Origin of the sequence: Luteibaculum oceani, from assembly GCF_007995015.1 — a bacterium.
GTDB classification, from domain to species: Bacteria; Bacteroidota; Bacteroidia; order Flavobacteriales_D; family Luteibaculaceae; genus Luteibaculum; species Luteibaculum oceani.
This window is the reverse complement of record NZ_VORB01000006.1, coordinates 115344-173014: the sequence shown is the minus strand read 5'-3', so window position 1 is coordinate 173014 and position 57671 is coordinate 115344. Positions and strand designations below refer to the sequence as shown.

Annotated in this window: 51 protein-coding genes, 1 tRNA gene and 1 riboswitch (2 of these 53 cut by a window edge); of the genes, 29 read left to right on the top strand and 23 right to left on the bottom strand. The window is 40.5% G+C overall.

Annotated features, from left to right (window positions below):
- The 3 genes from FRX97_RS08020 to FRX97_RS08010 form a co-directional block, all read left to right on the top strand.
- Window positions 1-1641 carry the 3' portion of a hypothetical protein gene (locus tag FRX97_RS08020; protein WP_147014680.1) on the top strand. The gene continues 1269 nt to the left of window position 1, outside the view, so only the last 1641 of its 2910 coding nucleotides appear in the window; the start codon falls outside the window, past its left edge; the stop codon is at window positions 1639-1641.
- Window positions 1642-1711: 70 nt separating this feature from the next.
- Complete coding sequence (locus FRX97_RS08015; protein WP_147014679.1) at window positions 1712-2023, top strand: hypothetical protein; 312 nt, start codon at window positions 1712-1714, stop codon at window positions 2021-2023.
- Between the two features lie 100 nt (window positions 2024-2123).
- The gene (locus FRX97_RS08010) at window positions 2124-2705 is read left to right on the top strand and encodes a hypothetical protein (protein ID WP_147014678.1); all 582 of its coding nucleotides are present in this window, start codon (window positions 2124-2126) and stop codon (window positions 2703-2705) included.
- A 14-nt stretch (window positions 2706-2719) separates the two neighbouring features.
- On the opposite strand, the gene thiH is transcribed toward FRX97_RS08010, so the two are convergent.
- The 7 genes from thiH to thiS are packed head-to-tail and all read right to left on the bottom strand — an operon-like array spanning window position 2720 to window position 8594.
- Entirely contained in the window at window positions 2720-3844 is a 1125-nt protein-coding gene (gene thiH / locus FRX97_RS08005; protein WP_147014677.1) for a 2-iminoacetate synthase ThiH, read from the bottom strand.
- A complete protein-coding gene (locus tag FRX97_RS08000) occupies window positions 3837-4613 on the bottom strand; it encodes a thiazole synthase (protein WP_147014676.1) in 777 nt (258 codons plus the stop codon). Before FRX97_RS08000 ends, thiH begins: the two co-directional genes overlap by 8 nt.
- Before the next feature lies 1 nt (window position 4614).
- Window positions 4615-5238 (bottom strand): thiamine phosphate synthase, encoded by a 624-nt coding sequence (locus FRX97_RS07995; protein ID WP_147014675.1) that lies wholly within the window; start codon window positions 5236-5238, stop codon window positions 4615-4617.
- Window positions 5232-5942, bottom strand: coding sequence for a bifunctional hydroxymethylpyrimidine kinase/phosphomethylpyrimidine kinase (locus FRX97_RS07990; RefSeq protein WP_147014674.1), 711 nt, complete (start codon window positions 5940-5942; stop codon window positions 5232-5234). The genes FRX97_RS07995 and FRX97_RS07990 overlap by 7 nt, the downstream gene beginning before the upstream one ends.
- Window positions 5921-6511: a beta/alpha barrel domain-containing protein gene (locus tag FRX97_RS07985; RefSeq protein ID WP_147014673.1), complete on the bottom strand. Its 591-nt coding sequence runs from the start codon at window positions 6509-6511 to the stop codon at window positions 5921-5923. Before FRX97_RS07985 ends, FRX97_RS07990 begins: the two co-directional genes overlap by 22 nt.
- On the bottom strand, window positions 6511-8382 hold the full coding sequence (gene thiC, locus FRX97_RS07980; RefSeq protein WP_147014672.1) for a phosphomethylpyrimidine synthase ThiC: 1872 nt from the start codon (window positions 8380-8382) through the stop codon (window positions 6511-6513). The genes FRX97_RS07985 and thiC overlap by 1 nt, the downstream gene beginning before the upstream one ends.
- 11 nt (window positions 8383-8393) lie before the next feature.
- Window positions 8394-8594, bottom strand: a complete 201-nt coding sequence (gene thiS / locus FRX97_RS07975; RefSeq protein WP_147014671.1) for a sulfur carrier protein ThiS — start codon at window positions 8592-8594, stop codon at window positions 8394-8396.
- A 28-nt stretch (window positions 8595-8622) separates the two neighbouring features.
- A riboswitch (TPP riboswitch) is annotated at window positions 8623-8716 on the bottom strand.
- A 647-nt stretch (window positions 8717-9363) separates the two neighbouring features.
- On the opposite strand from thiS, the gene FRX97_RS07970 reads away from it, so the two are divergent.
- The 3 genes from FRX97_RS07970 (at window position 9364) to FRX97_RS07960 (ending at window position 11265) form a co-directional block, all read left to right on the top strand.
- Window positions 9364-9801 carry a response regulator gene (locus FRX97_RS07970; RefSeq protein ID WP_147014670.1) on the top strand — a complete coding sequence of 146 codons (438 nt, stop codon included), beginning with the start codon at window positions 9364-9366 and terminating at the stop codon, window positions 9799-9801.
- Window positions 9802-9839: 38 nt separating this feature from the next.
- The gene (locus FRX97_RS07965) at window positions 9840-10247 is read left to right on the top strand and encodes an RrF2 family transcriptional regulator (protein ID WP_147014669.1); all 408 of its coding nucleotides are present in this window, start codon (window positions 9840-9842) and stop codon (window positions 10245-10247) included.
- Between the two features lie 103 nt (window positions 10248-10350).
- Window positions 10351-11265 (top strand): sulfotransferase family protein, encoded by a 915-nt coding sequence (locus FRX97_RS07960; protein WP_147014668.1) that lies wholly within the window; start codon window positions 10351-10353, stop codon window positions 11263-11265.
- Here FRX97_RS07960 and FRX97_RS07955 read toward each other — a convergent pair.
- Entirely contained in the window at window positions 11262-12596 is a 1335-nt protein-coding gene (locus FRX97_RS07955) for an oligosaccharide flippase family protein (RefSeq protein ID WP_147014667.1), read from the bottom strand. The genes FRX97_RS07960 and FRX97_RS07955 overlap by 4 nt on opposite strands.
- A 140-nt stretch (window positions 12597-12736) precedes the next feature.
- Between FRX97_RS07955 and FRX97_RS07950 the strand changes: the two genes are divergently transcribed.
- From FRX97_RS07950 to FRX97_RS07940, 3 genes are all read left to right on the top strand, one after another.
- Window positions 12737-13531 carry a hypothetical protein gene (locus FRX97_RS07950; protein ID WP_147014666.1) on the top strand — a complete coding sequence of 265 codons (795 nt, stop codon included), beginning with the start codon at window positions 12737-12739 and terminating at the stop codon, window positions 13529-13531.
- 70 nt (window positions 13532-13601) lie between these two features.
- On the top strand, window positions 13602-15695 hold the full coding sequence (locus FRX97_RS07945; protein ID WP_147014665.1) for a T9SS type A sorting domain-containing protein: 2094 nt from the start codon (window positions 13602-13604) through the stop codon (window positions 15693-15695).
- A gap of 85 nt (window positions 15696-15780) precedes the next feature.
- Window positions 15781-16560, top strand: a complete 780-nt coding sequence (locus tag FRX97_RS07940; protein WP_147014664.1) for an SOS response-associated peptidase — start codon at window positions 15781-15783, stop codon at window positions 16558-16560.
- A gap of 3 nt (window positions 16561-16563) precedes the next feature.
- On the opposite strand, the gene FRX97_RS07935 is transcribed toward FRX97_RS07940, so the two are convergent.
- Window positions 16564-17253, bottom strand: a complete 690-nt coding sequence (locus FRX97_RS07935; RefSeq protein WP_262711312.1) for an XRE family transcriptional regulator — start codon at window positions 17251-17253, stop codon at window positions 16564-16566.
- Window positions 17254-17443: 190 nt separating this feature from the next.
- On the opposite strand from FRX97_RS07935, the gene FRX97_RS07930 reads away from it, so the two are divergent.
- On the top strand, window positions 17444-18928 hold the full coding sequence (locus FRX97_RS07930; protein ID WP_170227077.1) for an MltF family protein: 1485 nt from the start codon (window positions 17444-17446) through the stop codon (window positions 18926-18928).
- Between the two features lie 3 nt (window positions 18929-18931).
- Here FRX97_RS07930 and FRX97_RS07925 read toward each other — a convergent pair whose 3' ends face one another.
- Both FRX97_RS07925 and FRX97_RS07920 read right to left on the bottom strand, forming a co-directional pair.
- Window positions 18932-19252: a DUF962 domain-containing protein gene (locus tag FRX97_RS07925; RefSeq protein WP_147014661.1), complete on the bottom strand. Its 321-nt coding sequence runs from the start codon at window positions 19250-19252 to the stop codon at window positions 18932-18934.
- Window positions 19253-19281: 29 nt separating this feature from the next.
- Window positions 19282-20046, bottom strand: a complete 765-nt coding sequence (locus FRX97_RS07920) for a DUF2490 domain-containing protein (protein WP_147014660.1) — start codon at window positions 20044-20046, stop codon at window positions 19282-19284.
- A gap of 54 nt (window positions 20047-20100) precedes the next feature.
- Here FRX97_RS07920 and FRX97_RS07915 point away from each other — a divergent pair, with 54 nt between their 5' ends.
- Together FRX97_RS07915 and msrA are read left to right on the top strand one after the other, a co-directional pair.
- Complete coding sequence (locus FRX97_RS07915) at window positions 20101-20871, top strand: DUF1853 family protein (protein ID WP_147014659.1); 771 nt, start codon at window positions 20101-20103, stop codon at window positions 20869-20871.
- 11 nt (window positions 20872-20882) lie between these two features.
- On the top strand, window positions 20883-21500 hold the full coding sequence (gene msrA / locus FRX97_RS07910; protein WP_147014658.1) for a peptide-methionine (S)-S-oxide reductase MsrA: 618 nt from the start codon (window positions 20883-20885) through the stop codon (window positions 21498-21500).
- Window positions 21501-21712: 212 nt separating this feature from the next.
- On the opposite strand, the gene acs is transcribed toward msrA, so the two are convergent.
- Entirely contained in the window at window positions 21713-23611 is a 1899-nt protein-coding gene (acs, locus tag FRX97_RS07905; protein ID WP_147014657.1) for an acetate--CoA ligase, read from the bottom strand.
- Window positions 23612-23751: 140 nt separating this feature from the next.
- On the opposite strand from acs, the gene FRX97_RS07900 reads away from it, so the two are divergent.
- A complete protein-coding gene (locus tag FRX97_RS07900) occupies window positions 23752-24747 on the top strand; it encodes a hypothetical protein (RefSeq protein ID WP_147014656.1) in 996 nt (331 codons plus the stop codon).
- Between the two features lies 1 nt (window position 24748).
- Entirely contained in the window at window positions 24749-25942 is a 1194-nt protein-coding gene (locus FRX97_RS07895; protein ID WP_147014655.1) for a glycosyltransferase, read from the top strand.
- Here FRX97_RS07895 and FRX97_RS07890 read toward each other — a convergent pair.
- Window positions 25939-30837: a choice-of-anchor L domain-containing protein gene (locus FRX97_RS07890; RefSeq protein WP_147014654.1), complete on the bottom strand. Its 4899-nt coding sequence runs from the start codon at window positions 30835-30837 to the stop codon at window positions 25939-25941. The genes FRX97_RS07895 and FRX97_RS07890 overlap by 4 nt on opposite strands.
- A 136-nt stretch (window positions 30838-30973) precedes the next feature.
- On the opposite strand from FRX97_RS07890, the gene FRX97_RS07885 reads away from it, so the two are divergent.
- The 9 genes from FRX97_RS07885 (at window position 30974) to nhaA (ending at window position 37761) form a co-directional block, all read left to right on the top strand.
- On the top strand, window positions 30974-31678 hold the full coding sequence (locus FRX97_RS07885; RefSeq protein ID WP_147014653.1) for an adenine nucleotide alpha hydrolase: 705 nt from the start codon (window positions 30974-30976) through the stop codon (window positions 31676-31678).
- Window positions 31671-32342, top strand: a complete 672-nt coding sequence (locus tag FRX97_RS07880; protein ID WP_147014652.1) for a DUF2461 domain-containing protein — start codon at window positions 31671-31673, stop codon at window positions 32340-32342. The genes FRX97_RS07885 and FRX97_RS07880 overlap by 8 nt, the downstream gene beginning before the upstream one ends.
- A 2-nt stretch (window positions 32343-32344) precedes the next feature.
- Window positions 32345-32800: a DUF1801 domain-containing protein gene (locus tag FRX97_RS07875; RefSeq protein ID WP_147014651.1), complete on the top strand. Its 456-nt coding sequence runs from the start codon at window positions 32345-32347 to the stop codon at window positions 32798-32800.
- Window positions 32801-33214, top strand: a complete 414-nt coding sequence (locus FRX97_RS07870) for a DUF4199 domain-containing protein (protein WP_147014650.1) — start codon at window positions 32801-32803, stop codon at window positions 33212-33214.
- 84 nt (window positions 33215-33298) lie between these two features.
- A complete protein-coding gene (locus FRX97_RS07865; protein WP_147014649.1) occupies window positions 33299-33670 on the top strand; it encodes a BlaI/MecI/CopY family transcriptional regulator in 372 nt (123 codons plus the stop codon).
- On the top strand, window positions 33657-34811 hold the full coding sequence (locus FRX97_RS07860) for a M56 family metallopeptidase (RefSeq protein WP_147014648.1): 1155 nt from the start codon (window positions 33657-33659) through the stop codon (window positions 34809-34811). Before FRX97_RS07865 ends, FRX97_RS07860 begins: the two co-directional genes overlap by 14 nt.
- Window positions 34812-34956: 145 nt before the next feature.
- A complete protein-coding gene (locus tag FRX97_RS07855; protein WP_147014647.1) occupies window positions 34957-35787 on the top strand; it encodes a universal stress protein in 831 nt (276 codons plus the stop codon).
- 21 nt (window positions 35788-35808) lie between these two features.
- Window positions 35809-36330: a DinB family protein gene (locus tag FRX97_RS07850; protein ID WP_147014646.1), complete on the top strand. Its 522-nt coding sequence runs from the start codon at window positions 35809-35811 to the stop codon at window positions 36328-36330.
- A 96-nt stretch (window positions 36331-36426) separates the two neighbouring features.
- Window positions 36427-37761: a Na+/H+ antiporter NhaA gene (gene nhaA / locus FRX97_RS07845; RefSeq protein WP_147014645.1), complete on the top strand. Its 1335-nt coding sequence runs from the start codon at window positions 36427-36429 to the stop codon at window positions 37759-37761.
- On the opposite strand, the gene FRX97_RS07840 is transcribed toward nhaA, so the two are convergent.
- Together FRX97_RS07840 and FRX97_RS07835 are read right to left on the bottom strand one after the other, a co-directional pair.
- Window positions 37758-38141 carry a group III truncated hemoglobin gene (locus FRX97_RS07840; protein WP_147014644.1) on the bottom strand — a complete coding sequence of 128 codons (384 nt, stop codon included), beginning with the start codon at window positions 38139-38141 and terminating at the stop codon, window positions 37758-37760. The two genes, nhaA and FRX97_RS07840, sit on opposite strands and share 4 nt — an antisense overlap.
- Before the next feature lie 92 nt (window positions 38142-38233).
- Window positions 38234-41647, bottom strand: a complete 3414-nt coding sequence (locus tag FRX97_RS07835) for a LamG-like jellyroll fold domain-containing protein (protein WP_147014643.1) — start codon at window positions 41645-41647, stop codon at window positions 38234-38236.
- Between the two features lie 254 nt (window positions 41648-41901).
- On the opposite strand from FRX97_RS07835, the gene FRX97_RS07830 reads away from it, so the two are divergent.
- A complete protein-coding gene (locus tag FRX97_RS07830; RefSeq protein WP_147014642.1) occupies window positions 41902-47226 on the top strand; it encodes a gliding motility-associated C-terminal domain-containing protein in 5325 nt (1774 codons plus the stop codon).
- Window positions 47227-47408: 182 nt separating this feature from the next.
- Here FRX97_RS07830 and FRX97_RS07825 read toward each other — a convergent pair whose 3' ends face one another.
- The 4 genes from FRX97_RS07825 to trxA form a co-directional block, all read right to left on the bottom strand.
- Complete coding sequence (locus tag FRX97_RS07825; RefSeq protein ID WP_147014641.1) at window positions 47409-47663, bottom strand: GIY-YIG nuclease family protein; 255 nt, start codon at window positions 47661-47663, stop codon at window positions 47409-47411.
- A gap of 78 nt (window positions 47664-47741) precedes the next feature.
- Window positions 47742-47815 (bottom strand) — tRNA-Asp (locus FRX97_RS07820).
- Window positions 47816-47981: 166 nt separating this feature from the next.
- Window positions 47982-48908: a DUF58 domain-containing protein gene (locus FRX97_RS07815; protein ID WP_147014640.1), complete on the bottom strand. Its 927-nt coding sequence runs from the start codon at window positions 48906-48908 to the stop codon at window positions 47982-47984.
- Between the two features lie 65 nt (window positions 48909-48973).
- On the bottom strand, window positions 48974-49294 hold the full coding sequence (gene trxA, locus FRX97_RS07810; RefSeq protein WP_147014639.1) for a thioredoxin: 321 nt from the start codon (window positions 49292-49294) through the stop codon (window positions 48974-48976).
- Between the two features lie 173 nt (window positions 49295-49467).
- On the opposite strand from trxA, the gene FRX97_RS07805 reads away from it, so the two are divergent.
- The 5 genes from FRX97_RS07805 to FRX97_RS07785 all read left to right on the top strand — a co-directional run bounded on the left by FRX97_RS07805 (window position 49468) and on the right by FRX97_RS07785 (window position 53964).
- On the top strand, window positions 49468-50187 hold the full coding sequence (locus tag FRX97_RS07805; RefSeq protein WP_147014638.1) for a hypothetical protein: 720 nt from the start codon (window positions 49468-49470) through the stop codon (window positions 50185-50187).
- Window positions 50188-50296: 109 nt separating this feature from the next.
- On the top strand, window positions 50297-51640 hold the full coding sequence (locus tag FRX97_RS07800) for a cytochrome-c peroxidase (protein ID WP_147014637.1): 1344 nt from the start codon (window positions 50297-50299) through the stop codon (window positions 51638-51640).
- Window positions 51641-51682: 42 nt separating this feature from the next.
- Complete coding sequence (locus tag FRX97_RS07795; RefSeq protein WP_147014636.1) at window positions 51683-52171, top strand: DUF4890 domain-containing protein; 489 nt, start codon at window positions 51683-51685, stop codon at window positions 52169-52171.
- Window positions 52172-52229: 58 nt separating this feature from the next.
- Window positions 52230-52604 carry an RNA-binding S4 domain-containing protein gene (locus FRX97_RS07790; protein WP_147014635.1) on the top strand — a complete coding sequence of 125 codons (375 nt, stop codon included), beginning with the start codon at window positions 52230-52232 and terminating at the stop codon, window positions 52602-52604.
- 112 nt (window positions 52605-52716) lie between these two features.
- Window positions 52717-53964 carry a T9SS type A sorting domain-containing protein gene (locus FRX97_RS07785; RefSeq protein WP_147014634.1) on the top strand — a complete coding sequence of 416 codons (1248 nt, stop codon included), beginning with the start codon at window positions 52717-52719 and terminating at the stop codon, window positions 53962-53964.
- A 98-nt stretch (window positions 53965-54062) separates the two neighbouring features.
- On the opposite strand, the gene FRX97_RS07780 is transcribed toward FRX97_RS07785, so the two are convergent.
- The 4 genes from FRX97_RS07780 to FRX97_RS07770 all read right to left on the bottom strand — a co-directional run.
- Window positions 54063-55001, bottom strand: coding sequence for a Cbp1 family collagen-binding glycoprotein adhesin (locus FRX97_RS07780; RefSeq protein WP_147014633.1), 939 nt, complete (start codon window positions 54999-55001; stop codon window positions 54063-54065).
- A 30-nt stretch (window positions 55002-55031) separates the two neighbouring features.
- Window positions 55032-55817, bottom strand: a complete 786-nt coding sequence (locus FRX97_RS07775) for an OmpA family protein (RefSeq protein WP_147014632.1) — start codon at window positions 55815-55817, stop codon at window positions 55032-55034.
- A gap of 36 nt (window positions 55818-55853) precedes the next feature.
- Window positions 55854-56012: a hypothetical protein gene (locus FRX97_RS12260; RefSeq protein ID WP_170227076.1), complete on the bottom strand. Its 159-nt coding sequence runs from the start codon at window positions 56010-56012 to the stop codon at window positions 55854-55856.
- Window positions 56013-56390: 378 nt separating this feature from the next.
- Window positions 56391-57671, bottom strand: partial view of a sigma-54-dependent transcriptional regulator gene (locus FRX97_RS07770; RefSeq protein ID WP_147014631.1) — the 3' portion only. It continues 72 nt past the right edge of the window; only the last 1281 of its 1353 coding nucleotides appear in the window; its start codon lies beyond the right edge, outside the window; it ends in the stop codon at window positions 56391-56393.

The window sequence follows — 57671 nt, the reverse complement described above, 5'->3', positions numbered from 1 at the left end:
GACAACACCATTTTTGATAGTGGCAACACTCCTTCTATCCTTTTTACTGGCGGTGATACCACCACCCTGAATGTCCCCAACCACACTGGCGCGGGTATTTTTCCAGGCATTACAATTGACGCTGGAAACACTTTTACACTGGGCAACATCCAAGCTCAAACGGGTTATAGTCAATTTGTTCATTCCAATAACTTCACCAATAACGGAACAGTTTATATAGCCTCTAATAAGGCCCTAAATATGGTTGGAAACCTATCCAATACCGGAATCTTTAATGTCGCCGACGATGGAGCCATTGTACAAGCTACCGGAAGTACACTTAGTAATTCTGGCACCTTTAATATCACCAGAAACAAACCCGATGGTCAGGCTAGTGGACTTTACAATTTTTGGTCTACTCCGGTGGTTTCGGAGCAAATGTCTGACATAGGGGCAAGCAGGCAATACGAATTAAATGCCCCTGGAACTTCCACCTCAGATTGGTCATGGGTAAGCGGAAGCGAATATTTAACTGTTGGAAAGGGGTATGCCTTAACTGGAGTAAATACGCATACCTTTTCGGGAGAAATAAACAATGGAACCATAACCATTGCCACTGAAACCAATGGAACCACAGGCAATTACAACGCACTAGGAAACCCCTATCCTAGTGCCATTAATGCAGCAGATTTTCTAACGGAAAATAGTGCTGTTCTCGATGGATTTATCAACCTATTTAATCACAATCCCAATTACTCTTACACCGAGGAAAACCAACAGATAACCATAAATAATGCAGGAGCTACCGTTGCCGGATCCACGGATAATTCTCAAACCTTAGCTAACACCTACATCGCATCGGGACAGGGATTTTATGTATGCCTTACAGGGACTACGTCGCAAACGGTAAGTTTTAAAAACAGTATGCGAGGTGGAGTTAATAGTGAGTTTAAAAGCGGTAGGGCAAACCCCATTTTAGCTAAATTCCATTTACAAATTATCGACCAAGATAAGCGCTATACCACCCTATTTGCCATAGCCGAAAACTGCACACCATTGTACGATTGGGGCTGGGATGCTCTAGGCTCAGATGCAGGGAGTTTCCACATTCAAACTTTAAACTACGAAGGGCATGTGCTGGGCATACAAACAGTAGGAATGGTAAATCCAAAAGTAAAAATCCCCCTTTCCATTGCTACCCCCCATACTGGTAATTACCAAATACACATAGAAAAATCGCAGTTCGACAAAATGGGTGGATTAGAGCCTTACCTACTGGATACTGAAACAGGTGAAAGCTGGAACCTCTGGAGAGAAGACGCCTCCATATTTTTTGAGGATAGCCATAAGTCTAAAAACAGATTCTTCTTAACCTTCAGAAGGTACACCTCGCCCACCACTGAAATTGTGTCAACTAACCAAATTGAAAACTCTATTAAAACGTGGTTCCATAACGGAACATTGCATTTCGAATTATCTGAGAATTCACAACCCGAAAGCGTCCGCTTGTACTCGGTTGACGGAAAAGAAATCCTGACAAAACAAATAAGCACAACCAAATTCGCCATACCTGTACATAACTTATCGGCCGAAATTATTTTGAGCAGTATTCAATTTAAGAACGGAAACCAACAAAATACCACCCATTACCTGAACAAATAAAAAACCACACCTAGGAACCTGCTTTACCACCATGCTAAAACCTACTTTACGTTGGAGCCTATCCTCTGCAATGCTTCTATGCATTTTTCTTAATCCAAAATTATATGCTCAAGATGCCTACATAGAGGATCCGGTTATTCTTGAAGCCCCAGCCCAAATGCTTGAGGAGTCAAATAGCCCATTACAAAATTTTGAAAATCAACATAGAATCTACGATTTGGACGAATCCATATTCAATGAAAAGAAAAAGAGAAATTCCACTCCTGCCCCTCGCAAGAACGGAGGTAATCCTCCGGTACCCATTAGCGACCATTTAGAAATATTAGTGGTGGGAGCTGTGGTTTTAATTGCCGTGTTTTACAAAAAGCTATTCGGACAATAAATTACAATAGCTTTCCCCTTTAAGCTGTTCAAAAGTTCTAAAGCCGCCATAGTGAATAAGGTTTTAATTTCTTTTCTTGCATTCACTTAAACCTTGCCGTATGCGTTTATTTTTAACTCTAGTTTTTGCCCTTTTTTGTTCTATTTCCTTTAGTCAATCTAAAGGCCAACTTTTATTAGGTGGTGGATTGTTTTACGATGGATCGACCCAAGAAGACTCTGTTATATCAAACCAAACCCGATTGTTATCTATAAGCCCATTGTTTGGACTTATGGTATCCGACAGAATTGCAACGGGAGTTTTATTGGATTACCGAGTGGACGTAGAAAAGGTTAAAAACCTAAGGAACAACGCTGAAAATAAAGACAGTCAGAAAACCATGTTCATTGGGGCTTTTGGTAGGTTACACGGAAACTTTACCGACAGAGTACTGTACATTGCTCAGCTAGACCTTGGAAAAGTATTTTACCTAAATGGATTTACTCCACATCCTATTGAATACGACGCCAACCTAAAAGTTGGATTGATGTACTTTATTGCCAAGCGAGCATCTCTTGGCCTGAATATTGCCACCTTAAATTATAGTTCCACTAAAATTAAGGACTCCAAGATTAAGGAAAGCAACCTGAGAATTGATTACAACGTATTAAACCCAAGGTTTGAGGTTATCTTTTACCTCTAACCCCTTTTCCTAAATTACACTGAAAACTGCTGGTACGACTGGTCCCAATCTTTCCAAACGGGCTCGTAACCAGCATTTTTTATTATTTCTACTATCTGTGCAGGTGAGCGCTCATCTGATATTTCAAATTGCTCTAAAGATTGAGGCTCCACAGCATAACCCCCAGGATTGGTTTTAGACCCCGCTGACATAGTGGTTATCCCCATTTTAATAACGTTATCCCTAAACTTTTGAGTTTCCCTAGTCGAAAGCGATAATTCCACATCAGGATTAAAAATTCGGTACGCACAAATGAGCTGAACCAATTCGGCATCATTCATCTCTACTTTAGGTTCCAATCCACCTGAAAATGGACGCAACCTCGGGAAGGACAAGGTGTACTTACTTTTCCAATAAGTTCTTTGCAAATAATCGAGGTGCAATGCCACAAAAAATGAATCAATTCTCCAGTCTTCTAGACCGATTAGCGCCCCAAGTCCCATTTTGTATATTCCTGCTCTCCCAAGTCTGTCTGGAGTATCCAGGCGGTACCAAAAATTAGATTTCTTCCCTTTGGGATGGTGCTTTTTATAGTCGGCTTGATGATAGGTTTCTTGATAAACCAAAACCGTGTGAAGCCCTACTTCAATCAGTCTCTCATAATCCAGTTGATCCAATGGCTGAACCTCCATGGAAACATTATCAAAATGCGGTCGGATTTGCTTTATTGCTCGCTCCAAATAATCCACACCTACTGTTTTATTTGCCTCTCCGGTAACCAATAACACGTGTCGAAAACCTAGATCCTTTATGGCCTTGATTTCCTTCTCTATTTCAATTGGGTTTAGGGTTTTCCTGCGAATGGGATTATCCAAAGAAAACCCACAATAGGTACAGATATTTTGGCACTCATTCGATAGATAAAATGGGGCAAAAAGCTGAATCGTTTTTCCAAAGCGTTTTAAGGTAATTTCTCGACTTAACTGTGCCATTTGCTCCAAATAAGGGGCTGCGGCGGGAGAAACTAAAGCTAAAAAGCCATCTAAATCTGCCTTGCCTGAGGCCAAAACCGCTTCCACATCCGCGGCAGATTTGCTGTAAACCTGGTTCCGAATTTCTTCCCAACTGTATTTTTCGAATAAAGCTCTGAAACTAGACATCTAAAAACGAGGTTAAAGGTGATGAGGCACTTGCTTTTTTAGAGAGCTGTTTGGGCCCTAATTTAGCTTTGTAAGCTAATTCGCCTGATGCAACTGCCAACTTAAAGGCTTCTCCCATTTGGGCGGGATTTCCTGCAACTGCTATGGCGGTATTTACCAAGACTGCATCGGCACCAAGCTCCAGAGCTAAGGCAGCATCAGATGGCGCACCAATCCCAGCATCGACAATTACAGGAACTTTAGCTTGATCTATAATTATCTCGATAAATTCCTTGGTTTTTATTCCCAAATTGGTTCCAATTGGAGCTCCAAGAGGCATAACTGCGGTAGTTCCCACCTCCTCCAGCCTTTTACATAAAACTGGATCGGCATGGATGTATGGGAGTATTTTAAATCCTTTTTTAGCCAATACCTCTGTTGCTTTTAAAGTCTCTATAGGATCGGGTAGCAAATATTTTGGATCGGGATGAATCTCCAATTTCAACCAATCGGTTTCTAAGGCCTCTCGGGCCAATTCCGCTGCAAAAACAGCTTCATCGGCTGTTCTAACGCCAGAAGTATTTGGCAGTAAACGGACTCCGGTTGATCTGAGTGCGGCAAGCAGCTCATCCTGCTCCTTCCTTTTAGCATCAACACGCTTTAAAGCCACCGTCACCATTTCCGTTCCAGATGCTTTAATAGCAGCAACCATGTTTTCGTTTGAAGAAAACTTACCAGTTCCCAATAATAATCGGGAGCCCATTTCTATTCCTCCTATTGAAAAGCTCATATTATAATTTCGTTTTAATCTCTGTTATCACTTTTTCAGGGGCATCCGCATGGTTAATTAATGACGCCAATGCAACCCCATGAACTCCAGCATCCCTTAGTGGATGTATATCCTCAATGGTTATACCTCCAATAGCTATTACAGGAATTTGCGGATTGACCTCTCCCAAAAATTTCATTAAGCTTCGGTATCCATCCAACCCCAGAACCGGACTCAATTTTTCTTTGGTTTTGGTAAATCTATAAGGCCCTAGCCCAACATAATCTACGCCCTCAGCTATTCTTCTTTTTACGTCCTCGTATGTATTGCAGGTTCCTCCAATAATGGCTTTTGCACCAAGCAATTTTCTTGCTTCGGATACCGATATATCACTTAATCCCAAATGCACTCCATCTGCACCAACGGCCTTGGCAACGGCGGGATGATCGTTAATAATAAGCTTTGCACCAAACCGACTGCATAAGGCCCTTGCTTGCTGGGCTTGATTCAAAATAAAATCCTCCGGTTCGTTCTTAACTCGTAACTGCACCCAATCTACCCCAGACGCTAATGCACGCTCTATCATTTCGGCATGACTATAGCCATTTAGTGCTTGCGATATGTAATGCAGCCTAGATACTAACATGGAATGGTTTGGTATAGGTTATACATTTCTTGGCTGGATTCCGAAATGCTATTCACCAAATCATTTCCCAAGATCAGGTGGGCCGTAATGAGCGCACTGTACTTACAGCCAGAACCATGAATATCTTTTCCTGGCACCATATTTTTGGTGAATTCCAATACTTCTTTTTTACTTAAAAGTGCATCGGTGATATGAGTATCAGTAACCATAAAACCGGTTACTAATGTGTTGGTAAGCTCCGACAATTCCATTCCCAAAACTCCCTTAAGGGTGTTATACTCCCTCCGGTTAGGTGTTATCAAGTCTATTTTACCCAGAATATCGATTAAGACCTCTTTATTAATATCTCCAACAAATGAGGCTCCTTTTGATGCTTTAATCACCGGATCCCATACAATTGGGATACCGGGCTGCTTTTCTTTAATGCTATCCAAACAAGTTTTTAGACAATTAAGATTCGGAAAGGCTCCAATTTTAACTCCATCAAAGCGAAAGTCCTCCAATAGGTGGTTTAGCTGGTTTAAAATTTGCTTTTCAGGCAGCTGTTCTACCCAATAACACTTGGTGAAATTTTGGGAGGTGTTGCAAGTAACACAAGACTTTACATCAATGGATTTTCCTGCAAAAATTGCCACATCACTTAACAAGCCTGCCCCTCCAGAGGGGTCGAATCCTGCTATAACTAATGCCGATTTTGCTCCCATTTTTGCTTTATTTTCTTAAACAAAGTGATCCTATCGCTAGGATTTGTTGCTTTCCAAATGCTTCCTTTCAGTGCGATTCCACTCCATACCGCTCCAAGATTCTGAACCGTAGTCGCATCAATACCACCAAGTGCAATCAAATTTTTATTATCAAAGCGTTTACCCTCAAAATCGCCTTTCACCGTTTCATTAAGTCCATATCCTACCTTGGATATACTTGGGAAAACTGGCGCCACCAAAAAGTAACTTTCTCCCCTCCTTTCAGGAGTATTCAATTCTTGAACCGAATGAATTGAAGCACTTTGTATTCTATCAACAAACCGATCTCCAGCATAATCTCCTTTATAATGAACACCCACACCCGGGGGGATATCATAACAAAAAGAACCTAGATGGACACTAATCTTTTTGTGGTACTCTGGTTTTACTCCTTTCAGGAACAATTTAAAACGCTCTGAGTTGAAGGCAGACCGGCGATAATGAAACCGGTCTAAGCCCCCCTCAAAAAGTTGATTTACGGTAGTCATTTCGTCATCAACCTCGGTTTCATTCGAAATGACGATTACCATTATTGTTCCAGGTAAATATTTGCTCCTTTTTCTCTAAACTCTTTCGACTTCTCTTCCATCCCTTTTCTTAGGGCTTCGCTCTCATCTACATTTTCCGTAGCTGCAAACTCGCGAACATCTTGGGTAATTTTCATAGAACAGAAATTCGGTCCACACATGCTACAGAAGTGCGCCACTTTTGCACCTTCAGCAGGAAGCGTTTCATCGTGAAACTCTCTTGCCGTATCAGGATCTAGAGCCAGGTTAAACTGGTCTTCCCATCTAAACTCGAATCTCGCCTTACTTAGTGCATTATCTCGGTACTGTGCTCCTGGATGCCCTTTAGCCAAATCAGCTGCATGGGCCGCAATTTTGTAGGTAATAACCCCATCCTTTACATCCTTTTTATTAGGAAGTCCAAGGTGTTCTTTTGGTGTAACATAGCAAAGCATAGCACATCCGAACCAACCTATCATTGCCGCACCAATTCCCGAGGTAATGTGATCGTAACCTGGAGCGATATCGGTAGTAAGCGGCCCTAATGTGTAGAACGGAGCCTCATCACATTCCTTAAGCTGCTTATCCATGTTTTCCTTAATCATATGCATTGGCACGTGACCAGGCCCTTCTATCATGGTTTGCACATCGTGTTTCCAAGCTATTTTTGTTAGCTCACCTAGTGTTTCTAGTTCAGCAAATTGCGCGGCATCGTTCGCATCTGCAATACTTCCGGGACGTAAACCATCCCCAAGAGAAAAGGCTACATCGTAAGCCTTCATTATTTCGCAAATTTCCTCAAAGTGCGTATACAGGAAGTTTTCTTTGTGATGCGCTAAACACCATTTTGCCATAATGGAACCTCCTCTAGATACGATACCTGTAACTCTTTTTGCCGTTAAAGGGATATACTTTAACCTCACCCCAGCGTGGATAGTAAAGTAATCCACACCCTGCTCAGCCTGCTCTATCAGCGTATCTCTGAATATTTCCCAGGTTAGGTCTTCTGCCTTACCATTAACCTTTTCTAAAGCCTGATAAATAGGCACAGTACCTATTGGAACGGGTGAGTTTCTGAGGATCCACTCTCTGGTTTCGTGTATATTTTTCCCGGTGGAAAGATCCATTATAGTATCTGCTCCCCAGCGACATGCCCATACTGCTTTTTCTACCTCTTCCTCTATGGAGGATGTTACAGCAGAGTTACCAATGTTAGCGTTTATCTTCACCAAAAAGTTTCTACCAATAATCATTGGTTCCGTTTCTGGGTGATTAATATTACATGGAATGATAGCTCTTCCCTCGGCCACCTCTTTTCTTACGAATTCTGGTGTGATATGAGATTTCTGAATGTTTGCACCAAAAGATTCGCCTGGATGCTGCTTAGCCCATTCATTCTGTAAATCAATTTTTTGATTCTCTCTAATGGCTATGTACTCCATTTCGGGGGTAATAATCCCTTGTTTGGCGTAGTGCATCTGGCTAACGTTTTTACCAGCTTTTGCCTTTATTGGCTTACTTAGATATTCGAAACGTAGGTGGTCTAAACTTGAATCTGCCAATCTCTCCTTTCCATAAGAAGAAGTGATACCCTCTAACTCTTCGGTATCGTTTCTATCTTTAATCCACTGCGCTCTTAATTTAGGAAGCCCTTTTCTTACATCGATTTCTATATTAGGATCGGTGTACGGGCCGCTCGTATCATAAACCGTAACGGGAGCATTTTTCTCAACGCCAGCCGAAGGGTTAAATTTCAAGCGGGTATCGTTAAGGGTAATTTCCCTCATCGCTACTTTAATATCGTGAATTTCACCGGGCACATATACCTTTTTAGAGGCAGGAAAAGGAACCCTGGTAATTTTTTCTGAATTTGGAATTTGTTCGGTTTTAGCCATTTCTTAAACGTTTATCCGCCCTGAGCGGCAGTGATTACTAGAATTTTATCTTGGTCTTTTAACTCGGTTTTAGACCAATTGGTTTTTGGAATTACCTTATTATTTATCGCAACTGCAACCCCATTGGGGGCGATGGATTGTAAAGCAAGAAAATCGGAAACTTTGGTAGCTGAATTTAAATCAACGGCCTCCCCATTATAATATACCTGCATACTTGTAATAATGCCGGGAGTATCCTAGATCTGAATTATTACTTTTCCCTTCGTCCGCATCACCGAAATCAGGTTCTAAGGGTATAATCTCAGTCCATTGTTGGACACCCCCAAAGTTTTCACGAAGGTAGGAATTTTTAAATCCTAAGAAATTTATCTCAGCCAAGTTTTTATCCACCATGGCTCCTAGATTTTACACCTCCCGCTCCATATATGATCCCACAATTAATGGCTCCACTAAATTAACAACCTGTTTTAAATCATAAACACCTGTATCAACAAGAACTTGTTAGAAAGCTCATCGATGGGCGGAATTTAATTCGTGGGATTTTAACCGCGTTTGATAGAAAATTCAGGTAAAGTCCTCTGAAATTCACCTATCCTTGTTGTGAGTTAAGGATCAGGCTCCTAGTAAAGCGAAAATCATCTTTTATCGACGAGGCCAGATTAAAAGCCATCAAAACCAAATTTTTTATAGATAAATGAAAAATTGCCTTAAAAAAATCTCCCTAAGCCTATTCCTCCGCAAGGTCTTCTCCAAACACGACTTTAGGCTGGTCTATATCAGAATAAACTGATATCAAAAATCCAATGTTTATATCTGTTACAACATTGGAAACAACTGCGACAGATCAGCTTTAATTTTAATAAGGGTTAACATTACCTGTTGCATAGCGGTTTTCAGACCGATAACTATCACCTCTAAACCTAAGCTAGCTGAGGTAGTTTAAGAAATACCCAACGTAAATTTGTCTAAAGTCTCCACGTTATGAATAATCTAAAGAAAACACTTCTAGTTGTAGAAGACGAGCCGATGATGAGGCGGCTACTACTTCACATATTCAGTGAAAAATATAATGTAGTACTTAAGGAGAATGGTTTAGAAGCGATTGAATGGCTTAAGACAGGAACCAGCCCTAGTGTTATAATTGCTGATCTCAACATGCCAGAAATAGATGGATATGAGTTTATGGCAGAAGTAAGAAAATACGACTACTATAATAATGTACCATTAATTGTACTTTCTGGTGAACAGGGATCTGATGATAGGGTAAAATGTTTAAAACGAGGTGCCGACGACTTTATGACAAAACCATTTAATCCAGAAGAACTTGAAATTAGAATAGAGAAACTTGCATCACTTCTAGGTGATAAAGCAGGCGTTTCTAGAATGGACGGTGTTAAAGTTATGTACAAAGAAGCCTAGTCGGGTTAATCTTGTTAACTTGCACCTAAAGGCGACACGTGCTCTCTAAAAAAACTAAATACGCATTTCAAGCACTTATATATTTAAATAAGAATCGGGATCAAAGTCCGATTCTTATTTCTACTATCGCTTCTTCCACCAATATTTCTAAGAAGTTTCTAGAAAATATCCTACTTGACCTAAAAAAAGCAGGAATTCTAGGAAGTAAAATGGGAAAAGGAGGAGGATATTTTTTGATGAAAGACCCAGAAAATATCCCCATGGCCTCGGTAATCAGACTGTTTAGTGGCCCTATAGCGCTTGTCCCTTGCGTTAGTATTAATTACTATGAAAGGTGTTCGGATTGCGCAGACGAAGAAACTTGCAAGCTACACGATGTAATGCTAGATGTTAGAGACCAATCCCTAAGAATTTTGGAAGGTAAAACCCTAGCAGATCTTTGCTAATTTACCTCCACCCCCACCTTTTTAACAGATCAAAATATCAAAATCCAATTAGTTTGGATAATATACAGACCTGATTAGATTTGTTCATCTTTAAATTCAAAACATGTCTCGTAAACCCGATTTCCTAATTGTTGGAATGGCGAAATGTGGAACCTCCTCACTCGCTCAGTACCTACTACAACATCCCGAAATATTTATTTGCGAGAAAAAAGAACCCCGTTTTATAACCAGTGTAGCTGGAAAATTCCCTAAAGGCGGCCCCAAAGACGACCAGGTTAGAGCGTGGTACGTTGAAACTTGGGACGAATACCTTAAACTTTTTGCAAACGCCAAAGCTAAAAGAGCCGGTGAAGCTTCTGCCGACACCTTGTACTTTTATCAAGACACCATACCCATAATCAAAGAGTTTCTTGGAGATCCTGAAATAATTATTATTCTGAGAGATCCGGTTAAAAGAGCTTTCTCTGCCTACTCACATCTAGTGAGAGACCAAAGAGAGGTACTTAGCTTCGAGGCCGCATTAGATGCCGAAGAAGAAAGAAAAAAGGAGGGATGGGAGTTAATTTACCACTACAAATCTGCGAGCAAATACTACGATTGCGTTAAAGCGTTTAAAGAGAATTTCACCAATGTTAAGGTGGTTTTGACTGACGATCTGCGTAAAACTCCTCAAGATACTACCCGTAGCTTATTCGAATTTCTTGGCATCCAGCAAAATCTGGACATAAACACCACGGTAGACTACAATGTTTCTGGAATTCCAAAAAATCAACTACTACACAATAGCCTCCAAGAAGAAACCTGGTTGAGAAAAGTGGTACGCCCCTTGGCCAGAGCTATCTTCCCATCCAAGGAAGCAAGATCATCTGCAGTTGCATGGTTATCATCGAAAAACATAGACAAGATGACACTTCCTGCCTACCTAAAGGATGACTTATACAATTACTTTAAGGAAGACATTCTTAAAACCGAAGAACTAACCGGGCTCGACCTTTCGACTTGGAAAAAGTTTACCTAGCGATTCAGTATGGCCTTTGCACGGGCTGGTAATTCCTTGGACACCTTTAGCATATTGCCAAACACGGCTGCTAGCGTCACATCAAAATTTTTGTTTAGATAACGCTGGTTGATACCCATTACCAATAACATGGTAAATAGCGAAGCCCAAGCAGCACCTGGAATTCCCCAAATGGGTATCAATAAAGCATTTAACACAACATTAATTATTGCATTTCTTGCTACAAATAACATGTTGGTTTTTGCCTTACCTACCGCATCCAATAAAATTCCCATTTGCTTATTAAAAGGAATAATAAGCCCGTATAACATGGTAATGTTTAAAATGAAACCTGCTTCAGCATACTCAGGCCCAGCGATTAATTCCACTATCCAATCTGAAAATACGATTACTACAATCACAAGCGGAATGAGCATAACCTGGAGGGTGGCAACTGAGTTTTCGTAAAGTGACTTTAAAGCAGCAGGGCCTTCCGACTCAGCCTTTTGCACAGCTTGAGGAAACATTACCTGTGCCAAAGCCATGGTTGGAACCTCAAAAAGGTTGGCAATACGAATGGCTACCGCGTAAATAGCTACGGCCGCAGGAGAAATATACCAACCCAACATCCAGGTATCAATATTTCGCATTACCACCGCGCTTAAATTGGTTCCAAGCGTGTATTTCCCGTAGTTAAACAGTTGTTTAATCCACGATTTATCGGTACGCCAGCTAAAAAGGATTAAATCTCGTGAGGAAAAAAACATGTAGGCAGCACCTGCAAAGGCAGCTGCGGTGAAGTACCACGCCAGCGTCCACAAATCCAATTGAACATCTTGAATGTAGTATACGAATACGGCAGCACACATTAATCCCGACCGGATCAAATTCCCTATCATAGTGCCCTTAAACCGGAATCGGGCAGCTTGTATGTACTCGTAGTGCGTAAAAAATGACAGCACCACGTTAAGAACCACATTTACATAAATCAGTGGGACCAAACCGGGGGCATTCCACGAATTGGCGATGGGAATGGCAGCCAAAAGAAGAATTAGACTAAAGATTATAGAAAATCCTAGATTTAATAAAAGTGAAGATGTCTGAAGACTTTCCTGCCTTAAAACCTCTTTTTGATTAAGAAAACGAATCAAAGGATTTTTGAAAAAACCAGACCTAGCCGTATCTATAAAAGCATGGATAGAGATAAACAGCATCCAGGTACCATAGTCTTCTTTGTTGAGGATGCTAACCAAAAAATGAAAGGTAAAAACCCCAAAAACCAGCATAGCCACACGCTCTAGAAGTGTAAACTTCCCCGAACTTATCCATACCTGCTTATCTGATTTTGCCAATTTAGCCGACTATTTGTCAATAATAAAAAAACCCCGTCTTAAGAACAGACTAAGTACCTAAAAAATGATCATCTTTAACTCATAGCTAACTTCGTATACATCAAAGAATATTAAGCTAGTCTACTTCTAATCTATTGTCCATGAGAAAGCTCTTGATACTATCATCTCTACTCTATTCATCATTAACCCATGGACAGTTTTTATTGGATGGATTTAAATCTAATTCTGGTGAATTTACAGTTGCGGCTAGCAGTGGGGTCCAACATTTTAAAAGATTTTACGCAGCACCGGGAAAAGTTGGGGTTAAGCGAAGCACCCAAATAAATTCGCTTTATTTCTCTGGTAACCTCACCAATTTTTTGAGAATCGCTGGTAGTCTCCCCCATTTCCGAGTTATAAAGAGTGATGTTAGCAGTTTTCAGGATGCCACAGTTCAGGCTCAACTGATAAGCCCTTATTCTCTATGGGGGCTTCGTCCTTATTTCATTTACACCTATTCACAGCCCCTAAGCTCCTATGCTACGGAAACCGCAACCGCCATTGGGCAGCAGGCTTTTGTACGCGGTTATGGCGGAGGATTACAGTGGACTGGAAAGCAATATTTTGCTGCCTTATCTTATCAGGCACAAGATAAAAACCCTCCCACCCCATCGGCAAATCAGTATCATTTTCGTGGAGGATATTTCCAAAATGCCTGGTTTTATTCTCTAACTCTTGAGATTCAAAAAGCAATTGGAGGTAGTGATTATAGAGATGGCAGCCGGCAACCTTTTACCACACTAGGTGCCGATTATACCAAACTGAGCACCACAGTATACAAAAGAATTACAAATCAATTTGGAATTTCTGCTAATATTGGACAGGTAATTAGCGGAAGAAATGTTGGCCAAAGCACCGAGTTGTTTATTGGATTGGTTTGGAATTCTAAGATTTAAACATTCATAATTACCATCCAATCTCCCCATAATATTTTACTAATTTGCCGCTAGTGTAAAACATTATACCATGCGGATCCTACTTACCATCCTATCCTTATTGTTTTTTATCCTAAATGCAAAATCGCAGTGTGATACGATTTATTTAAAAAATGTGTTCATGCATGACACCACGGTTTCTGTATGTGAGAATAGGGGCTTGAGCTTTTCTCGGATATCAATAAATGCAGATTTAAACCAAAGTGATAAAATGGTATGGTCCTTTTACGAGTATACTAGCCCAACAGATTCAAACCTGCTATTCCAAGAAACCTCATTTTCATTTTCAAATAATTTTCCTGACACTTTAATGCATTACTCAGGAAATAATTTTAAGGGCTTTGTATGGAAGGACAGCACCTGTAAACACATTCCAGACACCCTATCCTGGGAATTCTCGGTACGGCCGTTACCACAGCTTAAAACGGAGGCCTGCAAGGCCCCGTACCTTACCGAAATTACCGGTGAAACTTTGGTTGATGCAAACGACACCACTTCCAAAACCTATGTGCTTCAAAGTCCAGAAATTAGAAATTACCTCCGACTCCCAAACACTTTTACCCCAATTTTTCAAAAGGAAATTAGGGATGCGAACGGCGGAAACTGGATGCAGGTAGGACAGTTTAATCAAGACACTACGGTAACTTTAGATTCAATTCCATGGGACAGTACAGAGCTGCGGTTTATGGCCATTGAAATTCAATGTGCTTGTGGCACCAATCCTACTTACCAACCCTACGAAGCTGTTCATTTAAAAACCATTTTAATTAGAAAGGATTATTCGGGTGGAATCGTTAGCACCCTAACTGGGGATATTAGAGTAAGTAAAGATGACTCTTGTAGCGTGACCTTCCCATCGGGAAAAATGATGTTGAAATCCACAGGAGATTTTGGCACGAAATATTTTTGGTCTGATGAATACGGTACTTTTTCTGAAACATACTTTGGTACTGGCAGCGGAAAAGTAACCATAGCAGACCAAGGATACCGGGCCCAAGCGTGCGACCCAAACCAAAAAGACATCTCTTTTCAGTTCTCAGCAAATAATAACAGCGCGCGTGCAGAACTAAGGTTACAAGTTGAGCCCGCCAATATTTTAATTTATTCAAGCGGATGGGCAAGAAAACAACAACCTCAAAAAGGATTTTTCCAATACATCAGTGTTCGAAATGAGGGTGCACCCATATCTGGGAATCTGATTTGGTCTACCCCTAACCTAGGTAGCAATGGGTATCGACAAATTGCCAATTCGAATTCTGCCAATGCTGCCTCCAATTCGGATTCACAAATTTTGTGGACCAACGTATCCATTGGGTTCAATGAAAGTAAATCCTTTCTAGTTCATTCGGATGTGCTTGGAACAGCAATCATGGGAGAAAATGTAAACACTCGAATCGACTTTTTCTCTCCTCAAGAAACTTTTACCGAAGACCATAATGTACTCATAAGAAACTCTTACGACCCAAACGATAAACAGGTGTCTCATAAGGGCATAAAGCCCTCTGAGCTACAAACTCAGCCTCCGCTAATGAGTTACCATGTACGTTTCCAAAATACTGGAAACGATACGGCGTTTAACATCCTAGTTACCGATACGCTTTCAAACAAACTGAATCTAGAAACTTTCCACCTTGGAACTGCTTCCCACGATTATGACTTTGAGATGGATGGCCGCATTTTAAAATGGTATTTCAATAATATAATGCTCCCAGATTCGGGTACAGACTACGTGGGTAGCAACGGTCACTTAAACTTCTACATAGAGCCAGTAAAAACACTTCAACTTGGGGATCAAATTGGAAATAAGGCTAATATTTTCTTCTACCAAAACCCACCGATTATTACCAACACTGCTATCACACAAATTTCGAATACGGTTGGCATAAAGGAATTAAACACCACTTCAGTCGGCATTTATCCCAATCCTGGTAACGGAATAGTATTTATTGATAGCGACGAACCCATTGAACAGGTAGATGTTTTTGATCCAACAGGTAGAAAACTTACTACCGTACGAACAAAAGGAAACTCAGTGGATGTTTCGAAGCTAGAAAAGGGAAATTACATTCTTCTACTTCATACCAACAGAGGAAATACTGCGATTAAGAGTTACATAAAACATTAATTTTTTTTCAGAATCAATTAAAGGTGTATCCATGGGGTACACCTTTTTTGTTTCCATAAATTCGTAGAGAACTTATCTTTCTACTATGTGTTACGATGTTCAGACCAATTTGGAAGCCCAATTAAAGCGAGCAAAACGGTTAAATGACCCGAAAGCTATTGCAGAAATAACCGAAAAGCTTAAACCTTACACCAAAAATTACTTCCATGCGCCCGGTTTTGCCCACCCCATGCTACTTATCTATGGCAACGATAATCCCACAGAACCCGCACCGGCCACTTGGGGTTTGATCCCATCCTGGGTTAAAAGCGATGCAGATAAACTCAAGCTTTGGAATAATACCCTAAATGCTAAAAGCGAAACCATTTTTGAAAAACCCGCCTTCAGAGCCTCTGCTAAACAAATGCGATGCATAGTACCTGTAGTTGCTTTTTTTGAACATCACCACAAAGGCGGAAAATCCTATCCTTACAGAATTTTCAGAAAGGACGGCGCACCAATGCATTTAGCAGGGTTATGGAGCGAATGGACTAACCGTGAAACAGGTGAAATAGTAAAGAGTTTTAGCATAGTAACCACCCAAGCTAACGAGTTGCTCTCAACGATTCACAACAATCCCAAGATGAACGAAGCACGCATGCCGGTAATATTAACGGAAGAATCAGAAAATATATGGTTGGATACGGCTACACATGGTGAGCTCGATAAGGAAGTAAAAAATCTCCTGAACCCATACCCTTCGGAAGAGATGGACGCTTATCCAGTTGCGAGATTAAGAGGCAAAGAAGCCGTTGGGAACTCTGAGGAACTAACAGAAAAAAAATACTACCCGGAGCTGGAAGAAAATCAAGGAAGTTTGTTCTAATCCTTAAAAATCATGGCTATGGTAAGTCTCAAATTTCCACAGTTCTCGTAGCTCCTCAATCTTTATTTCGTAGGGTTTATAAATTCTATTTGTAGAGACTAAAATCCAAGTTTTGTCATCCCCTTTTTTAGGATAAACCAACTTGAAAACCACCCCGTCTTCCTTGGTTACCAAGATGTAGGCATGACCTGAAACAACTGTTCGCCAATCTTGCACATAGGAAGCTGTTACCCACGCCCCTTCGGGAATTGGCAACATGGAGTCTCCTGCTATTTGAAAGCAGCGATAAGACTTATTTTGATCCAAAAATGGGAGGTTAAACTTGGGCAGTTCGGCTATAAATTCGGGATCTCCATATCCAGCGGTATATCCCGCCTGAGCCTTCTGCGAAACCATTTCAATATTTTCCTTCCCTTTTTTATCGGTACTTATGGTTAACAACCTCAATTGCCTTCCAGTTATATCCACCTCCATCCCCCTATCTATTTCTGACAACTGAAATTCGGACAAAGCAGATAAATCGTAGCGAATTAAGGCATCGAGAGAAACTTTAAAGTATTCTGAGATTTTGATTAGCGTTGGAAAAGGTGGCTGAACTCCTTTTTCGTATCCAATTAAGGTCGTTCTACTTAACTCCAAATGTTCTGCTAATGCAGTTTGAGTTAAGCCCCTTCGCTTTCTCAGCAATTTCAAATTATTGGCAAAAAACATACTCCCTCTGTTTAAGTACAAAGAAAAAGAAAATGACGATTTAATTTACTTTTATCCGTCTAAATAATCAACACTAATTTAGATGGGTTGAATCCCTGTAATTTGTCATTCTACAGAATTATCTGGGTATTAGTTTGTAAAAAGTAATATATTGATGCTGCCATACCATCCTATGAAGAAACTTCTATACCTCAACTGTATTCTATGTTTAATGCTTTTTAGTTGTACGGGAAAACCTAAGACTAAAAGCAATAAGCCAAGCGCATCGTTAAAACCTAATTCTGCGACAAAAATCGATTTACCTCAAATAAAAAAGAGGGACACTCTGGTTGCGCTTACCGGATTTAATAGCATTAGTTATTTTATTTATCGAGGGCAGCCTATGGGCTATGAGTATGAGCTTTTAGAAAGGTTTGCTCGGCATTTAGATGTAGAGTTGAAATTGATCATCGTTCGAGATATGGACGACATATTTGAGCTACTTAACTCTGGCAAAGGCGATATCATTGCTCATAACCTTACCGTAACTGGTGGAAGGAAAGAAATTGTAAACTTCTCTGACCCGGTTAACACTACCCAACAGGTATTGGTACAGCGTAAACCTGAAAATTGGAGGCAATTAAAGCAACACCAAATTGAAAAAAAGCTAATTCGAACACCACTTGAACTCAGCGGAAAAACCATACACATTAGAGAGGGATCATCATACTACCCTAGGTTATTAAGCCTTATGGAAGAAACAGGTGAAGAGATTGACATAGAGACGGTTACCGGGGATGAGGCCAGTACCGAATCTTTAATTAAGCAGGTAGCACACGGAGAAATAGATTACACCATATCCGATGAAAACATTGCCTCTATTAGTACGGCTTTTTTTCCAAATTTAGATATAGATATGGCCGTAAGTCTTCAGCAGCAAATAGCTTGGGCCACCCGAAAAAACGCCCCTAAACTGCTAAAGGAAATCAATGCCTGGTTGGATAAAGAACAAAAGAATGCAGACTACTACGTTATCTATAACAAGTATTTCAAGTCGCGCAGAACCATAGCTAAAGCAGTAAAAAGTCCACTTTACGCCGCTACAACAGGGAAAATTTCCATGTACGATGAGCTTATTCGCAAGCACAGTGTAAAAATAGATTGGGACTGGAGATTAGTAGCTTCACTAATTTATCAGGAATCGAAATTTGACCCCAGTGCGGAAAGCTGGGTCGGTGCAAAAGGGCTTATGCAAATGATGCCAGAGACAGCAGCCGATTTAAAAGTTGAGGATCTTGAGGATCCAGACAATAGCATTAAAGCGGGTACCGATTATTTAAGAAGGCTGGAGCGCTTTTGGGAAAAACGAGTTGAAGACGAGGAAGAGCGAATTAAATTTGTGCTAGCATCCTATAATGCTGGGCCTGGACATGTTTTAGACGCCATGCGTTTAGCAGAAAAGTACGGTAAAAACCCTCAAAAATGGGAAAATCATGTTGCTGATTTCCTACGTAAAAAATCTAAGCCAAAGTACTATAACGACCCCGTTGTTAAATCTGGATTTTGCCGAGGGGAAGAACCCTTTAAATACGTAACTCAGATCTTAAGACGATACGAGCATTACAAGACCTTTGTAAAGGAAGAAAGTAAACCTAAAGAGGTCCTCGCCACCAAATAGGCGCTAAGCCTTAAAAGTTTCCTTTCCAAAAAGGATTCTAAAAAACAATTTGAAATCGGAGCCCAAACTCCAAATCGGATATTTAAAGGTCGCAGGCTTATTCTTTTCAAAGAAAAAATGCCCCGCCCAAGCAAAACCATATCCGAAAATGAGCCCCAACCATATCCATCCAAAATCGAATTGGTAGATACAGTAAATAAGGGTTATAAAGAATAGTCCTGTACCTATGAAATGGAGTATCCTAGAGGTAGTATTTTGATGTTCACTCAAGTAATAAGGATAAAACTCCTTAAATGACTTTATACGCTCTTCTCCTTGTTCCATGGGGTCTATTTTCCCCGAAGATAGTAACTCTAATCGATAAGATTTAAATCTTTATTCTTTCTAAAGTCTCCTAACCTTGAGCTTACCATAAACTGAAGTACAGGCTGTTGAAAGAACAATCCTGGAGCTATTTTATCGAACTGATCTAAAAGACCTAAATGGAAAGTAGCACTTTGACTAAGTGGAAAATCCAATCCCACATAAAACCAATTTCGATTTAAATCTACAGGGCGAAACCCATCAGCCTGCGAAATCCACACCTCATTAAACAGAGTTAACGCCACTTTAAAATTATCTATCTGTACCGTGGGGCTAGTTATGGTAAGCCTGTATCTAAATCGATTCACCTGACTATAGCCATCGGTAAAAACCTCACTCCCATTAGAAACTACATCCTGAGTCCATCTAATTTCTTCTCGAAAGCGATGTGAAAAAAGAAATTGCCCCGCCTTGTGATTTAAAGTTACCTGGGGCCAAATATTATGCTCGTTGGCTGGTAAAGAAGCTGCAAAATTATCCCCTGGCCAATTGCGAATAAAGGAGTACCCGGCAGAAAAAATTACGGTTTCATTAACGTGGTAGTTGAGCGCTGGTCTTATGATAGATAATCTTTTGGAGTCTAAAAACCGTGCTTGTCTCAAATGAAGTTCGTTCGTAAAATCTATCCTTTCTGATACCTTGGCAGTATTCAACCAGAAAAACCAGGAATTTAATTTTCCATTTACCGTTTGTTTTTGGGCAACGAGATTAATGGAAGAAACAACAAGAACAATCAGAATCACCAGATTTTTCATGGGGAGCGGTATATTTATGGCACAAAAGTCTCCATTGGGCACCACTTATCCAAAATGAATTTCTCCAAGCACTACAAAGCCTTTTTAGAATCTCACTCCATCCTTTTAAAATCGGTAATTCCAGGCTGCGAGATTTTTGATTATCAACCCATCGCCCCACCAAAGGCCTCGCAGATAAGAAGCTTCGAAACAAAAAAACTCGGTTACCTCGCGGAGGATTTCTTTGAGAAATACCTGGCAGATTCCTCCAGATACGCTCCCATAAGGCGCAACATTCAAATTATTGAGCAGGGTATCACTCTAGGAGAGTTAGATTTTATCATAGAAGATTTACCATCTGGAAATCTGATCCATCTTGAATTGGCCTTTAAATTCTACTTATGGAACCCACAATTGGGAACGGAATTTTGTGCGTGGATAGGTCCCAACAATAAGGACAGACTTGATTTGAAATTGGAACATTTTAAAACCAGACAAATTCCTCTGGGGCATAAGCAATACCCGGAACTTATTTCTCAATTTTTAATTCTTGGGCAACTCTATTTACCCTGGAAAACAGACTTTCCATTTTCCAAAACCCTAAACCCCTCTTCCCTTTCAGGATTCTGGATTAAGGAAAAGGACTTAAGCACCCTGGCGGCATACAAGTTCTACTATGTCGATAAATTGGATTGGTTTTTGAAACCTGAAATAAATGTGAACTGGAAATCTTACGAGCAAATAACCGCGTTGGTAAATGAGAAAATGAATAATAATAAATCCACCCTATTTTGGATTAAATCGCCGGAAGGAAACCTAAATAAACTTTTCGTTGTTTGGTGGTAAATAGATAGATCATGAAAAATATTATAGCGCTTATTGGCACTGGAATTCTACTTTCTTGCAGCGCCCAAAATGGTAAAACCCAATCCAAAAATCTCTCGAATTTAAACCGAGCCTATTTTGCTTCGGGGTGTTTTTGGTGTGTGGAAGCCATTTTTGAGAGTGTTAAGGGAGTAGAAGAAGCCGTATCGGGTTATGCAGGGGGAAATGAACAAAACCCTAGTTACCAGCAAGTAAGTGCCGGAAAAACTGGACATACAGAGACCGTAGTAGTTTATTACGATTCCACTCAAATAGATTATAAAACCCTCCTGAAAGTATTTTATGGGTCGCATAATCCTACTACCGTAAATGGCCAACACCCAGATTATGGAACACAGTATCGCAGTGCAATTTTCTACACATCAAAATATCAAAAGACACTTGCAGTTAGCTTTAAAGACAGCTTGGATAATAGCGGAAGCTACGCGGAGAAAATTGCCACCGAAATTTCACCACTAAAACGATTTTGGGAAGCTGAGGAATACCATCAGGACTATGAAAAAACAAATCCCAACCAGCCCTATGTGAGAGCAGTTTCCATACCAAGGCTGAATCGATTTAAGGAAAAATTTCCAGAGTTATTAAAGTAAAAGGAGCATCGAGCTCATTTTTTATTCCATTTACTAGCTAGACTCTTGTTCCTTTCCAAATCCCATATTGGACAATTAAGGATGCTGTTATCAAACCTAACAAGGTCCCCGACCGATTAGGAAAGATGGTGCATACTAATAGAATTACAATAATATTTGCCAACAGACCAAATACCTTTTGTGTTTTATTAATCCCTCGCTTCATCTGTTTACTACAATGCTCCTTCCTTAATTTTTTCGACTACCGAAGGATCTAATAAGGTTGATATATCTCCAAGATCATCTCCTCTACCTTCCGCAATTTTTCTAAGGATACGTCGCATTATTTTACCCGATCTAGTTTTAGGCAACCCGGAGACAAACTGAATTTTATCGGGTTTGGCAATTTTCCCAATGTGCTCCACTACCTTATCTATGATTTCAAGTTTACACTGTTCTTCATTTTCAACCTCGCCTTCGCAAATAACATAGGCGTAAATTCCCTGCCCCTTTATGTCGTGAGGATATCCAACCACAGCAGACTCAACAACCTTGGGATGCTCATTAATTCCGTTCTCTATTTCGGCGGTACCAAACCTGTGTCCCGAAACATTAATAACATCATCTACACGGCCGATAATACGGTACATTCCGTTCTCATCTCGTTTTGCGCCATCACCCGTAAAATAGTGTCCAGGATAAGACGAAAAGTAGACATGCTTACAGCGTTCATGGTCTCCATAGGTAGTTCGAATAATGGAAGGCCAGGGGAACTTCATGGCCAAATAGCCTTCCACACCGTTTTCCTTTATTTCTTTCCCTTCTTGGTCTATAAGTACAGGTTGAATACCTGGTAATGGATATCCCGCAAAGGTTGGTTTTTGAGGACTTAAATTTCCCAATCCCGAGATCATTATACCTCCTGTTTCGGTTTGCCACCAGGTATCTACAATAGGGCATCTCCCCTTTCCAACCTTTTCATTGTACCACTTCCAAGCCTCCTCGTTTATAGGTTCTCCAACCGTACCCAGAACTTTAAGGGTGGATAAATTATACTTCTCTACAAACTGATCTCCCCAGCCCATAAGCGCTCGAATAGCCGTTGGTGCAGTGTAAAATTGGTTGACTGCATGTTTTTCGCATATCTCCCAGAATCTACCTGGATTAGGGTAGGTTGGAACGCCCTCGAACATCATGGTTGTAGCCCCTGATAAAAGGGGGCCGTAAATAATGTAACTATGACCAGTAATCCAGCCTACATCGGCGGTACACCAATAAATATCGCTTTCCTCGTATTGAAATACATTCTGAAAAGAGAATGCAGTATACACCATGTAACCTCCACACGTATGCACAACTCCTTTTGGCTTGCCAGTTGAGCCAGAAGTATACAGGATGAATAGTAAATCTTCGGAATCCATGGGCTCGGCCTCGCAGCTTTGCGGCATGGGGTTTACAACATCGTGCCACCAAAAATCTCTACCTGATTTAAAAGAAGGATTTCTACCCAGACAGTTGTATACCAATACAGTGCTAACTGAAGGGCAATTTTCTAGGGCTTCATCAACAATGGTTTTTAGCGGAACTTCCTTGTCTCCCCTGTTTAATCCATCTGCTGTAATTACCATTTTAGCGTCTGCATCTATTACTCGGTCTGCCAGTGCCTTTGCAGAAAAACCAGCAAAAACTACCGAGTGTACCGCCCCAATTCTTGCGCAGGCCAATACTGCTATGGTTAATTCGGGAACCATAGGCATATACAAACAAACCCTATCTCCTTTTCCTATCCCCTTACTTTTTAGGGCATTAGCGCATTGACAAACCTTGTGATAAAGCTCCTTATAAGTATATCTAATACTCTTCTCATTGGGATCATTTGGCTCCCATATCAAAGCAATTTTATTACCTCTTTCATCCAAATGCCTATCTAAAGCATTTTCGGTAATGTTGAGTTTTCCTTCCAAAAACCACTTTACCTGTGGCCCGTCAAAATTCCAGTCTAAAACCTTTTTATATGGAGATTTCCAGGTAAAAGACTTGGCTATTTCATCCCAAAACTGTTCAGGGTTATCTACACTTTTCTGGTATTGAGCTTGATAGGATTCGAAGGAAGTTATTCTGAGACTTTGCATAGGGTTATATTAATTGCCTCAATCTAAAAACTTCTTTAAAATCATTCAAAAAATTGAGAATTATTAAAAGCTCTGTATTGTTTCGCCAATTTCTTAACCCGATTCCATGAATTTGCTTTATTTGAGGCAAAATCTCTTTTATGTTCAGAATAGCCTTAATTAGGTGGACCATTTTATTAGCAGTAGGAGCCCTACTGTTCTATTTAAAATCTGAATTTGGATTACGATTAGACGGAGAGTTTTTTAAAGCTGGCAATCTTATTGGTGCATCAAGCATTCTAGCTGGAATAATTGTGGCTTACGTGATGGCCAAAATTTTTCAGCTCTCGCAGAGAAAATTCGAGGACGACCAAGAATTTGAAATTCTTTCTGATCAACTAACCAATTACCGCAAACTACTTTTTAGACTATTGAAAAGCCCAAACTTCTGGACGAAGTTTGATGACATTGTTAGGCTGAAAAAGAAATATCCTAAACTCACCTTTACGGACATCCATTCGGAAGAAGTAGAATCTAAGGAGAGTCAGGATTTTTGGAAAAATGAAGAAAACTTTTCCGCTACCACAGCCGATTTATATTTAGCCATGGAGTGCGTTACTGGCCCCATTGAAACCATTGAAGACATAGAAGAAGCCAAATCTGAATACAGCACTGAGTGGTTAAAAAAAATGCTTCCGGCTCTTAGTCAAATCTGGTTTTACCTTGAGGAAAAATTTGCTCGCCATACTGCTGGATTAATAAACGACCAGGGGATATGGGAACCCTATCAGGATAGCATTAGAAACTTAACGGCCCGAATAGACAAAAGACTAAAACGCAAATCTTTTGACAGAACTATAGTTGCAGAAATGGCCTCTAACTTTCAGGAGGAACACATTCCAAGAATGTTAACATTAAAAAGAGTTAGAAAAACCAAAATAACCCGATCGCTTACCAGTTTAATCCTAACCCTGGCAACGATGTTAATCGCAGGAACTGCTATTCCACTCGCAATAGAACTGTTTACATTCGACAATAATCTGGTTACCGAAATTGCCTTTTGGTGCACGATAGTCGTAATTGGATCAGTAATAAATTTGATAATCGATCTATTTTTACTTCTTTACAGGGACTTTTTTGGTTCAGAAACTTTCTAGTATGGATGTTGTTATTTTCGGTTTAGCAAGGTGGGACGGAGATTATTCTTCCACCACATTATCTCTTGCAAAAGCGCTAAGTAAACAACACCGAGTATTCTACATCGACAATCCCTTTACTTTAAACGCATATTTTAAGGATAGGAAGCACCCGCGCATAAAAAAGCGTTCCCAAGCCCTTTTATGGGGAAAAAATACGGTCGTAAATGGGTTAGCGGAATACCCAAACTTATACATGCACACGCCTCCATTGGTACTCCCGTTAAACTGGTTACCCAAGGGAGGAATTTATTTGGCGGCTAAAAAAATTAACGACTACATCGTTAGAAAAAGCTTAAAGAAACTCAAGCGAGAATTTAACATCCAAGCACCGTGGTATATAAACATTTTTAACCCCTTTTACCCCGTAAAATGGCCCTGTAAGGAGAAGAATGTAAACATATACTATACCGTAGATAAGATTGAAAACTCCGAATACATTAATAAACACGGCCCATATCTTGAGCGAATTGCTTTAAAGAAATCGGATTTTGCATTAGCCACTTCGAAAAAACTCCAGTCGCATGCCACCTGTTATAGAACCACCTATTACTTGCCTAACGCAGCGGATATAGAACTTTTTTCCAAGGCGGCTGAAAATGCATTTGAGAAACCAAAGGATTTATCAAACGAAAATCGAGAAATCATTATTTATACAGGTAATTTCTCTATTCGGGAAGACTTTGAGCTTATAAACAAGTTGAGCAAAGACCACCCTAGCCGATTAATCCTTTTAATTGGACCGGTTAATACAAAAAGGCATTTAGAGTACGACTTAGAGCAGCGTGAAAATGTGATTTTCACAGGACCTAAATCACTCCAAGAGCTTCCTGCTTACTTACAGCATGCCCATTGTGCAATTATTCCATTTTTATGCAACGAGTTAACCTCTGGAATCTACCCTCTAAAAATTAACGAATATCTAGCCTCAGGAATTCCAGTAGTTTCAACACCTTTCTCAGAAGACATAAAAGGTTTTCAAGAGGTAATCAGCTTAGCATCTACTCCTGAGGATTTTTCGGAGGCCATAGATCGCGAAATCAAAAGTGATAATGCCGAGAAACGACAAAACAGGGTGGCTTTTTCTGCAAAAAACAATTGGGACAACCGTGCACTTCAATTGCAGCGCATCATAGAAGAACATCTAGCCGATTAACGAACCAGGGTAACCCTTCCACTTAGGTTCTTTTGTTTTCCATCTAGTGTTTTATAGCGAATAGCCCAAACATAAACATCCCCCTTACATAGTTCCCCCAGGTAGCTACCATCCCACTTAAAAAATGGATCCTTGCTACTGAATAATTCCTCTCCCCATCGATCGAAAATATGTACACTAAAAGCAGAAGGTTCTACTCCCACAACCTCTATGGCAAAAGCATCGTTTACCCCGTCTCCATTAGGAGTAAAAGCGGTAGGTATATACAGGATATCTTCGCTGGCAAGCGTAATAAAAGCGTGGCTTTGACCCAAGCAACCAAATTCCGTTTCGAAGCTTGCGCTTACGGCGTAATCCCCTTTAATTTTTGGAAAAACTACAAAGGGCTGTAATCCAGAAGTAGTAATGATGGTATCGCCCAGCTCATTTGAAATGCTCCAAAAAGCTTTTGCCAATTTATAAGTGCTAGAAAGCCCTAAAAATGCCTCGTTATTTATTAAGCTCAAACGACTGGGATTAATAGAAATATCCGCATAAGGGTTAGGATAAACCACAATTTCCTTTTCTAAAAACAGGGAGTTTTCACATCCTTGATTGCTAATAACCTCAATACCGATATCATAAGAACCTGCAGATACAAATTCGTGGTTAAATACGTTCTCCCTACTCACCAACTTCCTATTTACAAACCACTTAACCTCGCCAAAGGTATTTAATGGCAAACTGAAGTTGCTAGTTAGAGGTTCACACCCCGAATTGGGTAAAATAAGAGGCTGAATTATTGGCCTAGGGTAAAAATCTATGGCACTTACCGCGCTATCCACATCGTTACATGCATCCACTACCCACAACTTGGTTGTTGCGGAACCGCTATCCGTGGGGCTCGATTGATACATCCAGCCAATTTGGGTTTCGCCCGAATTCCAATTAAGCTGGTAGGGTTGTTTTCCACCCTGCACATCTGCACTTACCCATGCTTTATCTCCCGGACAAATGCTGTCTTGTTTAGGTATGGAAACTTGCAGTACTCCTCTTTTGGCAACCTGAAAGTCTATAGTATTCGAGGGACAATTCTTATTATCGAAAGCCCTTACCAGGTACAAACCGCTATCTGCCAAACTGAAATTAGCCGTGCTTTGCGTTATACCATTTATCTCGAAGCGGTAATTATTTGTCCCATTACCTCCCGTGACTATAAAACTCCCCTGATAAATTTCATTGGTACAAAGCAAGGTATCGACAATATCAGATAATATTACCGGAGTGGGAGCCAAAATCTGTATACTGTCTAGGGCTTCACACCCAGCAGAATCTACAACACTTACCTCTATTAATCCAGCTGACAAATTGTTAACCGTATCTTTAGATGAGCCATTGCTCCAAAGCACAACAAAAGGTTTTGTCCCCCCTACTATTTGAACCCATGCTTTACCATCGGATCCCCCACTACAAGAGATCGAATCCATAAAAAGATTAGTGCTAGGTCCGGCTATGTTATCAATGTTGTAGGGGAAAGAGTAAGTACAACCGTTGGCATCGGTAATATCTAGGGAGTAGCTACCTGGTACCACGTTTACCAAATGGGTGTCTAATGCATTATTACTCCACAAAAATGAATACGGTGTACTTCCACCCGATATTGTGTTTAAATAAATAGCTCCGTTGCTTTGGTTACAATTTGCAGGAACAATACTGTCTATAACTGAAATTGCTGTAGGCTCACTAATTGTGATGGCTGTATCTACAGTACACCCATTGGCATCGGATATGAAAACAACAAAGGTATTTCCACCACAAAGGCCTGAATAAGTCGCTACCCCATCAAAAGAAGTTGTTCCTAAACTTGGTTGAATGCTGTAGGTAAAAGGAGCCGTTCCCCCCTGAACCTCAATCTTGGCTTCACCATCGCAAAGTCCTGAACAGGATGCATTGCTAATCTGAACATTAGTAATTTTAAGTTCCTCTGGCTGATGAACAAAAAAAGCATGCTGCGCATTACATCCGAGGCTATCGATAACCTGGACGGTATAACTTCCGGCCCCAAGATTTGAAGCACTCGAGGTACTTGAAGTTATAGCTGGATCCCAATCGAATGAAAATGGAGCGAGTCCGCCCATAATTTCAAGCGTAACACTTCCATCGGAACCCAAAAAGCAAGTGGTAGAATCAACATCAGAGGTCAATTTCAGGGTATCCACCACAGTTACAAAGGTGTCAACTGGTATGCGGCAGGCAGCCGCAGGGATATACTGCACTTGATAGCGCCCACTTCCTAAATTTCTTGGATTGAACATCACCTGTTGATTGACCCCTAATCCACTCCAGGTTCCACCATTGGGTGTTGCTACTAATGGGGCTTCATCTCCTGCTGGGCAAAAACTAGGCAGGTTAACAATTTCACCAGTATCCGGGGCGATCACCTCAATTTCCATTGAATCCAACTCACCACACTCTCCTTGTACCAGGTGATAAATCCAGTGTTTTCCGGGCCCTGCATGACTTGGATAAAAACGGGCAAACGCACTATCCAATATTCCTGTCCCCCAATACAAGCCACCGTTGGTAACAGAACTAAGTTGCACCATTTCCTCTAGTGCACAGGGTGGATTTATAGGATTAATATCCGCTTGAAAACTGGAACTTACTTCAACGAAAAAGGTATCTCTATCACTACAGTACCCATCAACAATTTCATGCACAATGGCATGTACGCCCTCTCCAGCAGCACTAGGATCGAATAAGCCCCAGCTATCCACACCTGGCCCAGAGAAAACACCACCAGTCATTAGCGTCTGAATTTGGAAGGTCTCAGAACCTGCACAAAAAGGTCCAAAGGGAATAATTTCGGCATCTTTTTGATCAGAAAAATCAGCTTTGATCTCTACCGTATCGCTTGCTGTACAACCATTAGCATCGATAACAGTTAACTCATATACACCTGGAAGAAGTGATTCTGAAATGCTTTGATCTCCACCCTGCGACCACTGAAACTGGTAGGGTTCGGTACCTCCAAAAGCTACACCTTCGGCCCTACCTGAAGGACCACCACAACGAGACGGAACCAATTGAAGAGCTTCCACAAAAAGGGCTGTATCAGGCTGATTAACAACGGTATCGAGGATTAACTTACAACCGTTTATGTCCACTAGTTCCACCTCATAATCCCCAGCAAAAAGATCGACGCGGTCTGCTGCGAAACTTCCATCCTGCCATTTAAAACTGTCGATAGGAGAAGATGAATGTACCACAACATCTATTTCTCCCGAAGCATCACCGAAGCAAAGCACATCTTTGGGAAACAGTGTCGCTTCTACTGCAGGGAAAGGGGTAATGGTAATTTCTTCGGTCAGCTCACAACCTAGGTCATTTGTAGCAATTACCATATAACTCACTGCGCTATCGAGAACGGTAAAAGTTACTGAAGGCGAGGAGGAACTGGAAATCCCATATTCGGGTGTCCACAGATAATTATCAAATCCAGGGGTACTAACATCTACAGATTTCGTAGCACCAATACAGGCCGTGGTATCTGCCAATGTTGGTAAGCTGGGCGCCGCAACATTAACCGTTACCTCCCGTACCAAGCTACACCCCTGATCACTAAACGTTACAAAATAAGTAGTGGTGTCATTTGGAAACGCAATTGGGTTATGACAATCTGTGCAGCTAAGCGAATTTCCGGGAGACCAACTGTAGTTGTAATTAACATTTTCGGAAACCTGAAGCTGCACAGAATCGCCATAGCAGATATTTTGCTCCTCCGTTATTTCAGCTTCTAATTCCTCAATGGTTACCGTTTCACAAGAAAGTTCAGCTTTAGTACAAGGATCGAGAATACATATTTCAACCGTTTCTCCCGGATCTACAATAGAATCTGTTAGTGGAAGGATGGTGTAAGATGCCGACTGCTCCCCAGCTTTTATCACCATGGAGTCTTTTAAAAAACGGTAGTCCACACCGTTTTGAGCGGTTCCTTTTATGGCTACCTCAAAAACATAGTCACTTAAAACAGGATTCGGAAGATGGAAGGTGTAGACAGCAGAATCGCAGTTCTCATAAATTCTTCCTGGTCCAATATTTCCGGAAACAACAGGTTCTGTCATATCCACTCCAACGGAAACCAAACTTGATTTCTCCAGAAAAACGGAAGAATCCCAACACCCATCGCTTGCATCGGCAATGGCCAAAACAAAATGATAGGTCTCACAAGGGATAACACTGGCTGTTGCCGTTAAAACACTAGTGGTTCCGTCTAATTGAGTTTGCGAGGACATATCTGCCCGATAGAACTCACAATTAATGCAGGGTCCAATATCAGTATCTCCGTTATTTACGGTGTTAATAGTGATTGGAGCACCTCCACCACCAGGTAAAACACCTATATTTTGAATCCCCGCTATACCGGGGCCACTGATATAGAATCCAAAAGCATCATTGAAAGATGATCCTACATATTCTGGGTATTCATCCGAGCCAAAGACATACTTAAACTCCAAGGTACTTGTCGTAACCTCTACATCAAATTCTAGGATACACGCATCTTGGGTTGTTGCATTGGCAATTGAATTAAGAGGAGCATATCCTGGTCTACCGTGGTCAGTTCCCAAGCAAAGCAGTCCTCCAGCATTAGCATTGGTAACATTCCCCGTACCCAAAACGATACCTTCGTCTAAGGTAAAATTAAGAGCATTTACTCCGCCATCGAAGGTTCCTGCCGCGGTTCCAGCACAATTAAGGGTTGCGTTCTTAACCACAACACCTTGTCCAGCTAATAATTGAGCCATTTGAGCAGCATTATTACTGGCTGTCACATTTAATTGTGCCTGGATAAGCGGGGTGTTTCCGATATAACCAACAACTAACACTAAGTACAAACAAATATCCCTAACCAACATATACTAAACTATGAGAAACCATAATACGATATTTAATCTAAAATTTTAGACTGTAAGTATTATTTTCTAGATGACGTGATATTTTAGAGATGGTTGGTCGTCAAATTATTTTCACATAAAAGCTTTTCTTTGGACCATGAGTAAATCCTTTATGAATTGGAGTTCAGGTAAGGACGCCTGTTATTCACTTTTAGCAATAAAACCCCACTTAAAACCCGAGTTATTATTTACCACTATATCCAAGGAATTGCAAAGAGTAAGTATGCACGGGTTGCATAAGTCACTGCTGGAGCAGCAAGCCAAAGCTTTAAATATTCCGCTCCGAATTGCAGAACTCGAAAAATCGAGTAGTCATGCTGCTTACGAAAAATTGATGCAGGAAGAAATGGCACAGCTTAAGGCCCAAGGATTCGAAACGGCCATTTTTGGGGACATTTTTCTGGAGGACCTAAAGCTTTATCGTGAGAGGATGCTTTCTACCGTTCCCATGGAAGCTCATTTTCCGCTATGGAAGAAAGACAGTAAAATTCTGGCAAAAGAAATTATTAAATCTGGGATAAAAGCCATTGTTGTATGTGTGGATGGGCAAAAATTACCCGAAGATTTTGCCGGTAGAATTTACAACGAACAATTTTTAAATGACCTTCCAGAAAAGATAGATCCCTGTGGAGAAAACGGGGAATTTCATACCTTTTGTTTTGATGGTCCCATGTTTAAAAATCCAGTTGACTTTGAGCTTGGAGGAATAAATAAATCGACCTACCCGGTACCAAAGGGAAGCGAATCACATTTAACTGAATACGTTTTCTATTTTAGAGATCTAATTGCGAAGCATGGCTAAGATCAGTAAAGAAACTTTCTCCTTCCTTAAGGATTTAGAAGCAAATAACAATAGAGAATGGTTTGCAGAGAACAAACCGCGATATGAATCAGCAAAGGAAGAGTTTGAGCAATTTATAGATGAATTGATGTTGGGAATAGCAGAATTCGACAACAGTATTACCCACCACGCACCAAAAGATTGCATTTTTAGAATTTACCGGGATGTTAGATTTTCCAAGGACAAAAGTCCCTATAAAACCCACTTTGGAGCCCATATTACGGCGGCACAAAAGAGATCAGACATTCATTCCAAAGCTGGGTATTACTTGCATTTAGCTCCTGGTGGTACATTGTTAGCAGGCGGTGCCTATATGCCGAATAGTGATTGGTTAAAAAAAATCCGTTCATCCATAGACCAGGATGCCTCCCAACTAAGGGAGATTATTAATAATCCCGACTTTAAAAAAACCTTTGGAAGCTTGGGGGGAGAAAAATTAAAAACAGCTCCAAGAGATTACCCCAAAGATCATCCGGAAATTGAGCTTTTAAAACACAAGAGCTTTGTGGTTAGTACCAATTGCTCAGACAGTCTGGTGCTATCAGAAACTTTTTTAAATCATTGTGTTCAGGTTTTTAGAACCTTATATCCCTTTGACCAATACCTAAACAATACTATTGAATAACTATGCAGTATAAGGCAAGTACTCCTGAGGATTACATAAAGCAAATTCCAGAAGATCGCATTCCACATTTTGAGAAATTGCGAAAAACTATTCTAGAAAATCTCCCCAAAGGATTTGAAGAAGGCATGCAGTATGGCCATATTGGATATTTCGTGCCGCACAGTATTTACCCAGATGGATATCATTGTACTCCATCAGAGCCACTTCCTTTCATGGCCATTGCCTCGCAAAAAAACTTTGTTGCGCTTTACCATTCTGGTATTTATGCAAGCCAGGAGCTAATGGATTGGTTTGTAGGAGAATATCCTAAACACTGCAAAAGAAAATTAGACATGGGCAAAAGTTGCATTCGATTTAAAAAAGTGGAGGAAATTCCTTTTGAATTGATTGCAGAATTGTGCACAAAAATGTCTGTTGAGCAGTGGATTAGCATTTATGAATCAGCAATCAAAAAATAGGTGGATAAATTAGCTGTAGAACTCAAATGGTCTGCCATTGCCCTCATCCTGGAATTAATTACAGGTCATCTATCTATTCGTTACATCACCCCTGAAACTGCTGTTTTCGACGTAGGGAACCCTTTGATTATAGGAGTATTGGCGATTTGCCTTTACTTGGGAATACTATTCAAAAAGCAAAAATATTTTGGTGGAAGAATTAGTTTCTCCAAAGCATTTAGAACAGGGATCATTATAGGTTTTTTGGTTGCATTTATGCAGCCAATGTTATATTGGATAATCGCAATGGTCTATGCAAATCCCCCACAACTTGGAAATGCGGGAAGCATTATTGGCATACTACTATTGCACATCTTACTCTCTCCCCTCATTGCCTTTATTCTAAAAAGGAATAAGCCTTCGGAAGAATTTTAGACTGTATTAAACATTTGATTAGGCTTCAAAGAATGGATAACTAAGTTTTTAGTTTACCAACTAAATATTTAGTTTGTTTGTGTTATGATTGAATTAACCAAAGCCGAAGAAGAAGTAATGCAGTACTTATGGGAGCTTAAAAAAGCTTTTGTCAAGGACATTATTGAGCTATATCCCGAGCCCAAACCTGCCTATAATACCGTTTCTACTATAGTCCGCATTTTAGAAAAGAAAGGCTTCGTTGATCACGAGTCGTTTGGCAAAAGCCATCGCTACTACCCCTCCATTCCGAAAGAAGTATATAAAAAGCAAAGCGTTTCGAAACTAGCTAAAGGTTATTTCGAGGGAAGTTTTAAATCCATGGTTTCATTCTTTCTAAAAGAGAAAAAACTGAGCACATCAGACTTAGACGAGATATTAAGAGAACTAAATAGCGAAGAAAATGAACTGGATTAATCTTATTGAAATTCAAGGATTAATTATCCTTTTTGCTGCCATATATCGTTTCGGTTTATCGCAGCATGGTTGCTTTAAATTTAACCGTTGGTACTTGCTGTTAACCCCTTTTGTTGCCATTGGAATTTCCTTAATAGAAATAAAAAGCAATCCACAAATAGCGGCTATAAACCTCGCGGAGTTTGCTGTCAGCCAAGAAATTACTGGGTTACAGAATAATATAGAGAGCCAGCACTTTAATCCGCTTTTCTTGTACCTACCAATTTCCCTTGTGATCCTCATGGTAATTACTTTCCAGTTAGTCAAAATCTATCATAAATCGACTCCCATAAGTGGTTATCCCATCCCAACCAGATTAAACACCAATCTGCCGGGGCCATTCACCATTTTCACCACACTTTATACACCTACAGCCCAAGTAAATAATGAAATAATAGCCCACGAATCCGTTCATATTCGAGACAAACATTACGTGGATTTAATATTGCTACATATAGCTGCCTTAGTATTTTGGATAAATCCCGCGTCTTGGCTTCTAATAAAATTTGCCAAGCTAAACCACGAGTTTTTAGCCGACCAGAAAGTTATACGAGGAGAAATTGATGGAGTTAAATACAAAGAGTCGCTCCTACAACAAGTATTAAACACACGTGTACCCATGGTTTCGCATGGCTTTTTAAATCTCAATGAACTTAAAACCAGAATAAAAATGATGAACACTAAGAACCACAAAAAACAAGCTTGGAAAACACTTTATTGGACTATTCCAGCCATTTTACTCGTAGTAATTGCCTGTAATCAAAAACCAGCAATTGAGGAAAGCATTCCCGTACTTGATATAGCGGAGGAAATGCCAAAGTTCGAAGGCGGTGATCAAGCCTTATTTAAATTTCTATCGGAAAATATTGCCTACCCAAAAGAGGCGGTAAAAGACTCGGTACAGGGCGTAGTATTTGTATCATTCGTTGTGGACGAAAAAGGGCAAGTAACTGAACCGACCATTTTAAAGGGTATACATCCTAGACTAGATGAAGAAGCGCTAAACATAATAGAAAAGATGCCCGATTGGACTCCTGGAAAAGACAAAGGAGCCCCAGTAAAAGTTAAGTACAACCTTCCGATAAAGTTTGTGCTGGAATAAACACATCCAAAAACGTATTGAAATAAAATGCCGGCTGTTGTCGGCATTTTTTTTGTCTTTCATTATAGACTTTAATCAATACACAGCGGCATCATTATCATTTAAAACTTAGAGCTTTGGAAATATCTTGCCCAAAAGTTTTTTCATGAAGCACATTGTTATTCCCACCAAATCTTTCGAAGACACCCTGTTCACTTTCCGTTATGCAAAAATGTGGTACGGCATCGATAATGTCCAATATCGATTACTAAACGCGTTTGAAGAACCCTCCAAAAGCGCCGACATGGTAATTTCCATTAAAGATTTATTACACGAGGAATCGAAAAAAATTTTAGAAGAACAGAAAAAGGAAATTTTAAATTCCTTTCCTGATGCCAAAGACTGTATCACAACTACCTCTATTTATGGAGAAATCTCGGAAGCTATAAATCGTTTAAACCAACAACACGCAGTAGACACAGTGGTAATGGCCACAACGGGGGCTGGGAAATTGAAAAGGTTTTTTGGAGGAAGTAATACCGCTAAAGTTGTTGCCAATGTTAGTTGTCCAGTACTAAGTGTCCCATACAAATACCAACAACTTGAAGCGCCCACGGAAATATGCTTGTGCCTAGATTATGAGACTATCCCCCAGCAAACCCTTCTTACCAAAATAAAATTACTTGCCAACAGTAAAAACTGTAAGGTTACCGTATTGCATATAGACACGCCTAAAAAGGATAAAAAAGAAAATCTGTACGAATCTGAAGTCAAATCTATGATAGCACTACATTTGAGCTCAGTAGATTTTGAAATTAAATCTTATGCAGCAGAATCTGTCTCCAGAGGTATTTTAGAATACGTAAAAATCAATAGCCCCTCTCTCCTTGTAATGATCGCTCACCCCCATAATTACTTGCAGAAAATTTTAAATGCTAGCCAAAGTAAATTGCTCACCAATTTGAGTAATGTTCCCCTTTTGGTGTACCACGAATAAATAATCCCCGAAAAAGCTAAAATGCAGTACAACCTAAATGCCAGCATAGAAATTTTAAGTCAAACCCCGGGCACCCTAAAAAGTATGCTGGGAAACTTAAACCCAGATTGGATAAAATCTAACGAAGGCCCCAACTCCTGGAGTCCCTACGACGTGGTAGGCCATTTAATCCATGGGGAAAAAACCGACTGGATAGACCGAATTGAAATTTGTTTGGGGATGAGAAACACGGATACCTTCACCCCTTTCGACCGCTTTGCACAAGAAAGAGATTCTGTTGGAAAAAGTATCTCCGATTTATTAAACGAGTTTCAAATTTTAAGATCGCAAAACCTTTTAAAGCTTCAATCATATAAAATCACGCCAGATCAACTCCAACTAAAAGGATATCATCCTTCGTTAGGTGGAGTGACTTTGGGTAATTTATTAAGTACCTGGACCGTGCACGATTTGGGGCATATCGCACAAATATCTCGTGTTTTAGCCACACAATATAACGCCGAGGTAGGTCCTTGGAAAGAGTATCTCAGAATACTTCAGTAAAGAGATTCTTAAAAAAGAATAAAGGTTTGGTGTTATAATAGGGCTGTTTTAATGGATTTTTTAATAATGACTACGAGTTAACCCAAAAAATCGCAAATGAGAAAAACACCCATCGACAAACTTGTTGTTCTTCCCGTAAACAAATTCATAAAAAGCTCCACCGCCAGTGGCATTGTTCTTTTTTCAAGTGTTGTAATTGCTCTTTTACTTGCCAATTCACCTTGGGCCGATGCGTTTCACCATTTCTGGGAATACGAATTTGGAGTAAAACTCATGCATTATGAGTTTAGTAAAAACCTACATCATTGGATTAACGATGGGTTAATGGCCATCTTTTTCTTTGTGGTAGGTTTGGAACTCAAACGCGAGTTTATTGATGGGGAACTCTCCGACCCCAAAAACGCTATTTTACCAATAGGTGCTGGATTGGGTGGAATGATCTTTCCTGCACTGATTTATTTGTTTTTCAATCACGACAGCACCGCCTCTGATGGATGGGGTATCCCCATGGCTACCGACATTGCCTTTGCACTTGGTATTCTTCATTTGCTAGGAAAGAAAGTACCGCTGGCACTCAAAGTATTTCTAACCGTACTGGCTATTGCAGATGATATTGGAGCGGTTCTGGTAATCGCCTTTTTCTATACTTCGGATATATCCTTGTACAGCTTGGGAATGGCATCCATTTTTCTTGGGATCATGTTCATTGCAAATATCGTTGGTGTGCGAAGCTTTCTTTTCTATGCAATAGTTGGGTTGGGCGGCTTTTGGCTGGCCTTTTCCATGTCGGGAGTACATGCAACCATCTCAGGTGTACTTGCTGCTTTTACCATTCCCGGCAACGTTAAAATTAAAGCTGGTAATTATGTGGAACAAATGAAAAAACTAATTCACCAGTTTGAGAATGCAAAAAGAAGAAAAGATTCCCCCCTTATATCATGGAGCCAAATGCGCAGCATAGAAAAAATGAGGTTTTACTCCAAGGCGGCCATGACTCCTCTACAACTTTTAGAGCACTACCTCCACCCCATAGTTGCCTTTATTATCATGCCCATTTTTGCACTTGCTAATGCTGGATTGACCTTTACAAGCGAAATTTTTACACACATTGCCTCCCCCGTTACCATGGGAATTTTTCTGGGATTGATCTTGGGAAAATCTATAGGAATTACATTGGTTACAAAGTTGTTAACCACCCTGAAAATTACGGACCTTCCCGAGGACGTTACCTGGACTCAAATTGTAGGAGTTAGCTTTATCGCGGGGGTTGGATTTACCATGTCGCTGTTCATCAACAACCTGGCTTTTGCAACTCCTTTATTTCTTTCAGAGGCAAAAATTGGAATATTAATGGCGTCTATAGTTTCTGGATTAATCGGATACCTTACCATAAAAGGAACCTTGAATAGAAAACGGCTAAAACCCCACTAATTCGTTTGATTTTTATCCAGGTAATCCTTCTTATAGCTGAAGGTTAACCCCAAGGTTTTAGCTCTTGAAACGGCTTCATCGGCATGGGTTCCTCTAAAATGTTGATTTACCTTTTTAATGAATAAATCCACCCATCTTTGAAAATGCTTATTATCTATGGGTAAGGAACGATGCACTTTGAAGGGGCTTCCATTATAACTTTTCACATTTAGTAGGATGGTTTCCCAAAAGCGATACATTTTTTCTAAATGCGCATCCCAATTATCGCCTATCACTTCGTGAAATACTGGGCCCAACAAGGGATCTTTTCGTACCTCGGCATAAAATTCATTCACCAAAAACTCTATGGCTTCTCGGTTATTTAAGGAAGCTTTTTCCATAATGCAAAGGTACAATCCGCTAGACCATTAACCCACAAAAAAAGCCGATAACAAATAGTTACCGGCCCTTTTCTTCTGTTTAAAAGCAGATGTTATAATACGCTAATCTTTTTAATGGTTAGGCTTACCCCATTTCTATTGAAATCCATGAAGTAAACTCCAGTATTTAAGGATCCTAAATCCAATTGTAGTACTTTTTCAATACTTCCTAGTTCGAGATTAAATACTATTCTTCCCGAGGCATCTCTTACTAAAATGTGGTCGCCAGATTCCAATCCGCCGCCGTTGTACACATTGATAATACCATCTTCTGTAGGGTTTGGATATACGTTTACAGCAAACTCTCTCGTTTGTTTGCTAATTCCCACCGCTCCTGCATTAATAAACTCATGGGTTACGGTACCACCAAACTCCTCTTCGAAAGCCTTAATAGTAGTTCCGAAACCATTCTTCAGTCTCAAGAAACCACGGCCTCTATCTTGTCCGATAGCTGCGTAATACCAATAATATAATCCGTCGTCCCCGTCATCCATAAATTCCAACCGGAAACAACCATTTGGCAATTCTAGATCATCAGAATAAGTGGTGTTACTTGTAAACCCACTTTTCTGGGTTACTACATTTCCAGCCATATCTAAAATCCGATAAGATGATTCCCATCCTCTGGTATTGGTTCTGTAATTAAGGGTTAACCCTTTTTCATACACCGGTACAGGGGTATAAGGAGATCTGTAACTGTTGTTTGGAGCATACTGATCAGCGCCTCCATTCACCGCAGTTACCTCAACATAAAAAACATTTTCTGCGTCCTGATCGGTCCAAAAATCTAGTTCTTCTATTGGTAAGTTCACCTTCTGGTATGCCGACGGTTGAATGCTACCCGACCAGGTGTAGGTCTTTTTATTATTGGGGTTTACCCAGTATTGAAGTTCTAGGCTACTTATTACATCACCCCCCTTATTCTTTATCAGCACTTCGGGTTGGGTACAAGCCATGTTAAACCTATCAAATTCCGTACGCTGGGATGGTTTAATAACATACTCGATAGCTGCATCGGTAGAAAAATTGTAATCGCCATAGGTTACCAGCTGGTGATTAACAATGTATCGAGAATCACCCGTTGCGCTTGCCATTCCGTAATCTACCTGCAATATGCTTCCTGGTGAAAGGTATTGGCTAACGTCAAACTCGTTGATATCGGAGGGAGCTCCGGGGCACCATCCTGCTCTATCGTTTAACCAAGTTCCTCCCTGTGGGTAAATCGGGTTTTCAGAACACTCTGTCCATGCATTCCAACTAAAACGTTTTTGTCCAGCATTAATATCCACATAGTGCTGTCTCGAAATAAACTCACCTTCCTGACCATGCCCGGTGATAACACTGCGGATTTTACCATATTTCGCGTCTGCTGAAATGGGTACGTCAAGCGGTTGATACTGATTGTCTGCTGCTATATTTCCATAGCTCGTTTGGTTAACGGGCCAAAGCTGCTTAAGACTTATAATGTTTCTTTCTGGGGTTCCTTTTATGAAAATGAATTTGATATCCATTTCCTCCTGATTCTGTCCACCACGCTCAAGAGAAACCACCTTTTTCCCTCTTAGAACAGGGGCAAAATCGGTAACATCGAATTCCCACATTTTACCTTCCATTCCCAAATCAAGGTTTATACCATAAGGGGTTACAAAAGACATGATTTCGAATTTGGCTGGAGACTTTCTAAAGTAATCGAGAACTCCAATATTTAAGTTGTTTTCCAAGGAAATATCAAAACCATCAATTACTTCTCCTGCATCGTCATAAATCAAGCCCAAATCTCGGGTCCAGGCAAAATATTGGTTGGCAACAACAGGCTGGTTGTCAACTATCTCATATTCCTTCACCAATTTACCCGCATGATAAATAGTATCATAAACAGTAACCTGAGTATTAGAAAGGGTATAGTCACCTTGCACCCAACCTATATTAGGCACTCCAATTCGCTTAAAACCTTTATCTAATTGATCACCAAAAACTTTGGTGACCGTAACATCGTCTACCTCACTAACACTAATGTTCAAAGGTCCTTCATCTACCCCACCATCAGCGAAGGAGTTTAAATCGAAGACAACATTACCATCTAGGTTATCCAAAACGCTCAAATCTCCGTTCATATGAGCTGCAATTTCAGCGGTACTCAAACGCTTATTGTAAATAGTGAAATTATCTAGTGCGCCATAAAAAGGATTGGTATTTCCTGCTGCATTAGGATAAGAACTTCCAATAGCAAGTTTTACCAGGTCTATAAGCTTATTCTTTCCGGTGTTTTGCTTTACCAAAGAACCGTTGTGGTAAATGCCCATGATACCCGTTCTGGCATTTTTAGTGAAAAACCAGTGATTCCAGGTTTCGGTATATGTGGTGGCCTCCACGTTTTGATTCACTCTATCGTATCCTGAACCATCGTTTCCACAATCCCAATAAACATTGCTATTCGACCAAGGAAGGTGACTGTTAACTTGTCTTCTGTTGGATCCATCTACACCTTCGAAAGCTGAAGAATTAAGTGTTCCAAGAGCATTAATATCTCCTTTCATCCAGAACCCAACACTTATTTCATCTGAGATTCCTAATAAATCTGCTTCTTCCAATTTTAAATATCCACTACCATTAAATTCTGGAGTACCATTACTCAATCTGGCAATTGCTCTTTTCGAAGTATTATTAGCTCCCAACCATGGAGTTCCAAAAGAACCGTTGTAGTCAAAGGAAATTTCCAATAATAGGTCGCTTTGTCCATTCCAGTTAAACGGAGTAGAGAACTTGGCAAATCCAAGCCCTTGATCTAAAGCCAGATGGTTGTAAAAAACAGTTTGAAAGCCTTGTGTTTCCAACTGATTGATTTCGGTAAGACTGGTGCTTTTTACTTTGATTTTAAGATTTTTCAAAAGACCTGTTCCCTGCAAAGGAATTTGAATTCCAGTAATATTTCCAGCTCCCATACCCGTGCTGCTTAACTCGGCAGCCGTATATAACACCTGGAATCTATGCGCTGTTTGGTCTGGAGATACCACCAGAACCGTATCCGGTCCTAGGTTTAGTCCGTACTCACTTTCGCTATTTACGTTGGTATAGGTAGTTTGCGTAAGAACCCTCTGAATTAAATCATAAGAAGGTGTTGTGTTATAACTAAGTGCGCTGCCAGAAAATCCACTCACGATATGGGTGGGATGAGTTGCTTTTAGCGAATCGAATTGAGTGCTATCGGTTATGTACGTATTACAACTGTAATCCCATTCTCCACAAGCTACATTGTTACCACCCGTGGTATTTACTTCACCGTTTCTACAGCGCATGCGGTAATGCATCAAAACCTTTTCGTAGGAGTTTGGATCGTTATCGGGAAAGGTAAATTCCGCCCTCCTGGAGGTACTATCGAAAGTAAAGGTCTGCACAACTATGGTGTCTTGTTGCGCAAACATTATCGACTGCATAATGCAGAACAAGAGTATAAAGGTGGTTCTCATCGAAAATATTTTGGACTAAAGTAGGCGGCTATGCACGAAAAGGATATCTGAAATTCGGCTTAACATTTGAAAGGTAAAAAGGACAAATGATTCAACTTCGTCTTAAAAATAAGGGCTTTAGGCTGAAACGACCACCTGTAATCTTATAACTCTGTTAAGTTGGTATATTATTGCTCATTTCAAATTCCCCTTAGAATAAACAACTTAGTTAAACCCAGTGCGTCCATTAAGTACATTTAGGATAGCCAAAGAGTATGATCAATCATATATTCTATAAAATATTAATCTCAGGTTTACTCCTTATTCTCTTTACGGATAGCATGGGGCAAATTCGGTTTCAAAATCCAAGTTTTGAGGTGGGTACAGGAGTGTTAGTAGGTGTACCCGTAGCCTGGGTGTACTGCAATGGAACTACAGATTGGGAGCCTGGTGTTTACAATAACCAACCCGCTTCACACGGAACTCGCTATTTAGGATTTTGGGACGGAAGCACCGGCGGCACAACCGTTGAAGGAACTGCTCTGGGAGAAGGAGCTATGCAGCTGCTTATTCAGGATGGAGAGGCTTGCCCGTTGGTTCCCGGCAAAAAATACACCTTCTCTTTCGATTTAATGTCAGATCCTTCTCGATCTTATACGCCGGGCCACATGGCAATAGTAGCAGGGTTCGCATCTTGTACACCCACCAAATTGTTTTGGAAAAGTAACGACCCTGGAGTTACCCATAATTTAGGAACAGGCTGGCAAAGGCATACCGTAGAGTTTGTTCCCGACGATGCCTATACCTGGTTTGGATTTTACGCCGTTTCCATTACACGTGGAGGCCAGCACTGTAGCTTAGATAATTTATCATCAATTACCCGAGTGGCTGGAGAAGTGAGCTATGAAGAAATCACATGTGCAAAAAATGGAAGTATCACTTTTACGGCACCAGCCGGTGGCGGACCATATGACTATACATGGTACGAAGGCGATACTACCACTGTAAGACCCGGCCTCAACGGAGCTACGGCAACCAATTTAGGTCCCGGAACTTATGTTCTTGAGGTCATCGACCAAACCGACCCCTGCCCCGTTCCATCCTTATACCGTATCACTCTTGATGCTGCTACTCCCATAATTGGAGTTGCTACCACCGACACCAACAAAATATGTAATGGTGAATTTGCTCAATTGGACTTTTTATCAGACCAACCAGACGCTCCAACGTATACATATAAATGGACACCCAGTATAGGATTAAGCAATCCAAACATTAAAAATCCTACAGCCAGCCCTCCCACCACCACAACATACACCCTAACCGTTGATGTTCCAGGTGATACCACGTGTACAGAAACCTACCAGATCACTATTGAAGTTGGAAAAAACAATCCCGGAATAGGTAAAACCTTGAAAATTTGCAGCAATGATGAGCCTGTAGATTTGTTTACAGAGCTTAGCGGAAATCCGGATGACAATGGAAATTGGGTATTTCAAAATGGCACTCCCTTCCAAAACCCATTTAATCCAGAAATACACGCACCAGGAAAGTACCACTACATCATTTCAACGGCCTCTTGTCCGGCCGATACCGCAACCATGATCGTAGAAGTTTCTGAAGTTCCAGATGCAGGAACAGAGATGGAACTCGAAGTCTGTAACGAAGTAATTAATCTAGATCTTAACAATTCACTTACTACTCATCCACGGCCCGGTAGATGGGAACTGCTTCAAAGCAATACCGCAACAGGTTCCTTTTCTAACAGTGGCTTGTACAACCCCTACGAAGGTGAAGATGGAGAAATAATTTTCATCTATCTTCCTGATGGACCCGAACAATGTGCTCCTGATACGGCAAAACTTAATTTAACAGTCCACCCAAGTCCAGAGCTTACACTAAATCCAATAGACAGTGTTTGTCCCGGCACAGAATACACAGTTGAAGTTTTGATTAATGGCGTGGCAAATGATTACACGGCCTACTTCACTGGCAATGGAGATCCCTATCAAAACGCAAGTTTAGCCAACGGATTAAACAGCTTTAATCTTCCTAGCTCAGCTTCGCTCTGGTTAAGAGCAGATAGCATTGTTTCCAATAGCGCGCCATTTTGCAAAGCTCCCCTGGACCAATTAGAATTTTCTGGTCATAAGAAAACCGCATTTAGCATAGTAGACTCAGTAGTTTGCGATGGTGATAATGTTGGAATAATAGCCTATTTCAGATTTAGAGAAGGTGACCGTTTTTCCTACCAATATAGCGTGGATGGTGGCCCTTTTAATCAAACTGGGAGTGCTGCAAGCCTTAATTTAAATAGTGGAACCCATTATTTAGTCTTAAAAGATGAACTGAATTGCCAACCTTACGATACCGTATTTTTCTCCAAAGCATGTAATTGCGTTACAGATCCTGGGGACATGATTAACCCTACGGATACTATTATTGTTTGTGGCGATGGTACGGCAACTGCCCAGCATGGCGGCAATCATGTAATGGATGGAAACGATGCCATTTCATACGTATTACATACCAATCCCGGCACCAGTCCTGGAAACATTCTTCAGAAAAATCTTAACTCGGCGAACTTCGCTTTCCAGCCTCCAATGGTGTACGATCGCGTTTATTATATCTCGGCCATTGTTGGCGACGATGACGGCACTGGCCACGCAGATGCAAAAGCGCCTAACCTCTGTACCCAAACAGCACCGGGTGTACCCGTATTTTGGACTAAAATTCCCGAGGGAACCATTCGCGTTTACCCTCCCGAAATTTGTGAGGCTGATTCCATATTCATTGAGTATAACCTACAGGGAAACAACCCCTTTGATGTCAGTTATCTGGAAAATCAATTAGGGTACAATCACAACTCAATATCTGGAACCGAAGTCCTGTTCAGAACGGGATATCAGACGGGTACTATAGATTTCTCCAACTTTCAAGTTGCTGATAAATACGGCTGTACTGCTGGAATAAAAACCGCACCCGATCCGTACCAGGTACTGGTTAACGACAGCATCAGCGCGAGCATAGACCAATACACCTGTGCTACAGATAACGAAACTTATTCCGCCCTTTTAACTATTAGAGAAGGTTCTGGAAATTATCTGGTGGATGGAAGCGCTATACCTGATAGTACTTTCCTGAAATCGAATATCACCAGCGGAGTTCCGGTAAGCTTTGTAGCAAGCGATGACAAAAATTGTAACCCAATAACTTTATCTGGCTCACATACCTGCCCATGTGCTACCGAAGCTCCCAACCTAAAGGCTGTATCAGGGGTGCAGTATTTCTGCGCAGACCAAGCCGCTTCGGCACAGCTCGAAGGAACTCAGGGCAATGGCGACCCTATGGGTTATGTTGGCGATGGAAACGATACTTGGTCATTTGTTTTGGCAATAGATCCCAATCAACCCATAGAAACTATGGTTGGTGGATCGCTGAGTAAATCGCCAGTGTATGCTATCTCTGATTTCCCAGCAGGAATTATTGATACCAACCAGACTTATTATATATGCCCGCTTGCAATGGACGAGGACTCAGATAATCCGGGATTAGTCGATATATCAAGTAAAAGGTGTCCCTTATACACCAAACCGGGTATCCCAATTGCATGGCGCGCTTTACCAAGTATAACCATTAGCGAAAGAGAAAGTGAACTATGTTATGGAGAGCAAGTGGTTATAGACTATTCGATTACCACAACTCAAAATGCGGATTTCGAAATAATTAGCAGCAGAACAGACAGCACCTTCTTTAGCAATATTGCTCAAGGTACAATGACTATTGCCTTAGCAGAAAACACCATTGGTACCCAACATACTCCCATTAGCTATTATGCCAGTAGTCCCCATTTTGTAACCAATACGGGGCAAACCTGTGTTGGAAAATGGGTTGGGGATAGCGCAAGGGTGAATATCCACAAGGAACCTAGAGCTGAATTTATCCCCAATTCAACCGACCCATCAGGAGCTTATAATGTCTGCTTGGGCGAAAATTTAAGCAAGGCAAAAATTAAATTTTCTGGAAGCGATTCTGTGTTTGCTCAAATTACCCCAAACATTGGTCTAATCAGATCGTATGATGGAAACATAGATGATTTATTTATCAGCAAGAACAACTTGAACTTAGGGAACAATGTCTTTAGTATTTCCCAGGTTTCTGGTCAAATCGTACAGAGCACTGGAAATAGAAAGCTTTGCGCAGGAAGTGCTGGCAATCCAGCTAATTTAACCGTTAGTGTTAAAGATCTTCCCACTTTGGATATAGCATTGGATACCAATAGAATTTGTGCGGGCAATCCAGTCAATTTAAGGCTAATTCCATCTGGTTCTGGAAGTCAATTTACTGCGTACGATAAAAATGGACAAAGCTACGCGCTAAACCAGGACACCTCCGTATTTACTTATTACCCCAAAGCCGACAGTGCATTTGTATTTACAAGAATTGAGCACAGCATTTACTCCGATGAATCTGGAAACGCTTGTGGTCAGGATATCTACGAAAGGGCATTATTGCAGGTAAACGAACTGCCTATAGCCACCATTTTCGATAAGGGTGCCGAAATTTGTGAGGGAGATTCCACCTTAATTTATTTTAAGATTGAGGGGAACGGTCCTTTTAGTTTCCAGTTTGAAAATGCGATGGAATTGGGATCTGAAAAAACGGGGTACCTCCCTAGACCTGAGGACACCCTAAAAATATGTGTTAGACCCAATAAAGATGCTTCATACATTTTAATAAATGTGACAGACGCCAACAATTGCGTGTCAGATAAAAATAACGGAAGCGCCTCGGTTCCCGTACATCAAAATCCTCAACCCGATTTCGCAGCAGATGATAGACTCTCCTGTACACCATTGATTACTCAACTTCGGATCATATCAGACTTAAGTAATCAACAAAGTAATAGTTGGGAAATAGGAGGTGGACTGGTTTTTGACAACGAGGATGTTTTATATATCAACCTACAACAACCAGGATCCTACGATGTGCGTTTAACCCAAACTACCACCAAGGGATGTAGTGCCAGTATAATGAAACAGTCCTACCTCCAAGTAGACCCCTATCCTATCGCAGGATTTGAAATAAAAGGAGATCCTACTGTAATTAATCCTGAGGTGAGAATATTAGACAAATCTCAGGGTGCAGAAAAATGGGATTACCTTTTGGATCATTCTGAGCATCTATCATCACTTCGACAGCCTATTATTCAATTTAACAGTCAAGACACCGGAAGGTATTACATCTCTCAAATTGTGTATTCTGGTGTAGAAAATTGCAGTGGTACCTTAACCCATTGGGTATATGTAAGAGACGAGGTACTAGTCTCCATCCCCAATGCATTCACACCCAATGGCGACGGAGCTAACGAGGAGTTTAAACCCGTATACAATGGGTTAGAAGGCCGAGCTGTACACTTTAGCATATATAACCGTTGGGGAGAGGAAATATTCCGAACTCAAGATCCAGATCGAGGTTGGAACGGCACCTACCTTGGCGAATTGGTACCCATCGGCGCTTACACCTTTATGGTTCGTATAAAAGGTCACAAAGGAGAAGAAGACAGAACTTATTACGGTACAGTAACGGTTATTGAGTAAACATTTCATTCAAAGAATTCCCTACTCCATGTAATCTTCTTGTGAAAATCAGATTTATTCAAATGGATGGTTTCAATTCTGCATTGGAAAAAAATCGAGTTTACAAAACATTCTAAGTACTTGTTCAACGCCTAGGGTACAATTCAAACTTGTACCCGTGTTACTTGGTAGGTATGGGTATTTTAATCAAGAGTACTTTGTATAAGCTCAGAAATACGCTTAGCGGTCTTCCAACCTTTTAATTTCTTCTCCCGCATTATAGCTTCTGTCTTATTGGAATATTCTTCGTGATAAACTAATTCCCAAGGTTGATGTCGAGCGGTGTACCCTTTGTGAGGACGATTGTGTTTGGAAAGACGATTTTCTAGGCTATCTCCTGTGTATCCTATGTAATACTTTTTGGATTTGGAACTTTGAAGAATATAGACTTGGAACATACCTATAAGGTACAGAATTTGCTTTAAACAAGAACGCTCGGAAAACGAAAAAAGGGAAGCATTTGCTTCCCTTTTTTGCGGTCTGGACGAGACTCGAACTCGCGACCCCCTGCGTGACAGGCAGGTATTCTAACCAACTGAACTACCAGACCGTAGTTTCTATTTCAATAAGCCTTTCGTTCCTTGTGGCTCGTGACCCTCCCGTATGAACGGGACAGGATTCTAACCAACTGAACTACCAGACCGTAGTTTCTTAACTGTCGTTGTTGTTAAGAGTGGTGCAAAGGTAATAGAAAATATTACCCACACAAGAAAAAATTATCTACTCTGTAATATTTTTTTTCGCCTCGAAAGATAAGCCCTCATTAAGTTTTCGAAATCGTCCTGAATATCAACCACATAATAGTCAGTTCTTAAATTCAAGAGCTCGGTTTTAATTTTCAAATTCTGCTCCGAAATTTTCTCTCTATAGCTTTTTTGATACTGCTCAGGGTTTAATTTTATTTCTTCGCCCGTTTCAGCGTCTATTATTCTTGCCCATTGGGTATTTAATTCTAAATCGTGTTCGCTGCGCCTATCATTTACATGAAAAACTACCATATCATGGTTCTTGTGAGCTAAATGTCGAAATGCTTCCCACAATTCCTCCTTCCAGCCACCAACAAAGAAATCAGTGAAAATTACCACCAAAGATCTTGCAGGTAAGGTTTCAGCTTTTTGATGCAAAATATTCACCAAGTCTGTTCCCTGCTGCTTTTCCTTGGTTTTATTTAGTTCCGACTCCAGCTGACTAAATAGAAATTGTTTGTGAGCAGGGGTAGATTTCATTTCGCTATCGAAATAAAGCTCCCTATCAAACAGGTTTAAAGCAAAAGCATCGCGCTGTCGCTGAAGAAGCTCCATAAGAACTGCAGCGCCATAGATAGAATATTGAAATTTGCTTAGCTGCTTTTCACTTTTCTCGGGATAAAACATGGAAGGCGAAGCATCTATAATAAACGATGCCCTCAGGTTGGTTTCCTCCTCATACTCCTTAATAAAGAGCTTATCTGTTCGTCCATATAGTTTCCAATCTATATGGCGGGTAGATTCACCCCTATTGTAGTGCCTATGTTCTGCGAACTCAACGGAAAATCCTCGAAAAGGGGATTTATGTAAACCCGTCATAAAACCTTGCACTACCTCCTTTGCAAGCAATTCTAGGTTTTTAAATGACCCAACAAATTCCCTATCAATTTTTCCCATGGCCGAAAAATAAAAAATCCCCCAGGCTTTCGCATGGAGGATTTCACAAATATTGTTTGTATCAATTAGGCGATCTGAGCCTCTAACTTATCTGTAAGTGCAGCTTTTGGTACCGCTCCTACTGATTTGTCTACAACCTCACCGTTTTTGATATATAGGATGGTAGGAATAGAACGGATTCCGAATTTCGCTGAAATTCCAGGATTCTCATCCACGTTTACCTTACCAACTTTTGCTTTTCCTTCGTATTCCTTGGCAATCTCATCAACGATTGGTCCAACCATTTTACATGGCCCACACCACTCTGCCCAGAAATCAACTAATACGGGTTGATCTGAATTTAATACTTCTGCCTCGAAATTATTGTCTGTAAATTCTAATGCCATAATTTGAAATTTCTAGCCTCAAAATTAAGGATATTTCCTAAATCTATCGACAAGGTCCTTCCAACCCCCTGTTAATATATGTTACCCTATAAGCATTGAAGCCACTGACATTTAACTGGTTAAATTAGGAACATTTTTTCTTTTTTAAAGTTAGTCTTTAGTAAACAGGCGATATGAAATTGGGAATAGATTTACTAAAGCATCTTGAGGATATTAAAGGAGCTAACAACGCAATAAATGAGGCCAAAGCAATTCTTAATGCAGAGGTCTTATTGGCAGAACGCGAACAAAACCAATTCAAAACTGCTGAAGGGTTAGGTGAAATAGATGAGGGTTTACTTAACGAAAAGCGCTGTTACACCATTAACCAGATCAAAGAACTTGCATTACGCTACAGGCTGAGGTTTCTTCCCATTAAGTATTTTAAAAATATCGTCCCCACGGAAGCCTTCAACAAAATTAATCACTTAAAAAAGCTTACAGGAAATCAAGAAATAGAAAACTCCCTGTATATTCTTGCTCCAGAAGAAATGTTTAGGCTTTCCGACATCAATAGCGATCCAATTTTGTTTGCCGCCACCTCTTCGGGAAGGTATTACTATATACATAAATGGGGTGGTGAATTAAACCCCGTCAGAGCTCTTTATGGAAGAGTCCTGAGAAATGAAAGGTGGACCATTACCAGCATTCTATTGCTAGGAATTTTATTCGGCATGCTCCTTCCTGAATTTATTTTTAAAAATTCAGCGGTACAACTGGGAGCCTCGTCTCTGTTTTTATTTAAGAGCTTTTACGGAATCTTTGTTTGTAGCGCGGTGTTTAGTTATTGGTTTTTTCTCCGATGTTCTGGTTTAAATAACAGAATATGGAACTCCAAGCATTTTAATTTTTGAGACAGGTTTGAATTAAAATCTGACTCATATTAAACTTTGATTTTGTTCAGTTTTTTACGGGCATTTTAAGGTATGCCGTTCATTTGTAGTGTAATTAAACCCCACTGCATTGAAAAAGCTTATCTACATAGGTACCATAGGCGCCTTTCTCTTTACCGCTTGTAGTAAAGAAGTTAATGACAATACTCCATCGGGTACCGACCAAAGGTTGGCCGTTTTGTTGAGTGAACAATCTCCAAACAAGAGCAAGGACTATTTCATACTCCCTGATGACGGAGATTTGGCAAGTATCCCACAGGATCCAAAAAACCCACTCTCACACGCCAAGGTTGAATTAGGCAAATTTTTATTCCACGAAACAGCAATTGGAGTAAAACCCAAATTTGATGCCAGTCGACAAACCTTCAGTTGTGCCTCATGCCACCATGTTGCAGCAGGATTTCAAGCCGGAAGAAAACAGGGAATTGGTGATGGTGGAATAGGGTTTGGTTTAATCGGTGAGGCCAGAAGAAAAGACCCCAATTGCCCAGAAAACGACGTAGATGTGCAACCAATCAGATCACCTTCCGCCTTAAATAGCGCTTTTCAGGAATTGCAACTTTGGAATGGACAGTTTGGTGGAGTTGGCGAAAACCAAAACTATCGAAACCAATGGACTGCTGGTACCCCAAAGGAGGTAAACAATAAAGAACTGCACGGACTGGAAACCCAAGCTATTGCGGGATTAACGGTCCACCGTCTGGATGCTAATAATCAATTGTTCGAAACCACAGACTACAAAAACCTATTTATCCAAGCATACGGCAACCTAAATACCAGTGAGCTTTACAGTTTGGAAAATATGGGAAAAGCAATTGCGGCTTACGAACGCACTTTGCTAGCCAACCAGGCTCCTTTTCAACAGTGGTTGAGAGGTAATTTTTCAGCCATGACAGAACGCCAAAAGTCTGGTGCAATCTTATTTTTTGGTAAGGCAAATTGTTCATCATGTCATACCGGACCAGCCCTAAATAGCATGGAATTTTATGCCTTGGGAATGAATGACTTTAGAGATTCCGAAGTTTTAAAAACAGTAGACGAGGCGACAAAAAATGGGCGCGGCGGATTTACTGGAAACCCTAATGACAACTATAAATTCAAAGTACCTCAACTGTACAACTTAACTGAAAGCCCATTTTACGGTCATGGAGGTAGTTTTAGAAGCGTAGAAAGTGTAATTAGATATAAAAATAAAGGTATTAAGGAAAACCCTGGGGTTCCAGACAGCCAGTTAGCTGAAACGTTTAAACCTTTAGGTCTAACGGAGGAGGAAATAGTTGCACTTACCGATTTCATTGAAAACGGATTAAAGGATCCAAACCTAGAGCGATTGGTTCCCTCTACCCTGCCTTCTGGAAACTGTTTTCCCGTAGCTGACCCAGAATCTAGAAACGATTTAGGCTGTAATTTATAATTTGGAACGATAATTGCGTTGTAGCATAATAAACCATTTGTTATGAAAAAGATATTCGTTACCATGTTGCTATCGGCCAGTTTAGGAGCGATGGCACAATCACCAAATGTTGACTACGACATTGATAAAAGGGCTGAAAATTTCACCGAAAAAGTTGCCAAAGAGTTGGATCTGAATGCCACTCAAAAAGCTAGACTTCTTGAAATCCATACTGCTGAGTTAGAGGAAATGACTCGTGCAAAAAAGGCGCGTAGAGATGTTGTTGTACAGCATAGAGAAGAAATTAAGGACAAGCGCGAAGAGCTTAAGAATGACCAAGAAGCCCTTGAAGCAAGAAGAGCAGCACTAAAAGCCGAGAAAGAAGCTTATGCTCAAGAAAAACAAGCAATGGAGGAAAAGTACCGCAGTCAGGTTAAATCCATTCTAACCGAAGAGCAATTTGAACAATACCTTTTGCTAAAAGGACGCAAGCAGGGGAAGGCAGAGGCGATAAACAAAATGCATCGAAAAATGGAGCATCCCAGAAAATAAGATGGGTATTTAACCTCTTTCAACACTGATTTTAAAAGCCACTTAGTAACTTTACACCATGCAAGTAAGGTTGGATAAGTGGCTTTGGTGTGTTCGGGTGTTTAAAACCCGATCTCAGGCAACCGATGCACTAAGAGGTGGAAAAGTGAAAATCAATGGAGAAGTTGTAAAACCTTCTCGAGAGACAAAAATTGGGGACACAATCTCCTATCGTAGAGGAGTCATCCATAAAGAAATAGAGGTAAAAGCTCTATTAGACAAAAGAGTTGGTGCCAAACTGGTTGAAAATTATGTGATAGATCACACTCCAGAATCCGAATACATCAAAGCAAAAATGCAAAGAGATATTGTATTCGCCAGAAGAGATAGAGGTACAGGGCGCCCCACCAAAAAAGAACGTCGCGATCTAGAAAAATGGGGGGATTGGGATTAACCCAAAATTAACACTTAAGTAACCAATAGTCAGTATTAATTTGTTTCCCCGCTCACCCTTATAATTTCACCTCTGGGTTATTTTTGCATTTCACCAACCAAAATTACCCAGTATGAATAAAACGCTTACGCTGTTTTGCGCTCTATTTTTAGGCGCTGTTTCAACCCTATTTTCCCAAAACGACTGTTCTAATGGTAGATTCCAAGACCCAATTTTTAATGAGGTTTTGGTAACGCCTGGAATTTTATACGGAAATGCAGAAGTTACTTTCGACACCTTAAATTCGAACGGTACGAACCCTTACCCGTTGTATTTAGACGTTTATCAGCCAGCAGCCGATCTTGAAACAGAGGAAAGACCAGTAATTGTATTTGCATTCGGTGGAGCATTTGTATACGGAGCACGTGTTTCTCCAGACATTGTTGAATTGTGTAACCGCTATGCACAGCTTGGATATGTTTGTGTTTCTATAGACTACCGTTTATCTGATGAGCTTTTGGTTAATCCATCTCCAGAAAATGCTACCCGTGCTGTATTAAAAGGAACACACGACATGAAGGCGGCGGTAAGATTCTTATATCGTTCTGCAAAAGACCTTACTAATCCATTTAGAATAGACACCAACCAAATTTATGTTGGAGGGGTTTCTGCAGGAGGCTTTTGTGCATTACATACTGCCTACCTAAATGACGACGAAATTCCAGAGATCTTACGTCCGGAGTACGAAAGAAGTGGTGGATTAGAAGGAAGAAGTGGAAATCCAGGATACTCATCTAAAGTTGCCGGAGTTATTAATCTTTGTGGTGCCCTTGGCAAGAAAGAATGGTTAGAAGTGGGGGATGTTCCTGTTGTTTCAATGCATGGAGACCAAGATGAAACCGTTCCTTACGATGAGGATACAGTTAGAATCCTGGACATAAACTATCCCGTTGCTGGATCGGCAGCCATTCACCGTCGTGCGAATGAAATTGGGGTTATTAACGACTTCTATACATTTAAAGGTGCAGGCCATGTGCCTTTCGTAGGAGATGCGGCATACATGGATACGACATTTAACTTTACTAGTGCATTTATGTACGAAAGAGTTTGTGGATCCGTATCCTCTGGCATTTCCGAAAAATCTAAAGCTCGCAATTCACAGGTTTACCCTAACCCAAGCCATGATTTTATTTCCGTAGCAAATGCAATGGAGCTGGTAGATCTTAAAATTATTAGCCCCGAAGGAAGGGTGGTATATTACACAGAAAACAGCATCTTGATGAATAAAATTGATATATCAGCCTTAAAAAATGGGGTTTATATGCTGGTTACCAAAGAGAAGAATGGAACGGTAAATTCCGCCAGTTTTGTGAAAAAATAATGCCCTTATAAAAAAGGAAAAGAGGCTGCCTCCATTTGGAGAGTCAGCCTCTTTTTTTGTCCCCACTTACGTGAGTTTATGGGTATGCTGCGCCCTTATTATATCCAGCTATCTTTGGTTGCTACTACTAGGAATTTGCTCTTTTCCCAGAATTTTGCAGGATCCTTGATCTCTATCCATTGGATAGTATTTCCTTCGCTAACGATTTTGTACGATCCAGAAGGGTGATTGGTTACGATTTCTGCGTTCTTTTTATATACTGGAATACGTTTTAAGAATCTCAAATCGATTTCTGTAAATACTTCTTCGTTAACCTTTGGATTCAACTCTTTAGCAGCCGCTATCCCTAAAATTCCACCTTCTTTGTTAACGATATTTTTTTCCTTAAGCTCTTTATGATCACCTACTAAGTAGTATGCTCTATGAAGTTTTTGATCTTGCTCGGCAATCAAGTTTTCTTTTGCTATCAAGGTAGAATCTTGATTGTTTACCGTACGCTCTAAGGTGTTATTTAACTCCTTAGTTTTCTCAAGATTATCAGCTAATTCAGCATTTAGAGCCTCCAATTTTGTCATTTCTTCTTTATAGGTTTCCAAACGCGTTTTAAGCTTTCCATTTTCTGCTTTGTATGCAGACAATCTGCTATCCTTGTGCTCTACCTTCTTGTTAAGATCCTCAATAATCTGATTGTTCTTTGCAATCAAATCCTCGATTGCCTGAATTTCAGCTGAAATTCTTGCTTTTGGATCTTCAACACCCTCCAGGTTCATATTTTCTCTAATGTTCCCTTCGTGCATAGAAATACTGGCAAGGTTTTGTTCTATTTCGCGGTAAGATTCCATCTGCTCGGCAGACTGTAATCCATACTGCTCTTCGTAAGCAGCTAATTGTTGTTTCAATTCAGTTTTCTCGCTCGATTGTACCAGAGCAAAAGCTCCTAATCCAACCGCGCATACGGCTAATACTCCAATTGCTATATTTTTCATGGTATTCGATTTTTCTTGGTTATTGGTTTTGTTATTCTCTGTGGTTTTCATGGTTTTTGTTTTTGATGGTTTTAAATTCTACTACTTAAGTTGGGCGTTTAATTGATCTTGTTCTGTAAGCTTCCAAAGTCTATCCAACCTTGGTGCTAATACTATCTCAGTTCTTCTATTAGCTTGTCTACCCTCTGCGGTTTCGTTCGATGCGATAGGCATATATTCTCCCCTTCCGCAAGAAATAACTCGCTGTGGGTCTACACCCTCTTCTACAAATAGTCGGGTTACTGCATTTGCTCTAGCTACACTTAAGGCCCAGTTATCCTGGAAACGGGCAGTTTTAATTGGCACATCGTCGGTATGACCTTCTACCATAATTTCCAAATCACTGTTTTTCAATACTGCAGCCAACATGGTTACAGCTTCCTCTCCCCTGTTGTTTACGCTAGCCGATCCAGATGGGAAAAGCAATTGCTCGCTAAGTGAGACATAAAGCTTCCCGTTTCTAACATCGATTTTTAACTCATCGGGAGTAAAGCATTTTAGTGCAGAACAAACTTCTTGATGCAATGCTGCAACGGCTTGCTTTTGTTCTCTTACCAGGGCTTCCATTTGCTCTAGTCTGGCCTCTCTATCCAACAACTCCTGCTGCTTTTCAATAGCAACTTCTTCTATTTTCTGTTGCTGCTTGGATACGGCTGTTAGCTGCTGTTCAGTAGTTTCTAGTTCTGATCTTAACTCCTGGTTTGTATCTCTTACCTTTAGATATTCTGCCTCCAGGTTGTCGTAGTTTCTTCGACTTACGCATCCAATAGCCATGGGAGCTATTAGTGCCACCGCTGCTAGTTTGATGATATTTTTTTGCGTAATCATGGTTATTGTTTTTAGGTTTTTGTTTGCTTTTTTGGGTTACGACATCCGATCATAAAACCTTACCATATGCTTAATCGACGCCTCGAAGTTGGTAAACAACATCTGACCTTCTTCTATCTCTAACTCTCTCCTCATTAAAGAATTTGGAAATCGTTTGGAGATGGCATCTTTAAGTTTTTGGAATCCGGTTTTCATGATTTTTCTGTTTGGTATGTGATATATACAATCTCGTGCCAAACCACACTACCCAACTTAAATCACTGAATAACAGTTACTTATAAAAACTAAGAAAAAGATATTTCCTTTCCGTTTTGAAAAGCTTTTTCATTTTGAAAATTGGGATGAGTTCAGGGCAAGAAGCTTAAAGCCAAAAGCTGGATGGGGAAATCTCGAAGTATTTAATAGCTGGTAGTATCTGGCAGCTAGTAGGTCGTAGCTGGTAGATTGTAAATGGTAGCTGAGGCGAGAACCCGGATGCCACTGCCCATAAGTAAAAAAAAAACGACCCAAGAAGCGGGTCGTTAATCTATAAAATGGAATCAAAAGATTGCCAAGAATCGAATTTAAAAAAGCTTAAGCCACCTTTTCTTCTGCTTCTTTTAGCAGGCGATAAACCGTTGTTTGGCCAATACTCAACACCTCGGCTACCTTTTTGGTATTGTCGTCGTATTTTTTCATGTAATGCTGCACAATCTCAATTTCGTATTGGCGCATCGATTTTTCTTTTTGCAATTGGGTTTGCAGTAAATCGGCATTCTGAAGGCTTATATCTTCTGCCTCAATTTCCTCCCCATTACTTAAAACCAATGCCAATTCCATTACCGCCTTTAATTCTCTAATATTTCCTGGCCATTGGTAGGACTTTAATTTTTTCTTTGCCTCCCTAGCAAGTGGTTTTGCAGGTAGGCCGTTTTGCTTAGACGCCTTTAAAACAAAAAACTCGCTGAGTAGGATAATGTCCTCACCGCGATCCCTAAGTGGCGGTAAATTGATTTGAATCCCGAATAATCTGAAAAATAGATCTTCCCTAAATCTTTTTTCCTGTACCTCCTTTTGCAAATCCTTGTGAGTGGCGGTAATAATTCGACAATCGAAGGATATCTCCTTATTTGATCCCAATCTAGTTAGTTTCCTTTCTTGTAAAACTCTTAGAAGTTTAGACTGAAGGTGCAGCGGAAGCTCGGCAACCTCATCCAAAAATAAGGTACCACCATTTGCCTCCTCAAATTTTCCCGGTTTGGCTTTATCTGCTCCGGTAAAGGCCCCCTTTTCATAACCAAACAACTCACTTTCCAATAGATTCTCTGGAATTGCGGCCATGTTTACAGCTATCATCGGTTTATCTGCAACCTTAGAATGTTGGTGGATATATTGTGCTATAACTTCTTTACCCGTTCCAGTTTCTCCAGAAATTGTTACCGTAATATTACTTTGAGCAGCCTTTTCCACCAGTTTTTTAATAGGTTTTAAGGCATCGCTTTCACCCACAAAATTATGCTCCTTTTTAGTGGAGAGTTCCTGCTCCAAATCCTTTATCCTGTTTTGCAGGCTTAACTGCTTTTCAAGCCGATTTAAATTCAAAAGCAGACGATCTTTAAGGTTATCGTCCTTAACAATATAGTCGTAGGCGCCATTGTGGAGTAATTCCATAGCAGTTGCTATATCCTGCTGTTCAGAAATTATTATTACTTCCGTTTCTGGATACTGCCCCTTAACCTTTTCCAGCACCTCGGCACCTTTTGCGTCGGGCAAACGATAATCTAGGGTAATAATATCTGGTGTTTCTTCCTTTAGCTGACTATATAATTCCTGAGCACTTCCAAAGCGATGTGCTTCGCAATTGGGATTTAAAGA

Bases quoted from the DNA above. Each gene is read 5' to 3' on its own strand.
- FRX97_RS08015 (WP_147014679.1), top strand. From the start codon at position 1,712: ATGCTTCTATGCATTTTTCTTAATCCAAAATTATATGCTCAAGATGCC.
- FRX97_RS08010 (WP_147014678.1), top strand. From the start codon at position 2,124: ATGCGTTTATTTTTAACTCTAGTTTTTGCCCTTTTTTGTTCTATTTCC.
- thiH (WP_147014677.1), bottom strand. From the start codon at position 3,844: ATGTCTAGTTTCAGAGCTTTATTCGAAAAATACAGTTGGGAAGAAATT.
- FRX97_RS08000 (WP_147014676.1), bottom strand. From the start codon at position 4,613: ATGAGCTTTTCAATAGGAGGAATAGAAATGGGCTCCCGATTATTATTG.
- FRX97_RS07995 (WP_147014675.1), bottom strand. From the start codon at position 5,238: ATGTTAGTATCTAGGCTGCATTACATATCGCAAGCACTAAATGGCTAT.
- FRX97_RS07990 (WP_147014674.1), bottom strand. From the start codon at position 5,942: ATGGGAGCAAAATCGGCATTAGTTATAGCAGGATTCGACCCCTCTGGA.
- FRX97_RS07985 (WP_147014673.1), bottom strand. From the start codon at position 6,511: ATGGTAATCGTCATTTCGAATGAAACCGAGGTTGATGACGAAATGACT.
- thiC (WP_147014672.1), bottom strand. From the start codon at position 8,382: ATGGCTAAAACCGAACAAATTCCAAATTCAGAAAAAATTACCAGGGTT.
- thiS (WP_147014671.1), bottom strand. From the start codon at position 8,594: ATGCAGGTATATTATAATGGGGAGGCCGTTGATTTAAATTCAGCTACC.
- FRX97_RS07970 (WP_147014670.1), top strand. From the start codon at position 9,364: ATGAATAATCTAAAGAAAACACTTCTAGTTGTAGAAGACGAGCCGATG.
- FRX97_RS07960 (WP_147014668.1), top strand. From the start codon at position 10,351: ATGTCTCGTAAACCCGATTTCCTAATTGTTGGAATGGCGAAATGTGGA.
- FRX97_RS07950 (WP_147014666.1), top strand. From the start codon at position 12,737: ATGAGAAAGCTCTTGATACTATCATCTCTACTCTATTCATCATTAACC.
- FRX97_RS07945 (WP_147014665.1), top strand. From the start codon at position 13,602: ATGCGGATCCTACTTACCATCCTATCCTTATTGTTTTTTATCCTAAAT.
- FRX97_RS07940 (WP_147014664.1), top strand. From the start codon at position 15,781: ATGTGTTACGATGTTCAGACCAATTTGGAAGCCCAATTAAAGCGAGCA.
- FRX97_RS07930 (WP_170227077.1), top strand. From the start codon at position 17,444: ATGAAGAAACTTCTATACCTCAACTGTATTCTATGTTTAATGCTTTTT.
- FRX97_RS07925 (WP_147014661.1), bottom strand. From the start codon at position 19,252: ATGGAACAAGGAGAAGAGCGTATAAAGTCATTTAAGGAGTTTTATCCT.
- FRX97_RS07920 (WP_147014660.1), bottom strand. From the start codon at position 20,046: ATGAAAAATCTGGTGATTCTGATTGTTCTTGTTGTTTCTTCCATTAAT.
- FRX97_RS07915 (WP_147014659.1), top strand. From the start codon at position 20,101: ATGAATTTCTCCAAGCACTACAAAGCCTTTTTAGAATCTCACTCCATC.
- msrA (WP_147014658.1), top strand. From the start codon at position 20,883: ATGAAAAATATTATAGCGCTTATTGGCACTGGAATTCTACTTTCTTGC.
- acs (WP_147014657.1), bottom strand. From the start codon at position 23,611: ATGCAAAGTCTCAGAATAACTTCCTTCGAATCCTATCAAGCTCAATAC.
- FRX97_RS07900 (WP_147014656.1), top strand. From the start codon at position 23,752: ATGTTCAGAATAGCCTTAATTAGGTGGACCATTTTATTAGCAGTAGGA.
- FRX97_RS07895 (WP_147014655.1), top strand. From the start codon at position 24,749: ATGGATGTTGTTATTTTCGGTTTAGCAAGGTGGGACGGAGATTATTCT.
- FRX97_RS07890 (WP_147014654.1), bottom strand. From the start codon at position 30,837: ATGTTGGTTAGGGATATTTGTTTGTACTTAGTGTTAGTTGTTGGTTAT.
- FRX97_RS07885 (WP_147014653.1), top strand. From the start codon at position 30,974: ATGAGTAAATCCTTTATGAATTGGAGTTCAGGTAAGGACGCCTGTTAT.
- FRX97_RS07880 (WP_147014652.1), top strand. From the start codon at position 31,671: ATGGCTAAGATCAGTAAAGAAACTTTCTCCTTCCTTAAGGATTTAGAA.
- FRX97_RS07875 (WP_147014651.1), top strand. From the start codon at position 32,345: ATGCAGTATAAGGCAAGTACTCCTGAGGATTACATAAAGCAAATTCCA.
- FRX97_RS07865 (WP_147014649.1), top strand. From the start codon at position 33,299: ATGATTGAATTAACCAAAGCCGAAGAAGAAGTAATGCAGTACTTATGG.
- FRX97_RS07860 (WP_147014648.1), top strand. From the start codon at position 33,657: ATGAACTGGATTAATCTTATTGAAATTCAAGGATTAATTATCCTTTTT.
- FRX97_RS07855 (WP_147014647.1), top strand. From the start codon at position 34,957: ATGAAGCACATTGTTATTCCCACCAAATCTTTCGAAGACACCCTGTTC.
- FRX97_RS07850 (WP_147014646.1), top strand. From the start codon at position 35,809: ATGCAGTACAACCTAAATGCCAGCATAGAAATTTTAAGTCAAACCCCG.
- nhaA (WP_147014645.1), top strand. From the start codon at position 36,427: ATGAGAAAAACACCCATCGACAAACTTGTTGTTCTTCCCGTAAACAAA.
- FRX97_RS07840 (WP_147014644.1), bottom strand. From the start codon at position 38,141: ATGGAAAAAGCTTCCTTAAATAACCGAGAAGCCATAGAGTTTTTGGTG.
- FRX97_RS07835 (WP_147014643.1), bottom strand. From the start codon at position 41,647: ATGAGAACCACCTTTATACTCTTGTTCTGCATTATGCAGTCGATAATG.
- FRX97_RS07830 (WP_147014642.1), top strand. From the start codon at position 41,902: ATGATCAATCATATATTCTATAAAATATTAATCTCAGGTTTACTCCTT.
- FRX97_RS07825 (WP_147014641.1), bottom strand. From the start codon at position 47,663: ATGTTCCAAGTCTATATTCTTCAAAGTTCCAAATCCAAAAAGTATTAC.
- FRX97_RS07815 (WP_147014640.1), bottom strand. From the start codon at position 48,908: ATGGGAAAAATTGATAGGGAATTTGTTGGGTCATTTAAAAACCTAGAA.
- trxA (WP_147014639.1), bottom strand. From the start codon at position 49,294: ATGGCATTAGAATTTACAGACAATAATTTCGAGGCAGAAGTATTAAAT.
- FRX97_RS07805 (WP_147014638.1), top strand. From the start codon at position 49,468: ATGAAATTGGGAATAGATTTACTAAAGCATCTTGAGGATATTAAAGGA.
- FRX97_RS07795 (WP_147014636.1), top strand. From the start codon at position 51,683: ATGAAAAAGATATTCGTTACCATGTTGCTATCGGCCAGTTTAGGAGCG.
- FRX97_RS07790 (WP_147014635.1), top strand. From the start codon at position 52,230: ATGCAAGTAAGGTTGGATAAGTGGCTTTGGTGTGTTCGGGTGTTTAAA.
- FRX97_RS07785 (WP_147014634.1), top strand. From the start codon at position 52,717: ATGAATAAAACGCTTACGCTGTTTTGCGCTCTATTTTTAGGCGCTGTT.
- FRX97_RS07780 (WP_147014633.1), bottom strand. From the start codon at position 55,001: ATGAAAACCACAGAGAATAACAAAACCAATAACCAAGAAAAATCGAAT.
- FRX97_RS07775 (WP_147014632.1), bottom strand. From the start codon at position 55,817: ATGATTACGCAAAAAAATATCATCAAACTAGCAGCGGTGGCACTAATA.
- FRX97_RS12260 (WP_170227076.1), bottom strand. From the start codon at position 56,012: ATGAAAACCGGATTCCAAAAACTTAAAGATGCCATCTCCAAACGATTT.